This is a genomic window from Quadrisphaera granulorum, assembly GCF_003149145.1.
Classification (GTDB): Bacteria; Actinomycetota; Actinomycetes; order Actinomycetales; family Quadrisphaeraceae; genus Quadrisphaera; species Quadrisphaera granulorum.
The window spans coordinates 1-57,671 of sequence record NZ_QGDQ01000015.1 but is presented as its reverse complement, the minus strand read 5'-3'; the positions used below and the strand labels follow the sequence as shown (position 1 = coordinate 57,671).

Sequence of the window (57,671 nt, the reverse complement as noted above, 5' to 3'; positions counted from 1 at the left end):
TCAGGCAGCGCGCCCGAGCGGCCGACACCGATCAGCGACCGCACGCCCGTGCCCGGCAGCACCGAGCGCGTCGCCTCGGCCAGGGCGGTCGGGCTCGTGACGAACAGCGGCCGGCGCGCCAGGCCAGCGAGCGGGCCGCAGGCCAGCGCGTCCGGGAAGCGGACGCCGTTGGCCAGGTAGCCGGTGGTGGCGCCGTCGAAGGGGATGCCGAAGCCGCCGACGTCGTCGTCCTTCGCAGTGCCGTCGAGCTGCGGGGCGCAGGCCAGGGCCAGGAGCACCGCGGCCGTGTCGAACCTGTCGTCTCCCCGCACGGGCAGGACGGACAGGCCGAGCCCGACGAGCGCGTCGAGCACCGACGTCGCGATGGCGGCCGGTCCGCCGAGGGTCACGACCTGGCGCACCTGGAGCTCCGCAAGCGCGGAACGGGTCGCGTCGGGCAGCGCGTCGCGCTGGGTGAGGAGCAGCGGCACCCCGGCGGCGCAGGCGAGCGGGCCGGCGGAGAGCGCGTCGGCGGGGTTGGTGCCGCTGGCGAGGATCGCGGTGCGCTTCGCTCCCCCGCTGCCACCGCCGAGCAGCGCGTAGGTCTGGGCCGTCGAGGCGCCGAGGCGCGCGGCGGCTGCGGCCGTGGCGTACCGGTCGTCACCGGCCACGCGCACCACGCGAGCGCCGAGGGCCGCGACGGCGCGCTCGACGTCGGCAGTGACCACAGCGGTGCCGCCCATGACGTGCACGGCAGGCGGTCCCTGCGTGGGAGCGATCCGGGGCAGCAGGTCGCGCAGCGCCGTCGCCGTGGGAGCGGGCAGCGCTCCGCGGGCGGTGAGCAGCAGCGGCGCCCGCAGGTGCCCCGCGAGGAAGGAGGCGGCGAGGGCGTCGATGCCGCCGGAGGCGTCCTCCCCGCTGGCGAGCAGCACGCCGCCGGGGGTCTGCCCCGCAGCGCGCAGCACGGACACGACCTCGGTCGCGATGAGCGCGGCGGTGGCGTAGCGGTCGTCGCCACCGATCCGGTCAGCCACAGCCGTCCTCTCTGATGACGATCGTCTCTGATGACGATCGTCGCGGGGCCGGACGGGCGACGCGGCGCGCGGATCGTCCGGAAGTGCACCGATCGTCACATGTCCTCACCTAGCGTCGCCGGTGAACACGCTCGGACGATGCACGCGGCAAGGAGGCACGGTGGCGCTCAGCCCTCAGCTCGCCGCGCTCCACGCGCGCCTGGCGCGCCACGTGCCGGGCGCGCACCTGCCGACGCCGCTGGGCGAGGCGGGCGTGCGTCACCTCGTCCGCCGCCTCACCTGGGGCGAGGCACCGGGCCTGGTCGAGGAGGTGCGACGCGACCCGCAGGCGTGGTTCGAGGCTCAGCTCGACCCCGCGCGTCTCGACGACGCCGCCTGTGACGGCTACGCGGCCCGCTTCACCAAGGTGCGCCGCCCGATCACCGAGGTCCGCTCCAGCGGCACGTTCGGCAACTGGGACACGATGTTCGAGCTCGGAATGCTCACGGTCGCGCGGTACACGTGGAGCCGCCGCCAGCTGCTGGAGGTGGTCTGCGACTTCTGGTCCAACCACCTCAACGTCACCTGCCCCAGCTCCGACGTGTGGGACAACCGGCACCACTACGACGCCGCCGTCATCCGCCAGCACGCTCTCGGCTCCTTCGAGGATATGCTCGTGGCCTCGGCCAAGCACCCGGCGATGCTGCGCTACCTCGACAACGCCTCCTCCACGAAGAAGGCCCCCAACGAGAACTACGCGCGCGAGGTCATGGAGCTGCACACCGTGGGCGTCGACGCGGGCTACGGCGAAGCCGGGGTGCGCGCGGCCGCCCGGGTCTTCACCGGTCTGACGGTCGACAGCAAGACCGGCACCTACACGTACGACGCGAACCGCCACGACACCTCCGCCGCGACCGTGCTCGACTGGTCGACCCCCGCGCACTCCGCCGCCGAGGGCGAAGCCGTGGCCACGGACCTGCTGCGCCACCTCGCCCGGCACCCGGCGACGGCGACGGCGATCGCGCGCAAGCTCGCGATCCGCTTCGTGGCGGACACCCCGCCGTCGTCCCTGGTCACCCGGCTCGCCGGCGTCTACCGCAGCAGCGGCACGCAGATCGTCCCGGTGCTGAGGGCGCTGTTCACCTCCGACGAGTTCTGGACCTCCACGGGCCAGAAGACCCGCCGGCCGCTGGAGGGCTTCCTCGCGGCCGTGCGGACGACCGGCGCGATGCCCGGACCGGACGGGTGGGGCGGCATCGACGACCTGTACTGGCAGACCCGCGAGGTCGGCCACTGGCCGCTGGCCTGGGCGCCGCCCAACGGCTACCCCGACGTGGCCGCGGCCTGGCGCTCGGCGGGCTCGACGATGAACCGCTGGAACGCCACCACGGCCATCGCCCACGGGTGGTGGCCCAACACGTTCGTCCGCCCCGCCGCCACCAGCGTGCTGCCCTCCCCGCTGCCGACGACGTTCGGCGGGCTCATCGACGCGCTGGTGCAGCGGCTGCTGGGCCGCGCGCCCACCACCACCGAGCGCGCCGCGCTGCTGGCGTTCACCGAGCACGGCGCCGGTGACGCGCTGAAAGCCAACGACCAGTGGGTCGGATGGCGGCTGAACAGCGTCGTCGCGACCATCCTCAACTCGCCCGGCCACATGGAGCGCTGATGGACCCCGTCCTGCCCCGCCCGCGCGCCGCGGCGCCGTCGCCGTCGTCATTGCCGTCGCCGTCGTCGTCACCGTCGTCGTCCACCGCGGTGGACGGCTGCGGTTGCCCCGACGGACCGGCCAGCCGCGACGCCGGGAGCTTCTCGCGCCGCTCGCTGCTCAAGGCGCTCGGCATCGGCGCGATGACCCTCGTGGCCACCGAGAACGTGCACACGCAGGTGGCGTTCGCCGCACCCGGCTACACCGGTGACGTGCTCGTGGTGCTCAGCCTGCGCGGCGGCATGGACGGGCTGTCCGCCGTCGTCCCCGGTGGCGACCCCGACTACTACCGGCTGCGGCCGAGCATCGCCGTCCCGCAGTCGTCGCTGCTGGGGCTGGACGGCACGTTCGGGTTGCACCCGGCGATGGCGCCGCTGTTGCCGCTGTGGAAGGCCGGACGGCTCGGCGCCGTGCACGGCGTGGGGCTCCCCGGCGCGAGCCGTAGCCACTTCGCCGCCATGGAGGACATGGAGAAGGCCGCGCCGGGCACGTCGCTGCGCACGGGCTGGCTCGACAGGACGCTCGGCACCCGCACGGTCAACGGCGGCGCGGCGGGCACGTTCCAGGCGGTGTCGTTGACCGGGTCGCAGACGCCGACGCTGCTCGCCGGCCCCGCCCCGGAGCTCACCCTCAAGAAGCTCGAAGGGTTCGAGTTGAAGGGGCCGAACAACGACGTCGAGCGCGCCCGCTGGACCAAGGCCTACACCGCGCTGCACGCCGAGGGGCCGCCCACGGTCGCCGAGTCGGGGCGAGCGGCGCTCGCGGCGGCCGCGACGCTCTCGGGGACGCTGGCGACGACATCCGCCGGGTCCGGCTACCCCGACAGCGACCTCGGCGCGTCGCTCCGCGACATCGCGCGGATGATCAAAGCGGGGATCGGCGTGCAGGTGGCCGCCGTCGACTCCGGCGACTGGGACATGCACGCCGGCCTCGGCACGGGCGGCGGCGGGTGGATGAAGGACAAGCTCGCCGAGCTGTCGACGGCGCTGGCGGCGTTCGACACCGACCTCGGCGCACGCATGTCCGGCGTGACGGTGCTGACCATCAGCGAGTTCGGGCGGCGCGCCGGCGAGAACGGCTCCGGCGGCCTCGACCACGGGCACGGCAACCTCATGCTCGCCCTCGGCGGCGGGGTGGTCGGCGGACGGGTGCACGGGAAGTGGCCCGGGCTGGCGGCGTCGGCGCTGGACGACGGCGCCGTCGCCAGCGTCACCGACTACCGCGACGTCATCGGCGAGGTGCTGCAGAAGCGGTGCGGCGCGGGGTCGCTGGCGGAGGTGTTCCCAGGCTTCTCGTCGGCGGGCGCGCTCGGCCTGGTCCGCGCTCGCTGACGTCGTCGTCCTCCCTCACCCCTCCCCTCCCTCCCTTCCCGCACTTTCCGCGGCAAGTGCGGTACCCAGGGCTCCCATGGCGCACTTTCCGCGGCAAGTGCGGGAAGGAGGGGGTGGGGGGGATCACGACGACGACGGCGCGGGCGTGATCGCACCGCACGCGTCGATCTTGTAGAGCTTGACGTCGGGGCCCTGGGCGTCGACCAGCGTGAAGCCCGGCGCCGTCGCCAGGTCGAGCAGGCCCGGGTACTTTCGGTCTCGCCCGGCCTCCGGGTCGTCGCCGCCCCACAGGTAGTAGGTGCCGAAATCGAGGACATACCCCAGGTGCAGCCGCTGCACGGCGGCGCAGACCTCCGGGTCGGTGGCGGCGTCACGCAGGTGCAGGGCCACCAGGGCCCGGTCCGCGTCGAACGTCGACGTCATGTGCGGGAACGGCGTCAACCGGTCGGCGATGGCATAGACGAACCCGGACCCGTTCCACGGGTTGCCCGCCACCATCACCCCGGCCGGCACCTCGGAAGGCACCCGGTTCAGCATCGCCCGCTCGGGGGCGTCGAGCACGTCCGAGTACTGCGTGTCATCGCTCGCCACGGAGTTGGCGAACAAGGAGCCGTACGTCACCGCGTACCCGGGGCCGCGCGCCCCGGCCAGCACCACGAGCACCGCGAGCGCAGAGCTCATCGTGGTGAGGGCTGCCCAGCGGTCCGCGGGGATCAGCTGCAGGCTCGGCGCCGCGCGCCGCCGGCCGGAAGCCGCCCGCCGCCCAGTCCCTCGTCCTGGCGCGGGTCCCGCCCGGCGTCCGGAGTCGCGGGCCGGACGGCGCGCCCCCTCGACCAGCTGCTGCAGGCGCCGCACAGACCTGCGCAACGCGGCGGGTCCCAGCGAGAGCGCTGCACTGGCCAGCACCAACCCGGTGATGACCGTGAGCCCGGCCACGCGGTACGCATCGTTGAACCAGTAGCCGGTGAGGCGCTGGGTGAGCGGAGACTGCACGGCCCACGCGCACACGTACAGCAGGGATGCCACCAGGTGTGACCCGGCGACCCACCGCAGCTGCCGCCGCCGCACCGCCAGCGCCAGCCCGAAGAGCACCAGTGCGGCGGCCATCCACAGCGGCGGACGGGTCACCTCCCACCGGATGGGGTTCGGGATGCTCAGGTGGCTGAACAGCACAGCCTGCTCGACGGCCTGGGGCAGGGTGGCCTTGGGCTCCCAGTGGGTCGCCCGGGCGCTCACCACGGACGCCGACCCGTCGACGACGCGCCACGCGAGCACCGCCACGACCAGCACCAGCACCGGCATCACCACCGCGAAGATCCGCTGACCGGAGCGCCACCACGCCGTCGTCGTCCTCAGCAGGACCGCCGCGCCGAGCGGCAGGGCCAGCGCCACGAGCGCGAACCCGCCGCTGGGCTGGGCGAGCGCCAGCCCCGGCAGGGTCCCCGCCACCACGATCAGCAGCGTCAGGCGGCGGCGCAGCGGGCGGGTGCGGTCGGCGGTGAGCACCAGCAGTGCCAGCGGTGCGGGCAGCAGGCTGTTGGTGAGCAACGTCGGGTAGAGCACGCCCCACTCCAGGGGGGCGATCGGCTGGCTGGTGAACGCTGCAGTGAGCGCCCCGGCGGCCGCGAGGGCCACCGGCCGTCGACCGAGCACCGCGCGGACCAGACCCACCGACCCCAACGGCCAGACCACCAAGGCGACGACGAGGGCGGTGGCGTTGGTGGAGACGTCGACGGCGGCTCCACTGGTCATGGCGGCCAGCGAGACGACGTCGTGCCAGGCCGCGGGGTAGAAGGACGTCGCGGCGCCCGGGTTGGTGAGGCGGCCCAGGTGCAGCGAGGAGCCGTCGCCGGTGTCGATGACCCAGCGGACAGCGTTGAGGTGGAACACCGCGTCATAGCTCTGGGACACGGCGGTCGGATCCCACAGCGCGGACATGAGCCGGCGGCCGGCAAGCAGGCCTCCGCCGGCCAGCCCGCCGAGCGCCGACAGCGCGACCGCCGCGTCGCGGCTGCTCAGCCGTCGAGCACCGGGCGACGGCCGTCGCGTCGTGAACGCACCGCTGAGCACCCCCACGGGCAGGGCGACGGCGACGGCGAGCGCGGTGGCCAGCGCCAGCGCCAGCAGACCCCACCGGAATCCCGCCAGCGAAGCGCCGATCGCCCCGAGCGCGACCACCCCGGTGGACAGCGCGGGCGCGACCCCCGTCCATACGAGTCCGCGCAGGCCGGCGGCGCGCCCCACCAGCAGGCCCGGCACCACCAGGACGGCGGCGGCGACAGCGGCGGGCGCGACCGCAGCCGACCAGCCCACCACCTACCGACCGTAGCCACGCGACAGCCCTCGGCGAGGCCGAACGCCCAGGCCCACAGTTGAGCGGCAGTTGGCCAGCAGTCGGCCAGCAGGGCGCGAGAAGTACCTCAGCCGCAGGCGAGGGCCACCTGCCGGGCGAGCCACGGGGCCGTCCCCGCCGGGGGGATCGTGGTGGAGAACGGCCGCCCCAGCGACACGGTGGAGCCGTCGGAGTCCACCGCCTGCAGGTCCAGTCGGCTGATCGAACCGTCGCCGACCACGACGCAGCGGGGGCGAACCCGGATGTCGACGACGACGGTCTCGCCCGGATTCAGCTCGCGCGGCAGCGGCGGGTCGGACGTCGGGTCAAGCCCGGCCGTGCTGTCGAGCTGGAGCCGCACGGACCCGCCGGTGCCCTTGGCCGCGATGGTCACGCGCAGAGCCCCGTCGTCGAGCCACAGCCAACCGGTCTGCAGGTCCTTGGTACGCGACGCCTGGCACGCGGCGTTGAGCTCCTGCTCGATGCGGGCGGCGACGGAGTCGAGGAGAGGCACCTGGACGTCGACAGCGGACCCTCCGGCGCTGGGGCGCACCGAGGCGAGCAGCACCGTAGGGCCTGACGGCGCTGCGGTCGAGGTCGTCGAAGTCGCTGACGTTGCTGCGCCGACGACGAGGCCGGTCTCGGGGTCGACCGTGATCACGCTCCCGTCGTCGTCCTGATCGTCGAGGCCGTCGTCGCGCAGGTGAGGGTCGCTGCGGACACCGTCGCAGTCGACCCGCACCGGCAGCGGGGCCGCCACGAGCGCGCCCGGGTCGATCCGCACCTCCTCCGGCGGTTCCGATGTGCCCTGATGCGGGAGCGACAGGCCCTGCAAGCGCACGGCCAGCTGATCCGCGCTGTGGTTGACCAGCGCGAGATGCACGTCACCGGCGATGGTCCCGGCGTGCGGCTCGCCGGTCGACGCGAAGGCGTAGCCGACGGTCAGCGCCTGTTCCAGGGCCGTGCGCTGGTCGAGGGCGACGCGGTGGGAGCTGCCCGCCACCGCACCGACGGCACCGGCGGTGAGCACCATGACGACGACGGCGGCAGGCCCACGCGCCCACGCCGGGAAGGCCTCCGGCCAGCGCGACCACCCCAAACCCCGCACTCCGGAGGCCCGCCGGGCCCGCGGCGGCCGAGGTTCGTCGTCGAGGTCGTCAAGGGAGTCGAGGTCGTCGAGGGGATCGTCCAGGTCGAGCGGTTCGGCGTCGCCGGCTGCGTCGCCGCGCTGCCCGGGCGCCATGGCCGGACTGTAGGGCCCTCAGGTGAACACCGACCTCAGGACGGGGCGCAGGGCGTGCCCGGCACGAGCACCCGGTAGGCCGCGGCGCTGCCCGCGCGCGCCACCGGCTCCAGCGCTGCGACCCCGTCGAGGTCGGTGAAGCCGGGGGCGGGTGCCGAGGAGTCGTAGACGGACACCCCGCTGGAGTAGACGTAGCAGACCCGAAGGTCGCGCAGGGCCTGGCGGACGTCCGCGTCGGTGTCGACGTCGCGCAGGCTCTGGAGCAGGAGCTGCGCGGGCGGCGTGAGGGGGCCGGCGCTGTAGTGGCGGAACAGCACCGGCACGTCGTGGCGGGCGTACAACCACGCGGACCCGTCGACGGGGTCAGCGGCCACCGTGGCTCCCGCGGGCAGCGGGTCGTCGCGCAGCTGGCGCGCAAGCTGGTCCATGACGGCGAGCTGGTCGGGCCCGGTGACGCGCGGGGCGTACCCGGCGGCCAGACGCGGTGCGGCGAGCCCCGCGGTGCTGGAGACGGCAGCGGCCGCGACGACGAGGGCGAGAACCCCGGAGAGCAGGACGGCGACGAGCCGCGCGGGCCCGGTGCCGGGCAGTGGCCACCGGGCGAGCACACGAGCCACGAGATCGGTGCATCGAGCCGCGGCGACCCCCACGACCACCGCGCCGACCACCCCGAGCACGGCCATGAGGCGGAACGGCGCGTTGTAGAAGAACAACGTCACCGAGCGCAGGGCGTCGGCGGCCGCCGTCCCGACAGCTCCCCCGACCGATCCCCCGAGCAGGCCTCCGATGAGGGGCGCGACCGGGACGACGGTCGCGACGGCGGCGGCCAGCGCCAACACCCACACGATGGCCAACCAGGCGGCGGCGCGGGAGGTCAGGAGGACGACGACGGCGACCAGCACCACGGCCGCGAGCAGCCACTGCCCGCCCTGCGGCGGCAGCCCGAAGCCGTAGCCGGGGCTGACGCGCCGCACGCCGCCGAGCACAGACTCCAGGGTGTCGCGCAGGCCGTCGGCCGTGGCCGGACGGCTCGTGTAGTCGTAGGCGGCCAGGCTCCCGAGCGCCGGTGACCAGCGCGCGAGCGCGAGCACCAGGGGCGGCAGCAGCAGCGTGCCCGCCACCGCCGTCCCCAGAGCCGTCCGCCGATGGGCAGGCGGGAGCGGTGCGAGGGCAAGCCGTGCGAGCGCCCACCCGAGCACGAGGACCCCGGCGAGGACGACACCGGCCGGCTGCAGCCCGGCGACCCCCGCCGTCGCCACCACCACCGCAACCGCCGCGGACACCGGCCGGTGCGGCACCAGGCGGCCCTCCAGCGCCCTGACGGCCAGTGCCACGACGAGCACCCCCGTGGCCAGCGCCGCGCCGTAGCTCCACACGCCGCGCCACCACTGGTCCCACGGCGCCGCCACCGGCAGCACCGAAACCGCGGCCCCGACCCCCGCGGCGACGCTGCGGCGGGTGGGGGCGAGCGCCCCCGCCAGCGCACCGACGGCGACGGGCAGCACCGCGCCCGCCACGAGCGCCGCGACGACGTCGAGCACCGCCGCCGAGCCGGCGCCCGTGAGCCGCACCACGAGGGCGGCCGCCGCGTGGAGGGCGTCGGGGTAGTAGGTGTGCACGTCGCGCCACCCGGCGCTGGCCAGGGCGCTGGGCGCGCTCACGGGGTCGCTGTCGCCGGTGGTGGCGATGAAGGTCGTGAGGTTGGCGTGGTAGACGGCGTCCCAGGTCTGCGCGATCGAGCCGAGGCGGTGCCCCGCACGCCACGCGACACCCACCACGACGACCGCTGCCAGGACGCAGCCCAGCGCCGGGACGAACAGCGCAGGTCCACCCGCAGTGTCAGGTTGTCGGGCAGTGTCAGGTTCAGGAGGCCGTCTTCGGCCTCGACGGCCTGACACTGCGGCTGCGCGCCGCAAGGGGAGCCGCCGGAGCAGCAGCGCGACCACCACGGCCATCGCCAGCACGCCGAGCGCCGTCGTCGGCCCCCACCGCAGTCCGGCGCGCGGCACGGCCACCGCTCCGATGGCCACCACGCCCCACGTCAGCGCCGGCGCGCCCGCGAGCGCCCATCGGCGTCGCAGGCCGAGCGCCCGGCCGAGCAGCGCACCCGGCGCCCACAGCACCGCGGCGGCCAGCAGGAGCACGCCCGGCGCACCAGCGGGGCCGAGCTCATCGAGCACGCTGATCCAGCACGGTCGGATTCCGCAGCACCGCTGACCGTGTCAGGGGAGAAGGCCGGCGCGCGATTTCGCCACGAGTGCCACGAGGGCGGCCTCGTCGACGCGCGCGGCGAACGCCGGGTCGGCGGCGGCCCGGTCGGTCAGGGCGCTCAGCATGGTCGGCGCGACCGCGGCGTCGACGGTCAGCACGAGCGTGCCGCCGGCCTCGACGAAGCGCGTGGCGCGCTCCGCGACAGGCACCGCGGTGACGGCCTTGGCGCGGCCCAGGTCGTCGGAGATGACCACGCCATCGACACCCAGCCGGTCGCGCAGCAGGTCGGTGACCACGGCGGGCGAGAACACCGCGGGCGCGCTGGGGTCGATCTGCTCGTACACCGCCGACGACGTCATGACGAACGGCCGCTGCGGCAACGCCGCCAGCTCGCCGAAGAGGGCGACGTCGGCGTCGTCGGCGGTGGTCGTCGTGTCGCGGACGTCAGCGGAGGTATCGGTGTTGCCGGTGACCCTGCCCAGCCCGGGGAAGTGCTTCACCGTCGCGACGACACCCGCCTCTCCCAGACCCGCGATGACGGCGGCCGCGTCGTCGTTGACCTCGGCAGCGGTCGCGCCGTACTGGCGGCCGTGCCTGCCGATCGGCTCGTTGGAGCGCGCCGTGCCGGCGGGGACGACGTCGGCCACAGGCGCCAGGTCGAGCGTGACGCCCGCCGTCCTCAGCGACGCCCCGATGCCGCGGGCCAGCTCGCGTACGGCAGCCGGGTCCTGTTGGCCCTGGCTGCGAGCGGTCGGCAGGTCGGCGAAGCCGGGGCCGGTGAAGGTCTGGACGGCGCCGCCCTCCTGGTCGGCGGCCACCCACGGCGCCGGTTGGCCGGCCTGGCGCGCGGCGTCGGTCCAGCGGGTGGTGACCGCGCCCACGTCGGCGGCGGCCGCCTGCGAGCGACCGGCGAGGAACACGCCGCCGTACGGGGTTTCGGTGAGCAGCGCGTCGCCGCGGGCGAGGTCGTCCAGAGGGACGCCCACGACGAGCAGCTGCGCGGCGCGCGCCCGCGCGTCGAGGCGCGCCAGTGCCCGCTCGGCGGCGGCGACGTCGGGGTCGACCGGGGACGGCGACGGCGACGGGCTGGCCTTCGTCGTCCCCGTGGCCGCGTCCGTAGCTGCCGCCGGTGCTTCGCCCCCTCCGCCGGGCTGGGCGCTGGACGGCGCGGAGCAACCACCAAGGGTCAGAAGTACGAGAAGCGCCGCGAGCGGCGGCAGGACCGAAGCGACGCGGGAGCGGCGGACGGGAGTCGCTCGTGCCATCGACCGCGACGCTACCCGCCGACGCGCGGGCGCCGCGCCGAGCAGTTGGCCACGCAGTGTGTGAGACGGGCACGACGGGGTAATCGAGCGCCGGCGCGCACTGGGGCGCGCTGTCGTCGATCACAAGGAGCGACCATGATCACCGATGCGGAAGTGGAGCGCATTCCGGGAGCCGCCGTCTACGGCGCTGACGGAGAGAAGATCGGCAAGGCAGGCGCGGTCTACCGCGACGACCAGACCGGACGCCCGGAGTGGGTCACCGTGCAGACGGGCCTGTTCGGGACATCGGAGTCGTTCGTGCCGCTGGCGCAGGCGGAGTTCCACGGAGACGACCTGCAGGTCCCCTTCGACAAGGCGAAGGTCAAGGACGCGCCCCGCGTGGACAGCGAGGGCCACCTCGACATCTCCGAGGAAGACCGCCTCTTCGAGTACTACGGCGTGAACAACACCGGGCCGGCCGACTCTGCCGCGTACGACGCCCGCGACGACAGGAACGCCCAGGGCTTCGACCGTGACCGCGACCGCGACCACCCCGGAGTGGCAGCAGCGGGCGCTGGTGCAGGGCTGGGCACTGCGGCCGGGCGCCACGAGGAAGGCCGCGACGACTTCCGCGACGACCGCCCGGCCGGCTACGCCGACGACCGCCCGGCCGGCTACGCCGACGACCCGCGGAACGACCGCCGCGACGACGACCGCGGCTTCGTCGACAAGATCAAGGACAAGCTCGACGGCGACGACGCCCGCCGCGAAGGCTTCAGGGACGACGCCCGCCGCGACGACTTCCGCGACGACCGGGGGCACGGCGCAGGCACAGCCGTCGCCGGCGGCGCCGCCGGTGCGGGTCTCGGCGGCCTCGCCGCTGCGGCCGCGAGCCACCGTGACGAGCGGCGCGACGACGTGCGCGACGGATACCGCGGTGACCACCGGGAGGACGTCCGCAACGACCACCGCGCGGGGACGGACACCACCACCGCTCGCGACGACCGCTTCGCCGACGGCGAGGACATCGGCCGCCGCGACGACCGCTCCCCCTCCGGCCTCGGGTCCACCCCGCTGGCCGCGGGCGCGGGTGCGGCCGCGGGCGCCGCAGGCGGCTACGCGGCGGGCCGCTCGTCGTCGTCGACCGACACCGACCGATCAACCGACACCCACCGCAAGCCGCGGCTCAGCCAGTGGGTGCTGGTGAAGCGGGAGGACATCATCGAGGTGCCCGCCGAGGAGGCCGAGCGCCTCGCGGCCCAGAAGGACGGCAGCACGCTGCGCTGACCGTTCCGACCGTTCTCACCCGCTGAGCCGTCCGGGCCCGCCCGGACGCATGGCGCCGAACGTGCAGAACCCCGCCGGGTAGGCTCCAGAGCCGCCTTCGGCGGGGTTCTGCACGTCCGAGTGCACGCCCGAGCGTCCCGTCGGGCATGCAGAAGTCGCCGTCGAGGATCGGCAGAGGCCATGTGAAGCACTTCTGCATGTCCGACGGGACGCAGGACGGACGGGTCAGGCGGCGGGGACGCGCCGCAGCCGGCCCCACACCACGCCCCACAGCGCGATGGCGAGCACGCCGTCGCAGATCAGGCTGGCCGCCACCGCTCCGGCCAGCCCGTACGCCGGGATCAGCCACAGGTTGAGCACTCCGTTGCCCACCGCCACGCCCAGCTGCCAGGCGCTACGGACGCGCTGCTGGCCGGCGCCGGTGAGGGCGTCAGCGGCGAGGTAGTGCGCCACTTTGAGCAGCGGCAGCAGCGCCAGCCACCGCAGCGCTCCGACCGCGGGCTCGTACTCCGCCCCGAGCAGCACCGGTACCAGGCCTGCCCCCGCGAGCAGCGCCACGGACGCGAGGGCGCACCAGGCGACCGTGGTCGGCGCGATGCTCCGCGCGAGCCCGACCGCTGACCGCAGCCCGGCTGTCCCGCCTGCCGCCCCCGCCGCGAAGAACCGCGGGTAGGCCGCCGCCAGCACGGCACGCAGCGGCACGAGCGCCATGTCCACCAGGCGGTACGCCACGGTGTACGCGCCGTTCGCGGCTTCGGAGCCGAGGCGGGTGAGCATGAGCTTGTCGAGGTCGTTGTAGAGCGCCTGCGCGCCGAGCCCCACGGAGAAGTGGAAGCCGTCGCGCCACTGCTCCAGCACGGCACGCACCTCGTCAGCCAGGCCCGCGAGGCCGGAGGCACCGCGTCCCACCTGGATCCTCACGACGACGACGGCGACCGCCGCCCCCACCAGCGACGTCGCCAGATACGCGCCCGCCCAGCCGGCCACGGTGAGCCCGACCGGCGTGAGCACCAGCGCCACAGCCGCGGCAAGCCGCAGGCCGTGGAAGAGCAGCTGCGCCTGCGCTGCAGCCATCGCGCGCCCTCGGGCAACCTGCACGCCGGCTGCCAGCTCGAGCAGGGCGGATCCGACGAGGTCGGCGACGAGCAGCGCCACCACAACACCGAGCGGCAACGACGGCACCACTAGCGCGCAGACGAGGGCTGCCAGCACCGTCGCGAGGAGGCCACCGACCGTGGTGACAACGGTCGCGCCGGCGAAGCCGGCGGCCAGGCGTTCGGGCGTTCGCACCGCGGAGCGCACGAGCAGGTGCACGGCGCCGAGCGACGCGAACGGCAGGGCCAGCGTGGCGGCTGCGGTGACCGCACTGACGGCGCCGAGGCCGGCGGGCTCCAGCTCGCGCGCCACCAGCAGGAACGTCAACCCGGCGAACGCGGCCCGCCCGCCGTGGCCGAGCAGCATGCTGGCGCTGCTGCGCCGCAGGCCGGTGGTGGTGCCGTCGACGGCGCGGCCGTCCGCCGCGGGCGCCTCGACGTCTGCTGCTGCCACGCCTCACGACGCTACGGCGCGCGCCACCTCCGCATGTCCACTTTGCCCCCGTGATCATGGACTCTGCGCACACATCGGCATGCCGGGCGGATGGCACGGTCTCCGCGACCACCCATGATCACGCTCGGTGTTGTGCGTGACGCCCATGATCATGGAGGGGGCGGTCAGGTGAGGACGGAACGCCAGCCATCCACCAGGGCCGACCGCCCGTAGGCCCGCGCCCGCGCGGCGTCCGCCGCCGCGAAGGCCTCCGGCGTCGGCGGCGCGGCGAGCATGGCCCGCACGGCGGCGGCGAGCACGGGCGCGGCCGCCGTCGTCGTCGTCCCAGGCACGAGGTTCGGCACGAGGTGGCGGGCCTGCTCCGTGGCCGCTGCCACCACCGGCCGGTGCGCCGCAGCCGCCTCCAGCAGCGCGTACCCGAAGGTCTCCGACCGCGAGGTGTGCACCACCACATCGCACTCCGCCAGCAGCTCCGGCACGCGGTCGGTGTGCCCGTGCCAGGTGACCCTGTCGGCGACGCCGAGCCGCGCGGCCAGCACGCGCATCGCCGGCAACCGCGGTCCCCCGCCGGCCACGTCGAGCCGCACGCCGGGCAGCAGCGCCAGCGCCTCGAGCGCCAGCTCGGGGTTCTTCAGCGGCTCCAGCCCGCCCACGTACAGCAGCCGGCCGCCGTCACCCCGCGGCTGCGGCTCCCGCCGCACCACGCCCCCCGCCTCCACCGGGTTGGGGACGACGACGACGCGCGCCGCCACCCCCGGCTGCTCCGCCAGCGCCGCCTCCACCGCCGCGCTGACGGCCACCACCGCGCGGGCGCGCCGCGCGTACATCGGCAGCACGAGGCGCGCGACCACGTCGAACGACCGCAACGCCGCGCGCCGCTCCCGCGTGAGGGAGTGCTCCCAGGCGATGACCTGGCGGTCGCGCGGGCGCCGGAACGGCAGCACCCGCAGCCCCACCCAGATCCCCACGAGCACGAGCGGCGGACCGGGTTGACGCACCAGCCGGCGCGCTGCGAGGAACGCCGCCGCGAGGTCGCGCAGCCTGCCCGCGCGACCCGGGCGCGGGTCAGCGACGAGCGCGTGCAGCGAGACCTCGAAGCCCTCCGCCCGCAGAGTCTCGACGACGTCCGCCGCCGCCCGCTCCATGCCCCGCAGCGGCGTGGCCTGGGAGAGCACGAAGACCGCAGCAGGTGGCCGACTGCCCATGATCACGGCCGGGGAGGGGGGGCGGCGGCGGCCTCGACGGCCGCGGTGGCCCGCGCGGCGACAGCGCGCAGCGAGTGGTGCTCGCGGGTCCACGCCACCAGCCGCGCCCGCTCGGCCGCTGTCGGCGCAGGCCGTTCGAGCGCTTCACGCAGCGCCCCCGCGACGGCGTCGACGTCCCACGGCACCGCCCACCCGAGCCGGTGCTCCCCCACGAGCTGCGCGAACGGGCCCGCGCCGGCGTACACGACGGGCGCCCCGCACGCAGTGGCGGCCAGCGGCTTGACGAGGAACGCGAAGGCGTAGGCGGTGTCGGGTCGCTGACTGGCCAGGCCCGCACGCGCGGTGGCGGTGGCCCGCGCGATCACCGACGGCGGCACCAGCCCCGGGAAGTCGATGCGCCCGGGCGCCAGCCGCTCGGCGCGCGCCGACAGCTCCGCAGCCTGCACCCCGCCCCCGTAGAACACGGCCCGCGCGCCGGGGTGCTCCGGCAGCACGCGGGCCAGGGCGTCCACGAGCACGCCGGCGCCCTGTACTTCCGACATCGTGCCCGCGTAGACGAAGGCCGGCGGTGCTTGGCCAGCGCCGTCGCCGTCGTCGTCCCCCGCAGCCCGATCCTCCAGATCCCCCGGGTCCGGCGGGCGCAGCTGGTCGGTGTCGACGCCGGTACCGACCACCACCACACGCTCCGCGGGCACCCCGAGCGCCCGCACCCGCGCGGCGTACCCCTCGTCCACGGTCATGACACGCGCCGCGCCGCGCAGTACCCACCCCTCCAGTGCGGTGAGCAGCCACAGCGCCGGGCCCGGCAAGCCGGCCTCGGCGGCGGCCAGGGAGAGCAGGTCGGCCGCGTAGTAGACGTACGGGACGCGCCGCAGCCCGCACACCAGCCGCACGACGAGGCCCGTGGTGGGTGGGGGTTCGACGACGACGACGTCGGGCCTCCCCCCGCGCGGCCCCAGCACGCGCCGCGCGAGCCGTAGCCCGGCAGGGACATCGAAGCTCGCGTACTGGACGTAGCCGCGGACGTTGCCGCTGGCATCGCGGAGCACGGGCCAGCGTCGGACGAGCAGACCGTCGTCGTCCTGATGTTCTGGCTGCTGATGGGGCTGCTGCGTCGGCTGTTCGGTCGCGCCGGAGGGGGGTCGGGAGGTGAGCACCTCGACCCGATGACCGGCGCTGGCGAGCGCACGCGCCAGCGCCGCCTGGCGCCAGGCGGCCGCCGCGGGCTCGGGGGCGAAGGCCCGGGTGACGACGACCGTGTGCACCCCCGCACCGTACGCACCCGCTGAGGCCCGAACCGCGCGCATGGGCTCCAGGCTCAAACGCGGCATATCGGCACGGCACGTCACCTCGAAATGACCGTCGGTTGCGCTTCGGGGTAGCCGAGAACGTCCTGGTGAGAGGCCACACGGCGGCGAGCCGCACGCGGCTCGCCTCGCCCACTTGCCCTGGACGGGTGATCTCGACTATCAAGTGCTCAACCGTTTTGACGAGAGGCCCCTCATGCGTCGTGCCCTGCGCACCCTCATGACGCTTGCCGTCGCGGGGGCCCTGGGTGTTGCCGGCGCTGGCGCGGCTCAGGCCTCGGCGTACGGAGCGTCACCCATCAGCCCGTTCAGCTACCAGGACGACTCTGGCGCCACGAAGTCGATCCCGTACGGCTGCGCGCTCATCCACAGCGTCATCGGTGAGGGCATCAACATCACCGCGCAGACCGCCAGCGTCGACTGCGCGGGCCTGGCAGCGATGCGCTCCGGGCTCTTCTGTGACGTGAAGATCGTCTTTACGTTCACCTCCGCGCAAGGCCGCACGAAGACCCTTGACACCCAGCGACTCTCCGGCTGCCGCACCCTGGGGATCAAGCTGTCGAACGAAGAATTGCCGGCCGACGTCGATCCCGGCAAGACGTGCGTGAGGCTCTTCGTCAACGGCGAGACAAGTCCGCGCGCCAGCTCCTGCCACATCATCAGCGCCTGACGCTCCCGGCCCACTCCAGGGCGCCGCGCGGCGCTCACCGGCCTCGCCTCGGGTGTTCCTGAGACTCTCCTGAGGCCGGGGATCTCCGCGTGTTCTCCCGCATTGCACGCATGCCGCTACCTACGGTGAAGGTCCACCCTTCCCGGAGGTCTCGATGCGCTGCCCCGTGCCCGGTCTGGCCAACGCCGCTGTCGCGGCGGTCGCCGGCCTCCTGGGGGCGGGCGTTTTCGTGGTGCCCGCCTGGGCCGCTGAGATCCCGACGACCGGCGATGCCGCCGGCGCCAGCGCTGCCACGAAGATCGACCCTGACGCGCCGACCGCGCTGCTGACGGGCACGCTGCGTGTGCTCGCCGATGTCGACCACACGCGCGCAGGCAGCCTCGAGGCCGCACGCCGCGCCGCCGCGGTCTCCCTCGCCGGATCGCTCGGCCCCGCCAGCGGCCCGGCCCGCAGCCTGGATCCCGTCTCCTCGTACCTGCAGGTCGGAGGCGTGTGGGTGCCGCTGCGCTCCGCAGCTGTCGGCGACGTGGCGCCCGGGAGCGCGGTCACGGTGCGCGTCGAGGTGCCCGAGCCGGTGGTGCAGGCGGTCGAGGACGGCGAGCGGGTGGACGCCACCCCGGACTCCCGCTCGGCCGCCACGACGACCATCCCCGAGGGCACCCTCGACGCTGCGGCCGACGCCCCGGCGCCCGCCAGCTCAGCGCTGGCGCGAGCCAGTGCCGTGTCGGCGGCGACGACGGCGGAGCCGGTGGCCGCGCAGGTCGTCACGGCGACCGCACCCGCGGCGGCCGTGGTGACGTCGTCGCAGTCGGTGACCGTGGTGGCGGTCTCGATGCTCGGCGGGTCGGACTCGTACTACGCCGATTCCACGGTCGACTCGCTGCTGGCGTCGGTGAGCGACTACTGGGGCGAGCAGACCGGCGGTGCTGTCGGCTTCCGCCGCGACGGCGCCGTCACCCGCTACGCGAGCTCGCTGAGCTGCTCCGACCCGAACGCCCTGTGGAGCGAGGCGGCCCAGCGGTCCGGGTTCATTCAGGGCGCCGGACGCCACCTGCTGCTGCTCCTGCCGCCGCAAGCGTATGCCGCGGGCTGCTCCTACGGGCTGGGTTCGGTGGGCGCCTCCCCCGGGGCGGGCGGGGTGACGTACGTCAGCGACGCGAGCTGGCCCGCCATCGCCCACGAGCTCGGCCACAACATGTCGCTGCTGCACGCCGACCGCCTGCAGTGCGGGTCGGCCGTGGACGAGGCGGTCGGCCGCACCGGCGGCTACCGCTCGTGCACGGTGCTCGACTACGGAGACCGCACCGACGTCATGTCCAGCGCCGCGGCACGCTCCGACGGCACCCCGATCCAGGCGACGGGCAGTGCGTCCGCGTTCGCGCTGGCGCGCCTGGGATTGCTGGCCAGCGGCGGCCGTACGACGGTCACCGGCGCCGGGACGTCGACGTGGACCATCCAGCCGCTGTCGTCCCTGTCGGGCCTGCGCTCGGTGGTGGTCACCGATCCGCGCAGCGACGACGTCTACGACCTCGAGGTCCGCGCGAACTCCGGCCGCGACACGTTCGGCTGGGGCGGTTCCACCCGCGTCACGTACGGCCTGAGGGTGCTCAAGGCCAACGACGACGGCGGCAGCCTGCTCCTCGACCCGACCCCGACCTCGGGCACGGACACCAACGTCGTCGTGGCACCGGGCACCACGTTCACCAGCGCCGCGGGCGGTGTGGCGGTGCGCACCACGAACAACCCCGACGGGTCGGTGACGGCGCAGGTGTCCGTGGCTCCCGCGGGCAAGGACCACTGGGCGCCCTCCGCTGTGGCCACCACAGTGGCCGGGCGCCTGCAGGGCGATGACAGGTACGGCACCGCCACCGCTGTCTCCGGGGCACTGGTAAAGACCCCGACCAGCGGGCAGCGAGTGTTCGTCGCCTCTGGCTCGACCTTCCCCGATGCCCTCGCGGCGGGCGCAGCGGCCGGGCTGGCCAGCTCGCCGACCCCCGTCGTCCTCGTCCCCGCCAGCGGCGCCCTGCCGGCCTCGGTGACCGCCGAGCTGCGCCGCGTGGCGCCCTCGCGGATCACTGTGGTTGGCGGCTCGAAGGCCGTGGACGACGGCGTGGTCGACCAGCTGCGCGCGTTCTCCGGGACGGTCGAGCGGGTGCAGGGTGACGACCGGTACGCCACGAGCGCCACCGTCGCGCGCAACGCCGCCGCGGATGCCGGGGGCAGCACCGGACCGGTGTTCCTGGCCACGGGTCTGGACTTCCCCGATGCACTGTCCGGCGCGGCGGCCGCTGCGCAGATGGGTGGATCGCTGCTGCTCACGGACCCGCAGAACCTTTCGGCGCCCGCGCAGAGCGCGCTGGCAGCGATGCAGCCGAGCCGCGTGTACGTCCTCGGCGGCCAGGTGTCAGCGGGGGTGCTCTCGCAGGTGAGCGCCGCCGTCCCCGGTGCCGCCGTGCAGCGCCTGGCCGGTGACGACCGCTACGGCACCGCGGTGGAGGTCTCAAAGGTCTCCCACGCCCAGGGGGCGGGCACGGTGGTGCTCGCCACCGGCGCCGACTTCCCCGACGCACTCGCCGGCGGGCCGCTGGCCGCCTCGCTACGGGCGCCGCTGCTGCTCGTGCAGCCCTCGTGCGCGCCGGGTGCCGTGGTCGACCAGGTGGCAGGTCTCAAGGCGACGACGACGACGGCGCTCGGCGGCACGCGGTCGCTGTCGGACGCCGCGGCGTCCCTGACCCGCTGCTGAACCTCGCTGCTCAGGGCTGCCGCTGATTCGCGCCGCCGGGTCAGCTGCTGACCTGGGGCAACCGGAGTGGCGCGTAGGGTCGTGGCCCGTGGTGGCACCGTGAGCGCGGGATGAGCGTCGACCTCTCCGTCCTCACCCCGTTCGACTGGGCACTGCTGGCCCTCGGCGGCATGGTCATCGGGTTCTCCAAGACGGCGTTCTCCGGGCTGGGCACACTCGTCGCGGTGATCTTCGCTCTGGTGCTGCCGACCCGGGCGTCCACCGGCGCGATCGTGCCGCTGCTGATCCTCGGCGACGTCATCGCCGTGTCGCTGTACCGCCGGCACGCGGACTGGAAGCTGCTGGTCCGGCTGCTGCCGTACCTGCTCGGCGGGCTGCTGCTGGGCGTGGTGTTCCTCGACACGGTCGACGACGTCGCCCTGCGCCGCTTCCTCGGCGTGCTGCTGCTCGTGCTCGCGGCGCTGCAGGTGCGCTCGCTGCTGAGGCCGGCGTCACCACCCGACGCGTCCGAGCCGCCTCAGGTGAGCGGTGCGGGTCCGGCGTCGTGGGGGCCGGTGCGGCGTCGCGTGACGGCGGCGCTGGCCGGCGGCGGCGCCGGCTTCGCGACCATGGTCGCCAACGCCGCGGGGCCGATCTCCTCGATGTACCTGCTGGTCATGCGCGTGAACAAGATGGCGTTCGTCGGCACCGCGGCCTGGCTGTACGCCATCGTCAACGTGACCAAGGTGCCGTTCAGCGTGCAGCTCGGCTTCATCAACGCCGAGTCCTTGAAGCTCGATCTCATGCTCGCGCCGGCGCTGCTGCTGGGCGCCTTCATCGGTGTGAAGGTGCTGCGCCGGGTGCCGCAGCAGCTGTTCACCAGGCTCACCCTGGTGCTGACGGCGGCCTCCGCCGTCGCCCTGCTCCTCCTCTAACCCCGTGATCATGGGCTTCCGCCACCCCCTCCGTCCGTGATCATGGGCTTCCGCCACCCTGCGGCGTGACGCCCAACATGCAGAAGTCCCGCCACGCCCCCTCCAGACAGGCCCGCACCCGACTTCTGCACGTCGGTCGTCACGCCCGCCCGTGGCAGCGTGTCGCCCGTGGCCTCCCCCGACAGCGGCGACTCCGTCACCCCCGACCTCGACGCGGCGTTCGACCCCACCGACCCCCGCACCGTGTTCCGCGCGGAGGTGACGCAGCTGCTGGAGTCAGGGCACGACGCCGACGCCGTCGTCGTCCTGACCCATCGCGCCGAGGCAACCGACCCGCTGGACCGTGCGAGCTGGTGGGCCCTCGTCGACGAGCTCGCGGAGGTCCCCCGCTCCCCCGACTGGCGCTACGAGGAGCCCGAGGGGATCGCGCAGGTGCTCGATGCCCTGCCTGCGGCGAGCAGCGGCACTGAGGAACGGCTGGCGCTGGCGGACGACGTCGTCCACGACCGCATCCTCGCCGGATGGCTGGGCCGGGTGGCGGGCTGCATGGTCGGCAAGCCGGTGGAGGACGGCGACGTCTGGACCTCCGACGTGCTCCAGCGCTACCTGCGTACCGCCGGCGCGTGGCCGCTCACCTCGTACGTCCCGGTGCTCGACCCGATGCAGGCGTGGGCGAGGCTCCGCGAGGACTGCTGGCGGCAGACGACGCTGGGTCACGTCGATGGTTCAGCTCGCGACGACGACATCGACTACGCGCTGCTCAACCTGCACCTGCTCGAGCGCCACGGGCCAGAGCTGAGGACGATCGACGTCGCCCGCGCGTGGCTGGAGCTGCTGCCCTTCCACCAGGTCTACACGGCCGAGCGGGCCGCGTACCGCAACCTCGTCGAGGGCGTTCCGGTGCAGCAGACGGCCCGCCGTCGCAACCCGTACCGGGAGTGGATCGGCGCGCAGATCCGCGCCGACGCGTTCGGCTGGACCCACCCCGGCCGCCCGCGAGCCGCCGTGCGACTCGCGCTGCAGGACGCCGTCCTGTCCCACACGGGCAACGGCGTCTATGGGGAGGCGTGGGCGGCTGCGCTCATGGCGTGCGCTTTCACCGCGACTGACGCGCGCGAGGCGCTGGAGGCGTCACTGGAGCATGTGCCCCCGCGCTCGCGTCTGGCCGAGGCGCTGCGCCTCGTGCTGGACTCCCACGCCGCGGGGGAAACCTGGGAAGACGGGCTCGCCGCCGTCCAGCGGCTGACGGGCCGTTACTCGTGGATCCACACGGTGAACAACGCGGCACTCGTGGCCCTCGGGCTGCTGCAAGGCGACGGCGACGTCGCCGCGAGCATCGGGTACACGGTCATGGGCGGGTGGGACACGGACTCCAACGGCGCGACCGCGGGCTCGGTGGCCGGTGTGCTGTCGGGGACGGCGGGACTGCCCGGTCACCTGGTCGACCCGCTGCGCGACACCGTGCGCTCCGCGCTGTTCGGCTTCGACGGTTCGCGCATCAGCGAGCTCGCCGCGCGCACCACCCGCCTCGCCCTCCACCAACCGTGATCATGGGCGCTGTGCACAGAACTCATCGTGATCATGGGAGTTGTGCACGCGGCCGCTCACGCGTAGAGGCGTGTCGCTCCCAGCTCTGCGAGACGCGGGGCGCGACCATCAAATGGTGGACTGCCGACTGCCGCGCCCTGCCCGCCACCGAGCGGCCCTCGGTGCTGCCGCCGTTACGGTGACGGCGACCCTGGCCGTCGGCACCATCTTTGGGATCGCCGGCTCGTCGCCAGCACAAGCCGCGGTGGGTCCTTACGACGCGCCCACCACCATCGCTGGCTCAACACTCACCGACGCGGATGCGGTGGCAGTGAGTAACGGAGTCACCTACGTCCTTGACGGCGCAGCCCAAAAGATCCGCACCTGGACGGCAGCCACCGCAACGTGGGGCCTGATCGACTTGGCCTCGCTCACCGTCTCGTCGGGGGGCGCCTTACCGGCAGTCGCAGTCTCCAGCACCGCCTCCGATATCGCTATCTACAACAACACTCTCTACATCGCGGACACCGGCAATAACCGCGTCGTGTCATTGTCCATAGCGTCCCCGGTCGCCCTGACGCTGGTCGCAGGCACGGGAAATTCCGGCGGCCTTTTCGACGGAACCGTGAGTGGCTCGAACTTGAGCGCCCCTCAGGGAGTGGCTGTCGATGGGAGCGGAAACCTTTACATCGCCGACACCGGCCATCATCAAGTGATCAAATTTACTGCGGCAGCCGCGCACCCTTTGAGCATCGTGGCCGGTAATGGTCAGACGCCACCGCCGACGACCGCAAATGCAACGAGCCTCAGCTCTCCCAAAGACATAGCGATCGATGGCTCCGGAGTTCTGTACATTTCCGACACCGGGTACAACCGCGTGGTCAAGGTCGGAAGCGGAGGCCTCACCACCGTCGGCTCGGTGACATTGCCGGGGTCAATCGCTGTCGGCGGAGATGCTCTTGCTGTCGCGAGCGGCGGAGCCGTTCAGGTGCTGGCGACAGCTGGCGGCTCCCCCGCAACGGTGAGCACCCCACTGAGTCCGCCCCTGTCGTCGATTTCCGGAATCGCGATGACCAGCACCGGCGACATCACCGCCGTGGAGCCCGCTGGAAACTTATCTCGAGCTATCAGGATTCCCGTGTCAGCTGGCGCTTCGTCTGCACCGGTTCTCGCGTCATCCATGACCATCACGATGAAGACCGGCGATGCCCTCTCGAGGGCACTCAGCGCCCCCGCCAACCCTTCGGCTACGTGGTCAATCCTCGAGACGCCAGTCGGGGCCCCAACATTGGTCATCGATGCCCAGACAGGTCTGCTCACTGGAACGCCATCGACTGCAGGCTCCTTCATCTACAAGGTGCAGGCGGCCAACGCGCTAGGTAGGTCCTTCACGCTGCTGACGCTGAACGTCGGAGTAACCCCCGCCAAGCCCGCCACGGCACCCAAGGCCACTCCAGGCCAGGGCAGCGCAACCGTGACGTGGGCAGCTCCCACGCCGAGCGCCAGCGCTAGCCCCAGCTCGAGTCCGAGCGCCTCGGCGGGCCTGTCAGATGCCATCACCGGCTACAAGATCACGCCATACGTGAACGACGTCGCCGGCACCTCGGTCACCGCGTCCGCCACCGCGACCAGCACGGTGGTCACCGGGCTCTCATCCGGTACCTCGTACAAGTTCAAGATCGCCGCAGTCAACGCGTTCGGCGACGGCGTCGACTCCGACGCCTCCAACGCCGTCACCCCGTTCGGCGGCGTCGTCCAGCCGTCCGCGGGCCTGACCCGCTACGAGGGCACCACCCGCATCCAGACCGCCGTCTCGGTGTCGCAGCAGCTGTTCCCGGGCGCGGGGAGCAGCCGCGCCGTCGTCATCGCCTCCTCCACCAACTACGCCGACTCCCTCGCCGGCGCACGTCTCGCCTCGGCCGTCGGTGGTCCGCTGCTGCTGACCGACCCGCTGGCCCTCAACATCGAAGTGGCCACGGAGGTGGCGCGCGTGCTGGCGGTCCCCTCCACCGCAGCCGCCAGTACGACGTCGTTCCAGGGCCTCGCCGCTGCCGAGAGCACCGCTCCGAAGCAGACCGCCGTCGGCACCGTGTACCTACTGGGTGGCACGTCAGCGGTCTCCGCCGCCGTGGAGACCTCGCTGAAGGCCGTGAACGCCAAGTACACGATCAACCGCATCTCGGGCACGGACAGGTTCGACACCGCCGTCAAGATCGCGGCTCAGACAGCCGTGGACGACGGCGGCTCCAGCGCCCCCATCTACGTGGCCAGCGGCGCGAACTACCCCGACGGCCTGGCCGTGGCGGCGCTTGCCGCCCGCACGGGCGGCGTCGTGCTGCTCACCGACGGCGCCAAGATGCCGGACGCCACGCTGAAGTACCTGCAGACGTACGACCCGAACAGCGAGCTCCTCGTGGCCATCGGCGGCCCCGCCGCCACGGCGACGAGCGGCCACGGCGCGGAGCGCGCCGTCATCGGCACCGACAGGTACGACACCGCCCGCAAGGTCGCCGAGCTGTTCACCTCCCCGACCGGCTCCTCCTCGGTGCGGTCGGTCGGCCTGGCGACGGGCACGAACTGGCCTGACGCGCTGGCGGGAGCCGCGGCGATGGGCAACCTCGACGGTCCGCTGCTGCTCACCCCGCCGGACTCGCTCTCGTCGTCTGCGTCGACGGCGATCACGTCGCTGGCCAAGAAGGGCAAGGCCAGCTCGGCCCTCGTCTTCGGCGGGTCGGGCGTGGTCTCCTCCAGCACGGCGTCGTCGTTCTCGAAGAACGCGACCAGCTGACCCCTCAGCACACGATCAGCACACGATCAGCAGGCGTCTGCCAGCTCCTGGGGCGTCCGCAGCAGCTGACCGGCGCTGTCCCACAGCCCGTGCGGCTGCTCGGTGGGCTTCCACTCGGCGTACATGAGCTCGTCACCGGCGGAGTCGAGGGCCCAGACGTATCCGGCGCCCCGCTCTTCGACGGTCACGACGAGCTCGAGGCCGTCGGCCGCCCAGCGGCACTGCAGGTCGCCGTCGGAGTCGATGCCGACCTGCGGCTGGGGGTCGCCGTCGCGCTGGATGAACGCCACGGCGCGGAAGAGGTGCCGCGGTCCGGCCATCGATGCGAGGTCGACGGGACGGCCGGGCACGGCCACGAGAGCGAGGAGCTGTTGCTCCACGCCCTTCAGAGCATCGCTGCGTCTGGTCACACCCGGTACATCGGCCCGTTAGCCGTTCGGGTTCCGGCCCACGAGCGGGGGACACTCGACCGGCCGCTTCGCGTCACCCCGGTGGATCAGCGACCAGGCGCAGGCGTGTCCTCGCCGCCGCGCCGTGCCGAATCGGGACGATTCGCTGATCAGCCGCGGCGCCGCGGAGCCGTCCCTAACCTCATGCCCCGTCAGACATCCCGCTCGACGAGGAGCTTCCCGTGTCGCAGATCGCCGCCCGCACCAGCCACTCCGCCAGCAACCCGTTCTCCGTCACGCTGCAGTTCGCGCGCGTGGTGGGCAGCCTGCTGCGGCTTGCCCTTCGCATCCGCTGAGGCTGGAAAGACCAGATCACCAGCAGGATCAGGACGACGACGACGCGAGAGGCGAGCCGTCGGCAGGCTGCGCCGACACCGGGGCGGACTGGGGGCACCTCCCGCTGGCAGGGGACCACGCCCGCCAGTAGTCGAGCACCGCGTCGCCGTCGATCGCGGGAGCGAACAGCCATCCCTGGATGGTGCCGACACCCGCCCGCAGGCACACCGCGCGCTGCTCGGGGGTCTCGACGCCCTCGGCAGTGACGTCGGCGCCCGTCTGTCTCGCCATCGCGGTCACCGCGGTGATCAGCAGCTCCGCGTCGGGTGCGCTGCGGGCACGGGACGTGCCGGCGCCGGGCAGCAGGCTGCGGTCGAGCTTGACCAGGCCGACGGGCAGCTGGGCGAGCCTGCCGACGCCGCTGTAACCGACGCCGAAGTCGTCGACACCGAGGGTGACGCCGGCGTCGACAAGCCCCTGCAGGCGCATCAGGGCGCCGTCGTCCAGGTGGAGCCGCTCGTGCTCGAGGACCTCGAGCACGAGGCGGTCGGGAGTGGACCCGGCAGTGGCGCAGGCGCGGGCGACGACGTCGGCAAGGTCGTCGCGCAGCACGCTCGTGCGGCCAAGGTTCACGCCGACGCGGTGCACGCGGATGCCCGCGGCGTCCCACCGGGTCATCTGGCGCAGCGCCTCGGTGAGTACGAGCTCGTCGAGCTCACCGCCCAGCCCGAGCCGCTCCACCGTCCCGATGAACAGGTCCGGGGGCACCATCGACCCGTCGGGTCGGCGCCAGCGCACCAGCGCTTCGACCGCAAGCGGCTCGCCGTCGGTGGCCTTCACCACCGGCTGGTAGCGCACGAGCAGCTCCCCCGCCGCGCGACTGCCCGCCAGAAGCGCACGGAGCGCAGCCTCCACGGCCGTCTGCTCCCCCGCCGGGTTCCCTTCCCGGGGCGCCCTCGCTGCCGGGACAGCCGGAGCGGTCATTCGGCGGCGAGCGGCGGGTGTCACCCTTGAGAGGTCGGCAGATGCGATCAACTCCTTGAAGGCTCGGGCACCACCGCAGCACCGTGACGTTCGAGCGAAGCGCCCTCGACGTCGACGTCGGGGATGATCCGTGCGAGCCAGCGCGGGATCCACCAGGCGCTCCTGCCCAGCAGGTGCATCACCGCGGGGATGATGAGCAGCCTCACGAGGAAGGCGTCGGCGAGGACGCCGAAGGCCAACCCGAAGCCGAACGCGCGGATGATCACCGAGTCGGAGCCGCTGAACCCGCCGAAGACGGAGATCATGATGATCGCCGCGGCGATGACCACGCGGCGTCCGGCTCGGACACCCGCGGTGACGGCGGTGCGGGGGTCCATGCCGTGGGCGTACGCCTCGCGCATCCCGGACACGAGGAACAGCTGGTAGTCCATCGCCAGCCCGAACATGATCCCGATGACGATGGTCGGCAGGAAGCTCAGCACCGGCCCGGGCGTGCTCACACCGAACACGGATCCGAGCCAGCCCCACTGGTAGACCGCGGTGATCGCGCCGAGCGTGGCGAACAGCGACAGGACGAAGCCGAGCGTGGCGGTGACCGGCACGAGCAGCGACCTGAAGACGACGACGAGGATCAGCAACGACAGCCCGACCACGAGGCCGAGGTACCCCGGGAGCGCGCCCGCGAGCTGCTCGGAGACGTCGATGTTGCCGCTGGCGCTGCCGGCCACCCCGTAGCCCTCGGGCAGGGCGCGGATGTCCTTCACGAGCTGCTCGGTGGCCACGGCAGTGGGTCCACTGTCGGGGACCACCTGGAAGGCGAGCAGGCGCTGGTCGGCGGACGCGCCGATCGGGGCGACGGCGGCGACGTCGGCCAGACCCCTGATCTCCTCGGCCACGCGCACCTGCTCAGCCAGCTGGTCGGTGCCCGTCAGGGGCTGCGGCAGATCGGCGACGACGAGCAGCGGCCCGTTGGCGCCGGCGCCGAAGTACTTCTCGGTGAGCATGAAGGCCTGGTACTGGGTGGAGTCGACGGACTCCGAGGAGCCGTCGGGCAGGCCCAGCCGCAGCGAGGCCGCGGGGATGGCGAGCACCCCGAGGACGGCGACACCCAGCACCACGGTCAGCGCAGCGCGCACGGTGCCCATGGGCCGGAGCGCTGCCTGCCGGGCGGTCTCGGCCTCGGCGGCGGCGCGGCGCTGCTCCTCGGCGGCGGCGTCGTGCCGACCGTAGAACGTGCGCTCGCGCCGACGCAGCACCCGCGCGCCGAGCAGGGACAGGACGGCAGGTGTGAACGTCACGGCCATCGCCACGGCCACGAGCACGCAGAACGCCCCGACGGTGCCCATGAGCCCGAGGAAGCCGATGCCGGTGACGTTGAGCGCGGCGAGCGCGATGACCACGGTGAGCCCGGCGAAGACGACGGCGTTGCCGGCCGTTCCGGTGGCCAGGGCGATCGACTCGCGCAGCGGCATGCCGTGGAGCAGCTGGCGGCGGTGCCGGTTGAGCAGGAACAGCGAGTAGTCGATGCCGACGGCCAGGCCCAGCATCACGCCCAGCATGGGGGTCACGGAGATCATGTCGACGACGCCGGACAGCGACAGCGCGGCGGTGACCCCGACGCCCACGCCCACCACGGCGGAGACGATCGGGACGGCGGCGGCGATGGCCGTCGTCAGGACGACGAACAGGGTGATCGCTGCCACGACCAGGCCGAGGGCCTCCCCCGGCCCGAAAACTTCCGGCACCTCCTGGACGAGGTCCTGGCTGAGGGCCACCTGCACGCCCGCGGGCTGGTTCTCGCCGGTGAGCGCGTCGGCCACGGCCTTCTTGGTCTCGGGGGTGACCTCCTGCAGCGGGATGCTGAACTGCACGACGCCGAGCGCGGTGCTGCCGTCGGCCGACACCTGCCGCACGCCGTCGGCGGCCGTGACCAGCCGGGAGCCGAGGTCGACCTGGCGTGCCTGCTCGTCCAGCTGGGCCTTGCCCGCGTCGAGCTGCGCCTGCTGCTGGTCGAGCGCGGCGAGCTGCGCGCGCACGCGCGCCTGCCCGGGGAAACCGCCGGGCATGCTGGACAGCACCCCCTCCAGCTGCGCCCTGCCGGCGTCGAGCTGGGCCTGGGAGTCGTCGAGCTGCGCACGCGCCGCCTGGACCTTCTGCTGGCCATCGGTCAGCTGCTGGACCTGCTGCTCGCGCTGCGCCGTGCTGGCGAACGGGTCGATGGCGCCCTTGACGCCGGGCGTGGTGGCCACGCGCTGCAGCACCGCGGCGATGGCGGAGCGCTGGGCGTCGGTCAGCGCGGCGTCGTCGTCGGAGTGGAAGACCACCGTGGCGCTGCCGCCGCTGGCGTCGGGGAACTCGCGCTGGAGCTGGTCGACGACCTTCGCCGTCGGCGTCCCCGGAAGGCTGACCTGAGAACTGAGCGCACCCCCGAAGGCGAGGTAGCCGGCCACGCCGAGGGCGAGCAGCACGCCCCAGGTGCCGAGCACGGTGCGGGGGCGGCGTGCGGACCGGAGTCCGAGCGCGAAGAGCCAGCGGGCCACGTCAGGCGCCTTCCGTCGAGCGGGCGAGGGTGGAAGCGGGAGCGTGAGAAGCGGTCACCGCAGCGCCAACGCGGCGGCCGAAGCCGTCTCGCACTGCGGAGAACAGGACGGCGAGCAGCTCGGACCACCGGCGGCGGCTCGCGTCGTCGAGAGCGCCCTCCGTCTCGTCGAGCCACGCGGTGGCCACCACGGCCATGCCGTTCGCGACGACAGTGGTCAGGAGCTCGAGCTCGAGGGGGGCGACGTCCGGGTACCGCTCCCGCAGGCGGAGAGCGGTCCCGGCGCCGAACTGCCGCATGGCCTGCTCGCGCACGCGCTCCGCGGCCGGCTCGCAGCCAGGCCCCGACAGGGCCCGCCCGAGCCAGCTGAGCGTGGTCGCCAGTTCCGGCGTGGAGAGGATGGCTTCAAGGTCGTCCAGGGGTCCGGAGCGTGCCTGGGAGGCGGCGAGGTCTGCTTGGACGGCAGTGATGGCGCTCGCCAGTTGGGCCTCGACAGCGGCGACCACCACGTCTTCCAGGTGGGAGAAGTGGTTGAAGACGGTGCGGCGCGAGACGTCGGCGCGGGCGGCGAGGTCATCGGTGGTGAAGCCGGAGGGGCCTCGCTCGTCGACCAGGGCGCGAGCCGCGGCCACCAACGCCGCGCGGTGACGCGCCTTGAGCGCCGCCCGGCGGTCGCTGGGATCGGCGGGATCCCCCGGTTCGGGCGGTTCAGTCGCTCCCTGAGCCAGCAATCGCACGGGTCAATCTTGCACCCAGTGCAACGCTGCACGCAGTGCACCACGCGCATCAGCGTCGCAACGGAGACGTGTCCCTGGTCACGACACAGCCATTGCGCCAGCAGGATGATCTCCACCGGAAGTGCTAGCGATTACTCAAAGTTGCCGAGCAGTCTCTCTCCGTGACCACTTCCCAGAACCGCCGAAGCCGCCGCGCCGCGCTCCGCCGCGCCGTCGGGCTTCCCGTCGTCGTCTCGACTCTCGTCGCCGCCGCGGGCCTCGCCACGGCCGCTCCCGCACTGGCCAGTACCCCCGGCAGCCCCGACCTCCGCGCCACCACCTCCGGCAGCATGGACGACGGCACGATGTGGGGCGACCACAACTGCGACCTGCTCTCTTTCAGCCCCAGCTCGAGGGTCTACGACCCGCTGCGTGACCCGGGGTCGCTGTACTCGATCACCACGGCCATCGGCGCTCGCGACGTCTGGGGTCAGACCGACTCCCGCGGCCAGGCCATCACCGGCAAGGGCGTGACCGTCGCCGTCCTCGACAGCGGCGTCGCCCAGATTCCCGGACTGAACAATGTCGTGCAGGGGCCGGACCTGTCCATCGAGGGCAACAGCCCGCAGCGGTTCTCCACCGACACCTTCGGTCACGGCACGCACATGGCGAGCATCATCGGCGCGAACGACCCCACGTGGACGTCGTGGACCGGCACGCCTCAGAGCTCCGACGGGCGGGCCCAGCTGGGCGTCGCCCCCGGTGCCCAGCTGCTGGCGCTCAAGCTCGGCAACACCGACGGCACCACGGACGTCAGCCAGGTCATCGCGGGCATCGACTGGGTGGTCGAGCACCGCCGCGACAACGGCATGAACGTGCGCGTCATCAACCTCTCCTACGGCACTGACTCGACCCAGGCGTACCAGAGCGACCCACTGGCCGCCGCCATCGAGCGCGCCTGGCAGCGCGGCATCGTCGTCGTCGCGTCCGCCGGCAACGAGGGCAAGAACTCAGGCGGCATCAACGACCCGGCCTACGACCCCTACGCCATCGCCGTCGGGTCGACGTCCCCGAACAACTCCACCCTCACCCAGCTGGTGAACACCTTCACGCCGCTCGCCTGGAAGGCGTGGCAGCAGCCGAGCAGCTCCGACTTCTCCTCCCGCGGCACCTGGTCGCGCACCGTCGACATCGCCGCCCCGGGCAAGTCCGTCGCAGGTCTGCGCGACTACAACTCGCAGATCGACCGCCAGCACCCCGAAGGGCGCGTCTACCAGGACGCCACCGGCCGCCTCTTCCGCGGCAGCGGCACCTCGCAGGCCGCAGCGGTGGTCAGCGGAGCTGCGGCGTTGCTGCTGCAGGCCAACCCCAACCTCACCCCCGACGCCGTCAAGGCTGCCCTGACCTCCACCGCCACTCCGGTCTACGGAGCAGACCAGCGGGACGTCGGCGCTGGTCAGGTCAACGTCAAGTCGGCCCTGTCGGTGGTGCAGAACGCCGCCCGCGGCAACTGGAGCGCGCAGAACCAGATCTCCAAGCGCCAGACCTGGCAGACCTCCAACGGGCTGGGCAGCCTGGAGGCCGCCCGTGGCGGCGCCAACCTCGTCGACCCCGACAACGGCGCGGTCCTCCAGGGCGAGATCGATGTCCAGGGGCAGCGGTGGGACGGCCGGACCTGGAACTACCTCGCCTCCCGTGACGCCACGTGGTCCGGCGGCATCTACATGAACAACCGCTGGACGGGTGACCGCTGGAGCTCCGGCACACAGTGGCAGGGTTCGCGCTGGTCGGGCTCCCGCTGGTCCGGTTCGCGCTGGTCCTCCGTGCAGTGGGACGGGTCCCGCTGGTCGGGCTCCCGCTGGTCGGGCTCGCGCTGGAGCGGCAACAACTGGTCCTGATCCGGGGCTGAGGCTCGCCTCACCCGTGTCCCCCTCTCAAGTCCCCGTGACCTTCGTCCGAAGGTCACGGGGACTTGCCCGTTCACGAGCGGACCGAGGAGGGGAAAGGTATGGCCGTCGAGCGCGCGACGTCGTGGGCGGCACGGACCCTCGGTCCAGGTGGCCAGACGCTTCTCCTGACCGTTCTCATCGCGGCCGCGGGCCTCGCGGCATTCACGTCGCTGCCCTCGGGCTCGCTGCTTCCCTCCCCGGTCGGCTGGCCGGGCCTCGTGGTGCTGTTCGCGGTGCTGCTGGCCACCGAGATGCGCCAGGTGCACATCGAGGTGCGCCGCCACGCTCACAGCTTCTCGCTCACCAGCGCGCCTCTGGCCGTGGGCCTGCTCTACTGCTCGCCCGATGTCCTCGTGGCGGTGAGGCTCACAGCCGCGGCGGTGGCCTTCGCCCTGCAGCGGATGCGTCCCACCAAGGTGGCGTTCAACCTCGCCGGCTACTTCCTCGACGTGTGCCTCCTGGTCTTGCTGGCTCACCTCCTCTCGGGCCCTGCGCCCGTGCTCGACGGTCTCCTGGCACTCGTCGTCTACGCAGCCATGACGATCTGCGAGATCGTGGCTGCCTGCCTGGTCCTGCTGGTGATCCGCATCCACACCGGCCCCCTGAGCGCGGCTGACCTGGCCGAGGCGCTGATCACGTCGGCGGTCTTCGTCGTCGTCTGCGCGGCAGGGGCGCTCAGCGCGGCGCTGCTCCTCGAGCGGGGTGTGCTCGGCTGGGCGCTGCTCGCGCTGCTCGGCTCCCTGGCGTTTGCCAGCTACCGGATGCAGGCGGCGGCACGCCGTCGCCAGGCGTCGATGGAGGTGGTCAAGGCCTTCGTCGAGCTCGGCGCGCAGACCGCCGCCGAGTCCGGCGACCTGGGGCAGGTGCTCCTGGGAAAGATGCGCCAGGTGGTCCGGGGAGAGCGCGCAGCCATCCTCCTGCCCGTGGACGAGGCGGACGGCGGCGGGTGGGCCGTCCAGAACAGGGTCCAGGAGGACGGCACAGAGCCCGTGGCCCATCGCATCGGCCGGCGTGCACAGGACGCCGTGCTCGCCGAAGCCGCACTGACCACCACCCCTCGGCTGATTCGACGCAACTCCCCTGACCGCGCCGACGCCGCCTTCCTGGCCGGGCACGACCTGCGCGAGGCCATGGTCTGCCCGATCGACCTCGGCGAGCGCCGCGGCATCGTCATCGTGGCCGACCGCCTCGGGGAGACCTCCACGTTCAGCAAGCACGACCTGGCGCTGCTGGAGACCCTCACCGGGCACCTCGCTGTCGCCCTGCGCAGCGCGTGGCTGCTGGAGAAGCTCCGCCACGACGCCACGCACGACCCGCTGACAGGTCTGGCCAACCTCGCCGGCCTGCGGGCCCGCGCCGAGGAGCTCGCTGGAAGCGTGGAGAAGGAGGACGACGACGACGGCGGCGGTGCGCCGGCCACCGCCACCGCAGTGTTGGCGATCACCCTCGAGCGCGCCGGTGAGGTCAACACCGTCCTGGGCCACCACGCCGGCGAGGAACTCCTCGTCCGCGTCGCACGACGCCTGGAACACACCCTGCCCGAAGCCACCATCGCCCGCGTCGGCGGCGAGGAATTCGCCGTACTGCTCACCCCACCCACCGACCAGCCACCGCTCGTACACGCCCTGGCCGCCGCATCCCTCCTGGAACAGGTCGTCGCAGAGCCCGTACAGCTGACCTCGGCGACGGTCTCGACCAGCGCCGGCATCGGCGTCGCCGTCGCCGAACCAGGCGAGGGTCTGGGCGACGTGCTACGCCGCGCCGACACCGCACGCACCGCCGCCCCACCCGGCTCCCGCGGACCGGTCGCCTACACCGCCTCCATGGACGAAGGACGCGCCGAACGCGTCGGGCTCCTCGCCGACCTGCACCGCGCCCTGGAAGACGAAGAACTCGCCCTGCACTACCAGCCCAAACTCGACCTCGCCTTCGGCCTCGTCACCTCCGTGGAATCCCTCGTCCGCTGGGACCACCCCCGCCTCGGCCGCCTCTCCCCGGACACCTTCGTGCCACTGGCGGAATCAACCGCACTCATCGAGCCGTTCACCCACCACCTCCTCGGCAAAGCACTGCACCAGGCCCGGCGCTGGCAAGACCAAGGCATCGACCTGTCGGTGGCGGTCAACCTCTCAGCGCGCAACGTCGTCGACCCGGAGCTACCCGAGAAGGTGGCCGCCGCCCTCGCCGTCGCCGGTGTCCCCGCATCACGCTTGACGCTGGAGATGACCGAGAGCTCCATGGTGGAAGACCCACGGCGCACGATCGAAGTGCTGGAACGCCTCGCCGCCATCGGCGTGACCATCTCCCTGGACGACTTCGGCACCGGCTACTCCAGCCTGTCCTACCTGCAACGGCTCCCAGTCCGCGAACTGAAGATCGACAGGAGCTTCGTGCGAGGACTGGAAGCCACCCACTCCCCCGAGAACGTCGCCGTCAGCGCGGCGCTCATCCGCAGCATCACCGCCCTCAAGGACGCCCTGGGACTACGCGTGGTCGCCGAAGGCGTCGAAGACCACCACGTACTGGAGCAACTACGCGACCTGGGCGTCGACCTCATCCAGGGATACGTCATCAGCCGCCCCATGCCCGCCGACCACCTCGACAGCTCGATGTTCCGCTGGCACACCACCGACAACACCTCGCAAACAAACCCGCGCAGCGTGGGCACCGCGTGAGCGTCCTGTGAGGCAGCGATGAAGGCGTTCTGGCTCCGGGCGGCAGCGGCGTGGGCGTGGGTGAGGCGCGAGCAGCTCGCCCGCTACGACGACCGCACCCTCGTCATCATCGCCGTGTGCCTGGCCGTTGCCCTCGGCGCGGTCAACGGCGTGTCCCAGCGCTGGGCCGAGGGCGGCACGCCCCTGCTGCTGCTCGCCGCAGGCGGCCTGCTGTCGTCCACCGCGGTCGCGATGGGGGTCTGGCGCGGTCGGCTCGGAGACTGTGCCGCCACCGTGTGCCTGCTGCTCCTCGTGACAGCAGCCACGCTGCAGACGATGTCTACGCCTGCGGACCAGTCGCGGTGGGTGAGCATCTACGGCCTGGCGGGCGTGCCGATGGTCGCGCTGATGCTGACGCGGCGCAGGGGCACGGCCATCGTCACCGCCGGGGCAGTGCTGCACAGATCGCGATCATCGCCAGCAGCAACCCGACGGTGCGGACGCTCGTCACCGAGGTAGCCGTCGTGCTGATCTGCCTGCCGGTCTTCGTGGGCTACACGGCGGTGCTCCTGCGGCGCTCGGAACAGCTGCGCCTCACGGCCCAGCACATGGCCGAGCACGACCAGCTGACAGGGCTGCTCAACCGCCACGGCATAGCCCTCAAGACGCCGGCGCTGATCAAGCGGGCTCGTGCCGAAGGGCGGCACATGGGCGTGCTCGTGCTCGACGTCGACCACTTCAAGAACATCAACGACAGCTACGGCCACGACGCCGGCGACGTCGTCCTGGCCTCCCTCGGCACGGGCCTGGTCTCGTGGGTCAACGAGGGCGACCTCGCCGTGCGCCTGGGCGGCGAGGAGTTCGCCGTGATCGGCCTCCACGACCATCCCGACAGCGCGCGGCTGCTGGCGGAGCGGCTGCGCTCCAGTGCCTCGCAGCTCCAGGTCGTGGCTGCGCTGCGGTTCACCGTCAGCGTCGGTGTCGCCAGTACCGTGCCGGCGCCGCTGGCGTCTGACGAGCCGGTGTCCTACCGAGAGCTCACCACGGCTCGGGCCGCCGCTGACGCCGGCGTGCTCAGCCAGCTCCTCAGCGCCGCCGACGGCGCCCTCTACCGCGCAAAAGCCTCCGGCAGGAACCGCGTCGAGATCACGCCCGAGCCTGGGGCCGACGCGGCGCCCACCCTCGTCAGCAAGGGTTGAGAGCCGCCGCGGCAGGGCTCACCACGGTGGGCCCACCGAGGACGACGACGCGCTGCGCCCCGAGCCTGCGGACCTCGGCGAGCGTGGAGGCGGGCACGCAGTCCTTGCCGGTCAGCAGCAGCGGCACGCCGCTGGGACCTGAGACGGCAGCTCCCGCAAGCCCGTCGGGGAAGCTCGTGCCACTGGCCAGCATTACCGCGGAGAGGTTCTGCACGCCGTCCGCGGCCTTGGAGGACGGGCTGCCCTGGCCGTTGATCTGTGCGCTGGTCCGGGCCGCGGTCTCGTAGCGGTCGGCACCGTAGGTACGGGTGACGGGGGTGCCGGGCAGCAGGGTCTTGAGCTGGCCGACCACGGCGTCGGAGACGGTGCCCGGTCCGCCGAGCACCACGACGCTGCTCGGCGCGAGGGTCTTGATGTCGTCGGACAGCGACATCGGCAGGCGCGCGGGGTCGGTCAGCACGAGGGCTCCCCCGACGGCGCCGGCGGCGGCGCCTCCGCCGAGAGCATCGGCGAATCCAGCGCCCGAGGCGATGTACAGCGGCTTGCCCGGGTCGGCGAGGACGCTGGCGGCGTAGCCGGCGGTGTCGTACCTGTCGTTACCGTCGAAGCGCTTCACCAGCGCGAGGTCGCCGAGCTGGGCGCTGATCCTGTCACTGACGGACTTGCCGCCGCCCAGCACGTACACCTGCTCCACCTTGAGCCGGTGCAGCTCGGCGCGGACCTGTTCGGGCAGCTGCCCGTCGGCGGGCACCAGCAGCAGCGGTGCGCGGTACTGCGCAGCCAGGGCACTGGCGGCGAGCGCATCGGGCCAGCTGGCGGCCGAGGCGATGAAGGCCGCGTAGGCGCCGTCGTCGTCGGTGAACACGGCCTGGCTCACCGCGACGGCGGTGCCGATCCTGTCGTCACCGGCGATGCGCTGGACCTGCGGCGGCGCGGTGGCAGCCGTCGTGGCCGTCGCCCCGGTGGTGTACGCACTGGCGCTCGCCGCGGTCCCCAGCACGGTGGTGGCAATCAGTGCGGCGCTCAGCGCCGCGGCCCTCCACCCGGTGGTGCGCACAGCGGGTCCCCCAAACGTGATCGGTGTCCCTGACACCGTGACACGCAGGGAGGCGAGCTCCGCGGCGCCACGCCGAGGGGGGTAGCGAGGCGCCGCGGATCCTCAACGGGGGTGTCAGAGGACGAAGCGCCCCGTGAGCTCGGTCAGCTTCGCGGCGGATGCCGTTACGTCGGTGGCTGCGGAAGCGGTCATCCCCGCGCTGGCGCGGTTCTGCTCGGTGCCCTCGGCGATGCTGGAGATGTTGGCCGAGATCTGCTCCGAGCCGGTGGAGATCTCCGTGACGTTGCGGACCATCTCGGACGTCGTGGCCGACTGCTCCTCCACCGCGGCGGCGATGGTGGCCTGCACCTCGTCGATGCGCGCGATGACGTCACCGATCTGCGTCACCGCCGACGCCGCCGAGGCCGCGTCTCCCTGGGTCGCGGAAACCTTGCCGATGATCTCGTCCGTGGCCTGGGCGGTCTGACGGGCCAGCTCCTTGACCTCACCGGCGACGACGGCGAAGCCCTTGCCGAGCTCGCCGGCGCGGGCGGCCTCGATCGTGGCGTTGAGTGCGAGCAGGTTGGTCTGCTCGGCGATGGAGGTGATGAGCTTGACGACGTCGCCGATCTCCTTGCTGGAGACCCCGAGCCGCTCGATCGCCCCACCCGCGGCACCGGCGGCAGCCACCGCGGAGGAGGCCATCTGGGAGGCCTCGCTCGTGGCGGTCGCGATCTGGGCGATGGCGGCGGTCATCTCCTCGCCAGCGGCAGCGACCGTGGAGATGGAGACGGTGACCTCCTCGGAGGCTGCGGAGACGACCTGCGTCTGGGCCGCCGCCTCCTGCGCACCGGAGGAGAGCTGCACCGACACGCTGCTCAGGGAGCTGGACGAGGCGTTGAGCGCGGTCGCCTCGTCGCGGATCTCGCGCATCGCGGCGGAAAGGGCATCCAGGGAGGTGTCGGTGGCGGCTGCGAGGCGGCCCACCTCGTCCTGACGGTCGAGCTTGACGCGCGCGTCGAGGCGCCCTGCAGCCATGCCCTCCACCACGGCCAGCACCCGGGCGAGCGGGCGGGCGGTGGACCGGGCGACGGCGACGGCGATGGCGACGGCGAGCGCCGCAGCGAACAGCGCGCACACCACCAGCATGACGACGGCGGCGCGGTAAGCAGCGGCGCCGTCGTCGCTCATCGCCGTGGCAGCCGCTGCCTCGACCTTGACGATCTCCTGGAGCGCCGTCGTCATGACCTGAGCGGCCGGCGTGGCGACCTTGGTGCGCTGGTCGACGAAGCCGTCCAGGTCGTTGGCCTTGGCCAACGCCAGCAACGGGGGCAGCGTGGCGCGCCACGCAGCGAGGCCGTCCGTGAACGCTTTCTGCTGTGCGGCGCTGGACGCCGGGCTGGTGGCCAGGTAGTCCTTCCAGTGCTCGTCGATGGTCTTCTGGTCGGCGTCGAGGGCCGCGATCGCCTTCTCCGTACCGGCCGCGTCGGGGGTCAGCGCGGCATTGGCGAGGTCGAGCCGGGCCTGCACGAGCGCCGTCATGACCTGGTCGGCGGTCTCCACGGAGACCAGGCCGCTGCTGGCCAGGTCATCGAGGTGCTTCTGCGACTCCCCGAGGCGGACGACACCGATGCCCGCCACCACGAGCAGCAGCGCCAGTACGGCCCCGAACCCCAGGTAGAGCTTCGCGCCGATGCGCAGGTCTGCCAGACGACGGAACACAGTGCCCCCCCAGGGCCTCGGAAACGTGCCGATGTCCCCCCTTCATCGGACGTCAAGCCCGAGAAGTTGACACGAACCGCCGTCCCTCCCCCGGGGCTCCCCCCTCGGTGCCTTCCGCCCCGCCCCGTCCCCTTCTCGCACTTTCCGCGGCAAGTGCGCCATGCGGCCCGTCAGAGCCGCACTTTCCGCGGCAAGTGCGAGAGGGGCCAGGACCGGAAGGACGACGACGACGGACGGCGATCGCGGCAGGAGCTTCGCCCTACGCTGCTGGACGTGTACTCGAGCTTCACCGTCGACGGATTCCGCGGCCTGGATCACCTCGAGGTGCCCCTGAGCCGTGTCACGGTGGTCACCGGACGGAACGGCGTCGGCAAGTCTGCTCTGCTCGAGGCGCTGTTCCTGCACGCGTGCGGTGCACACGCGCCCATGAACGCACTGCAGGTGCTGCGGCCCATGCGCCACCTGCTTCCGCTGTCGCGGAGCCAGTCAGGTGAGTCCGTCGATCCGTGGCGGACGTTCTTCCCCGCGTCTGCCCCCTCGGGTCCCATCAGGCTCGTCGCCAGCGTGGACGGGAAGCAACGCGGTATCGAGCTGCGACCGGCAGCCGCCGCTTCATCCGGCACTGTCCTCATGGACGTCGAGGGGAGCCCCCGCACTGCGGTAGGACTCGAGGTGCGGGTGCTGGGCGAGGAAGGAGCAGAGCACCGCGATCACCGCGTGCTGGTCGCTCTCGACATCACGGGCACCCGCATGAGCTTCACCGCCGAGCCACCGGTGAATGAAGATGGCTTCGAAAAGGTGCGGATCATCAAGGACGTGGGTGCTGTCGACGTCGTCGACGCCTACACAGCGCTGCGCCTCTCCGGGGGCACTTCGGCGCTGGTCACAGCGCTCCGCTCCATCGAGCCTCGGCTGGTCAGCCTGGAGCTCTTGGCCTCTGAAGGACCGACCGCCCTGCACGCTGTGTTCGAGGAAGGCCCGCCGATCCCCTTCACCTCGCTCGGCACAGGAATCCACCGGGCCCTGACCTACCTGCTGGCAGCCTCGACAGCGCCAGGAGGCCTGCTCCTCATCGACGAGATCGAGGATGGTCTTCACCACAGCGTCCTCGTCAGCATGTGGTCGCACCTCGTCGAGGCCACCCGGGCAACAGGCACCCAACTCGTCGTCACCACTCACAGCGACGAAGCCATCCAGGCCGCGGTCCTGGCCCTGCGCGACGGACACCTCGACGAGCTGAGTCTCGTCAGGTTGAGAGATGCCCGCTTCGACAACGGTGGCTGGGCTGGCGCTGCCGCCGGTCGGGTGCGGCCGGTCGTGCTGTCGGGGGCCGCCGTGGAGCAGGTGCTCTCCGTATCGGCGGAGGTCCGGTGATCTTTCCTCGGGAGGTCAGCGTCGGCGACCTCGAGATCGTCTGCCCGACGGTGGTGCTGGCGGAGGGGAAGGACGACGCCGAACTCGTCCAGTACCTCCTGAAGAAGCACTCCACCGACCTACCGGACCTCGACGGCAAGGTCCAGGTCATCAATTGCGACGGCGTCGACAACATCCACAAGCTGGTGATCACCGTCGCGACATCCGACCTCTTCCAGTCGAGACCAGGAACGCTGGGCATCGTGACGGATGAGGACACCCTCGAGCGCGCTCTCGCACAGATCGCCCCGGTACTCGACACGCACGCGGGCACCCGCCTGCCACATCCCGGAGAAGTCCACACGGTCGCGGGTAAGCGCACCGGCCTGTTCGCGAGCCCGGGCCGGGGGCAGCGAGGGGCTGTGGAAGGTCTCTATCTGGCCGTCGCGTCTCCGGAGCGACGCCGTCTCGCGTCGACGTACATCGACGACGTCGAGCAAGCACTCGAGCCTGTCAAACATCGCCAGAAGGCCGAGCTTCAGGCCGTCCTCGCGGGCCTCCCCCTGAGCCCCCGCAGTCCGGGCGACGCGCTGCAGACCAACAAGCGGCTGATCCACGATGCTGCCGGCTTCAGTCCGCTCATCGAGTGGCTCCGCCTCCTGGCAGCCAGCTGACCGAGGATCGTCAGCGCGCTGACGGACAGCGTGGAATGCAGCGCTCAGGTCCTTGATCTCGGTGTCGGAGGAGGGGTTGGTTCGCCGTGGCGGGGAGGCTCGGGCGCTGCCGTCGTCGTCCCCATCACCGTCGCTTTCGGTGCCCGCGCTTCCCGCATCCGGGTGGCCAGGGTGGTGCCCAGCGTGGTGCCTGCCGCGAGGCCGATGCCGATCGTCGCCGCCTCCAGCAGCAGCCCGCCGCCCGTGCCGGTGGGGGCGCCGCTGACCAGGGCGAACAGCCCGTTGAAGATCGTCAGACCTGGCAACAGCGGCACGATGGCGCAGGTCGCGGTGACGGCGGCCGGCACGCGCGTGCGACGGGAGAGTCTCTCGGCGCCGTAGCCGACCACCAGGGCGGCAAGCGCGCCAGCAACGGCGGCCGAGGCGCCCGCCGTGGTCACAAGGCTGGAGACGCTGAACGCCAGCGCCCCCCACGCGGCCGCCTGCAGGGAGGCACGCGGCCCGGCGAAGGACGACGCCGCCCACGCGCCGGAGGCCACCGCGGCGGCGGCCAGCTGGACGGGCCACGGCCAGAAAGCGTCGGCGCTGGCGGACAGGGCCAGCTCCACGCCGAGCCGTGAGGCGATGTCGAGCACGCCCCCGATACCCACCACCAGGCCGAGCGTCAGCAGCAGCACCTCCAGGAGGCGGCCGCTGGCGGTGACGGGGAAGCCGTTGATCGCGTCGTCCGCGGCGCCCACCAGCGAGAGCCCCGCGAGCAGCGCGATGATCCCCGAGGCCACCACCAGCGACGGCGGCAGCGCCGTCAGCGACACCGGCAGACCGGGCACCGCGAGCAGCGCCACCGCCACGGTGGTGGCCATCGCCGATCCCGCGGCCTGCAGGAAGAACGCCGGCAGTCCCCAGCGGCCGAGGCGGCGCAGCACGAGGTCGATGGCGGCGGTGGTGGTCGCGGACAGCAGCATCACGGGCAGTCCCCCGCCGAGCAGCACGGCCACCGCGGCCGCCATCGTGGCCAGCGCTGCCGTGACGAGCGCGGGCCGGTAGCGGTGGGGCGCACCGAGCACCTGGTCGAGGCTCGCGTGCACCTGCTCCAACCGCTGCTGCACCGCCTCGCGGGCGGCCGGGTCTTCCAGGGCGCGAGTGACGTCGGGGACGCCGGGGTCGAGCTGCACGTCGTACGCGAGGGTGGTGAGACGACTGAGGCGGTGGTAGTCGGCCGCGCGGGACTGGACCACGCGCAGCACGCTGACGCTGCTGGCCTCGCCGCCGTCGTGCGCCACGAGGATGACGGTGAACGTGAGGTCCACCTGGCAGGGCACCCCGAAGGTGGCGCAGAGGCGGCGGATCACGTCGGTGCAGACGGACGCCGTGGCGCCGAGGGAGAGCATCGCCTCCCCGAACCGCACCGCCACCTCGATGACCTCGCGCACCTGCCGCTCGGCGAGACGGGCGCGAACGGCCCGACGGCCGACGGGGCTGGTGGGCACCTTGCCGCTCATGCTCTCGCCGAGGCGGGCCAGCAGCTGCCGGCGAGCGCGAGCAGCGTGCGCGCCCCCGCGGGGCGTGTCCGCTTCAGTCATCGGAGATGACGCTAGCTGGCGTCGTCGAAGGTCTTCCAAAACAGCTGCGCGCGGTGGAACAGGCGGCGCTGGCCGGTGCGGTCCACCTGATAGGAGTGCACGACGCCGCCGGTGACGGCGTCGGTGTCGTCGCGCCACAGCCAGCCGTAGCGCCGGGCGTGGGCGCCGCGCCACTCGGCGCCCTCGGGCCCGAAGGCGGTGTCCAGCGCCGTCTCGCTGACCGTCCCCTTGACGGTGGCGCGCAGGTCGTCGGCGCCCGCAGCGCCCATCTGTGGGCCGAGGCCGAAGTTGGTGGACCACAGCACCTTGGCCACGGCCCGGTGATCGGGGTGCCGGTACTGGAACCCGGCGGCGGTGACCTCGTCGTAGTACGACCCGACGACGCCGCGGCTGGGCAGCGTCGGGTCGATGCCGAGCCGGCTGCGGTTGTCGCGCACCGCCTGCATCGCCCATGCCACCTCGGAGGGGGTGAGGTCGCCGTCGCCGAGGTCGAAGACCACGAGGGCGCCGTGCCCGCCGTCGTCGGTCCAGACGCGAGCGGTGCGGTCGCGGCTGGCGCACTGGTCCTCCTCGCCGTCCACGCGGCAGACCCGGGTGCTGCGCGAGCCGGCGAGACGGGTCACCGCACCGCGGTCGGTGAAGGTGGCGGGCACGGAGGGGTCGGTCACGGCCATGTCGGTGAAGAAGCCGCGCCAGGAGTCGAGGCGGGCCTGCTCGCACGAGGCCGTCCAGCGGCCGCGGGGCATCGGCACCGGCGCCGGTTCGACGGCGGGCTCGTAGCCGGGGGTGTCGGGCGCGCAGTTGGCGGTCTGCTCACCGCGGGTGAGAAGCACGAACACCTTGAAGAGGTCGGGGGTGTTCTGTACCTGCGACCAAACCTCGAACTCGTCGTCAGGGTGCGGCAGCACCGCGTAGAGCACACCGGTGACGCCGGGCGCCGTCGTCGGGCGCCACTGCTCGGGGACCTCGGTGCCTTCTGGTGGGGTGGTCACCGTGGTGGTACCGGCGAAGGATCGCTCGCTGGCCGCGAGCGCGGGGGCGGCACTCTGGAGGACTCCGAGGACAACGACGACGGCGGCCGCAGCCGTCACGACGACGGCGCGCGGGCTCCGGAGCTGGGCGACACGCACCCCTCGATCGTGATCGGCACGCCGTGCGGATCCGGGGAGGCGCGCCGGGGGTCTGAGCTCACGAGAGCTCACGGGACGGTCAGGAGCGCTGCAGCTCCCGCTGGAGGCGCGCGACGGCCAGGCTGCGGAGCTCGACGTCGGTGAAGATGGGCACCGGGCGGGGGTCGGAGGCCGCGGCGCCGCAGGCGGCCCACTGCCAGGTCGGCTGCACGCCGCGGGCGAGGTCGAGCCCGAGCATCACGACCACCGCGTGCTGGTGCCCGCGCGCGGCGAAGCCGGCGAGGGTCCGCCATGCCTCGTCCGCCACGCTCGCGCGGCGAGCGGGGGACGCAGTCCGCACGCCGATGGCCAGCAGGCCGCCGCTGTCGTCGTCCCCGGGGGTGTTGGTACGGCGCACGACGAGGTCAGGTTCGACCCGGCCGTCGCCGTACTCGAGGGTCCACCCCTGCGGCAGCAGCGGCGCGACGCGACAGGCCAGCTCCTGCACCAGGTGCCGCTGCCCCACCGAGCCGGGGACGTCGGCAGGCTCGTCGCCCGCCGGGTTGCCGTCGTGCACGAGCGAGAACACGGCCCGCTTGACGAGGGCTTCCACCGTGACAAAGTCCATGTCACTCCATCGGCGTAACGGCGCTCCAGGTGTAGCGGGGCCTGGGACGACTTTGCCCCGCAGGCGGCGTCGGAGGCTCGGTTTGGGAACCTGGGACCATGGCTCGACAGCAGCGACCCCCTCGCCGCAACGCGACTCGTCCCCGCCAGGTCGGTCCCGCGAGCGCACCACCGAAGACGCCCCCGCCTGCTCCGCCGCGCGATGCGCAGCGTGAGAACGAGGCCGATGTGCCTCTTGCCGCTCTCCAGCAGGCGCTCGCCGAAGCTGGCGAGGGGCGCCTCGTCGACGACCTGCTCGCGGCTGCGCTGGCCGACATGCGCGCATCACGCCATCCCTTCGAGGCAGAGCTCGAAGGCTGCCTCCTGCTCGCGTCGCTCGTGGAGGAGCTGACGGCCGATGTGGAGGGCGACGACGACGGCCCCAGCACCGACGACGTCGTCGAGAGGCCCATCCAACAGCAGGTCAACGCGTTGGTCGCGCTCCTCCTCAGTGCGGCGGAACAGGAGGGCTCCCCCGACGACGCTGGCCTGTTGCGGGTGCTGTCCACCCTCCTGGGAGGGCGGGGTGCGGACACGGCGAAGGCGGCGGCCGAGCGGCTCGTCGCCGCGGGGGTGTCGCTGCCCCGCTGGGCGGCACCGGCCGGACGCCCGGCAGTGGAACGCGTCTGGTGCTATCGCGACACGCTGGGCGTCCAGGAGTCGATCGTCGTCGAGTTCGCCTACGGCCACCGGCAGCACGCGATGTCCGTGCTCATCGACCACGAGCTCGGCGGCGGCGTCAAGGACGTCTGGTTCACGGAGGGACGGGACGTCGCCCGGCTGCGCTCGGACTACGCCTCAGCCTCCGCCACCGAACCGATCACCGAGGTGCTCGACCTCGGTCCGGCCGAGGCTGCAGCCCGTCTGCAGCGGGCCCTCGAGCACCCGCCATGCCCGGAGCAGCCCGACCAGGCCGAGGACGTCGTCCGCTTCTTGCCCCTGCTCCGCTCGCGCGCGGCGTGGCTCACGGAGGCCACCGCAGAAGTCACTCCCGCACCATGAGGTCCAGCCCGCGGTCGGTCAACCACCCTCCGTGGCCCGCTGGCTTCGCGACGTCGTCGGGCTTGGCCGGTCAGTAGGGTCTCGGGCATGTATCGGAGCGTGCGGTTTGACGGGTACCGCGGGCTCGTCGCGCTAGAGCTGGACGACCTGGCGCGAGTCAACGTCATCGCCGGACGCAACGACACCGGCAAGACGACGATCCTCGAGGCGATCCTCCTCCTGGCGTGTGGTCCGTTCGCCGCGTCGAATGCGCTGCAAGTCCTGCGGCCGCTGCGTAACCGCCCGCCAGTGGAGTTCCCCTGGTCCGATCGCGACAGCCCCTGGAGCTCGTTCTTCCACGAGTTGGACTCCAGCCGCCCGATCGTCCTGTCGGGTGTCCGAGCAGGCCGGCGCTCGACCATCACGATCACCGGTGATCCCGCAGCGCCCCAGGCAGGCGCTTCCGTGGCTGCCGATCTGAGTACCCAGACCGCGAGCGCCTCGGTCAAGGTCACCGTCGAGCACGAGGGATCGCCGCCGGTCGAGCGCACCCAGCGCGTCGAGGTCCATGCGGTCGGGGGGCTCGCCTCCGCGGTGCAGCAGATGAGCGTGTCGATGCCGCTCGAACCGCCGGCGTCCCTCGACGAGCTGGTCAAGTCGTACTTCGTCAAGACCGGTGTCTCGTTCAGCATCGAGGCTGCCTACTCCGAGCTCCGGCGGACGCGACGCGACCGCACCCTGGTGGAAGCCTTGCAGGGGCTCGATCCCCGCATCAGGGGGCTGGAGGTCCTGGTCGGTCCCTCACGGTCAGAGCTCCACGCCGAGCTCGACGGCGGCGTCGTCCTCCCGCTGTCGCTCCTCGGGGACGGTCCCCTCATGCTCACGTACCACCTCCTGGCGATGGAAGAGGCCCGAGGCGGAGTGCTCTTGCTCGACGAGGTCGAGAAGGGGATGCACTGGAGCGTCATGGAGCACCTGTGGAAGGTGCTGCACCGTGCCGCCACCAGGCTGGACGTGCAGGTCTTCGCCACGACACACAGCGATGAGTGCCTGACAGCTGCGGCGTCAGCGTTCAGCGAGCAGCCGGACGACCTGCGCCTGTACCGCCTCACCCGGGGCCAGGCCGGACTCACCGGTGTCGCGGTCTACGAGCAGCCCGACATCGTCGCTGGGCTCAGCCTGAACGTGGATCTGCGCTGATGCGACTCGGCATCTTCACCGCTCGCTACACGCCGTTCCCTGCCCCTGAGCCCACCCGGTTCGACACCGCGGCACTCGCGCTGGTGGAGGGCGCCGACGACCTGTACCTGACGGCGGCGGTGGCAGAAGAGGTAGGCGTACCGAGCCTCCTCATCATCGACATGACCGGCAAAGACACGGACTGGGGCAGCGCACTGCGCGCCATGGCGCGTGCCCCCGAGTTCGCGACCAACGTGCGGGCCATTGCGCTCCTGCGCGACGCTGACGCGAACCCGGAGGGTGCGTTCGCCTCCTGCACGGGGGCACTGCGGCGGGCGGATCTGCCGCTCCCCGAGCAGCCCGGGGGATGGGCTGCGTCGGACACCCTTGCCGCGGGTGTCTTCGTCCTCCCTGGAGGTGGAGCCCAAGGCGCTCTTGAACAGCTGCTCGCCGAGGTACCGGCTCACCCGTCCGCCTTCAAGGAGGCGATGGCATTCGTTCGAGCGTCAACTCTCGCCAGCGCACCCCGATCACGGCTCCTCAAAGGAGCTCTCCAGGCCTACCTCGCTACCTTCCCGAAGACGCCCAAGAACGTCGGGATGGGTATCGCTCACGGGGCGTTCGACATCCGTGGAGATGCCCTCGCACCGCTCCGACAGTTCGTCGCCGATCTCGGCACGAGATCGGGTGAGGTCCGGCAGCCGGAACGCCCCTCCGACGGCTCGCCGTGCCACTAGCGTCGGAGGGTGCCGTGGTCAGGGTCACGTCCCGTGGAGTGGTGGACTTCCACTTCACGCCGGGACGCGTCGGGGAGTTACCTGCCCGAGGTGACCACCCCGACCGCCACTGCAGCGGCCGTGTCGGGATGGTCTTCTCGCGTCAACGGTCCCAGCCCCACACCCGGGCGGGTGTGAGGACTTGCAGGTCCTCGGCGAGCGTTTGACGTCTCCCGGCTACCCCGGGCGACGGCAGCAGCCCACGCCGCAGGCTCGAACCCCGCGACGCGGATGTTGCGCGCAGCGTTCAGGTCACGGTCCAACCTCAGACCGCACGGGCACTCGTAGATCCGCTCGGCCAGCGACAGGTGTGGGTCTTGCCTGCCACACGCCGAACACGTCTTGCTCGTCGGCTCGAACCGCCCCACCACACGCAACGTGGAGCCGTACCAGCGGGTCTTGTAGGCCAGCTGCCGGCGAATCTCCCCGAAGGAGACATCCGCCAGGGACCGGTTGAGTCCGGCCTTGGCGCGGACGTTGCGTCCCGGCTTTGCGAGAGATCCCTTCGCGGAGCGGGTCATCCCCGACACGTGCAGGTCCTCGATCGCGACCCCGGCGTAGGTGGTCGCCAGATGCTTGGTCAACACGTGAATGGATGTCGCTCGCTGAGCGGCGAGATCGGCGTGACGACGAGCGACGATGGCAGCAGCCTTGGCTCGCCGGTGCGAGCCACGCTGAGTACGCGACAGGGCACGTTGGGCTTTGGCCAGGCGTCGAGCTCCTCGGGCGCCGTGGCGAGGGTTCGCCACCAGCGACTCAGCGAGCGTCCCGTCAGCGCCAAGGGCGGACAGGGCAGCGAGGTGCTTGACGCCCAGGTCCACCCCGACGACTCCGGCGCGCTGCTGCGCCCGTGTCGGCGCGGCGCGCTGCGGAGTCGGGAGAGTCCCTGAGGGGAAGGTGACGACGACGGAGGCGTACCAACGGTGCGCCCCGCGGGAGACGGTCACCGAAGTGATCCGCCCGCCCTGACGCTCCAGGGCGCGGGCGAGGGGTTTGCAGGTCTGGTGGGTGCGCACCGGCCCGATGCGGGGCAGCAGGAGGTGGCGGTAGCCCTCAGGGCGGATGGCCCCTTCGAGGCGGAAGGAGTCCCGGCATCGGCCGCGCTTCTTGAATCGGGGGTAACCCACTCGGTGCCCGGCCCGTTGCCCTTTGAGGGAGGCTAGCCAGTTGGTCCAGGCTTTGTCGGCGTCGCGGAAGGCCTGCACGAACGCTTTGGAGGAGACCTCACCCCACCACGGGCACACTTCGGTGCGTTCGTGCTGCCAGGTCTTCTGCACGGTGAACGCCCCCGGCACCTCAACCTTCACTGCCTTGCGGGCTTCGGCTTCGGGGACACCGGCGGCGGTCAGTGCGTCGACCTGCTCACGGCACGCAGCATGGGCGGCTTTCTTGGCGGCGAGGGCATAGTTGAACGCCCACCGGCTGGCACCCGCATGCCGGGCGAAGGCGGTCGCCTGGGTGGGGGTGGGGTCTAGGGCGAGGCGGTAGGCGCGCACCACCGGCCCCGGCCCCGGCGTCGGCACTGGCAACGGCACAGCCGTCGGTGCAAGCGTCGGCGCTGGCGCTGGTGAGGGCGTCGCGGCGAGGGGCTGACCGTCGTCGTCGTGCTGTGCGGACATCTCACCCCTCCTCGATTTCCCGGGCCGGCCCCTATGGGCGGGACGGCTGTTCGAGACGGTAGGGGTGGGGTCTGACAGCCCGACTTCAGCAGGCCGAGAGTCCACCACCACAAGGGGCACGGCCACATAGCGCCCACCGATGATTTTATGCTTTGTGCCTCGATCTCATAAAAACGTGGAGCAGTCTTATGACGTCACCATCGCGCATGGATCCGCAGGGTGAGCCAGCGCCGTGGCCGGCTCTGACGTGGGAGGAGCAGACGTGGATCCCCAGCTCCGATCGAGCGCTGAGACCCGGGGCCAGAACGCCACCGACGAGCTACCGGTCGGCGGTGCCGCCGTTCATTCATGATCGCCTCCCGCGCCCGTCCCCGCGCGTCACCGAACTCGCCGCCGAGGCCGCGAACGAGCTCAGCCGTTTCGACGCTGAACTGGGCGCGCGGGTGTCGGGCTTCGCCCCGGTCCTGTTGCGCTCGGAGGCAGCATCGTCATCGCAGATCGAAGACCTGACCGCCTCGGCACGAGCCATCTTCAGCGCCGAGCTGGGCATCGCGACGGGGCAGAACGCCGAGCTCGTCGCAGCAAACACCCGTGCACTGCGGGCCGCGCTCGAGCTGGCAGAGAGCATCTCGACGGCGTCCATCCTGCAGATGCACGCCGTCCTCATGGCAAGCCAACCTCGACACACTCCGGGCTCGTGGCGCCAGGAAGCGGTGTGGATCGGCACACGATCGGATAGCCCGCAGGGCGCCACGTTCATCGCCCCCCACCACAGCCGAATCCGTGACCTCATGGAGGACCTTGTCACCTTCGCTTCTCGCGGGGAGGTGCCGGCGCTCGTCTCAGCCGCCGTGACCCATGCGCAGTTCGAGACCATCCACCCCTTCACCGACGGCAACGGGCGGACGGGCCGAGCCCTCGTCCAGTCGATGCTCCGCCACCGCGGGGTGACGAGGAACGTCGCGGTTCCGGTGTCCGCCGGGCTTCTTGCCGACGTCAACGGCTACCACGCAGCACTCACCGCTTACCGAGAGGGTGACCTCGACCCGATCGTTGTCGCGGTCGCGGAAGCCTCCTTGAGGGCGGTCAGCAATGCGCGCCACCTGGTCGACGACATCGACCGCATCAAGGCCGCCTGGTCCTCGACCCTGACGGCCCGCAGGGACAGCAATGCCTGGGCCCTGCTCGACGTCATCGCACGACAGCCGGTGATCAGCGCTGCTGCCGCCGCTCAGGAGGTGGGCGTGCAGACGCCCAACATCTACCCGCCACTGAGGACGCTGGTCGACGCGGGCATCCTGAAGTCGAAGCGGGAGCACCGCATCGGACCGTTCTGGCGCAGCGACGAGGTGCTGGCGGCCATCGACGCTTTCGCCGAGCGTGCCGGTCGCCGCGAGATCACGTGACGGCGTGAGGAACGCCCCCTGGCGAGCGTCAGCCGAAGGCCTTGTCCACGCCGGCGAGCAGGTCGCCGCGGACCAGGTGGAGGTAGATCGACGTCGTCGTGATGCTCGTGTGTCCCAGGAGCTTCTGGACGACGGCGACGTCGACGCCCTGCCGCAGCAGGTGCGTCGCGTACGTGTGCCGCCACCGGTGCGGGAGGTGCGGCCCGGCGACGCCGGCCTCGTCGCCGTAGCGCGCGACCATGCGCTCGAGCGTCTGCCCGTCGGTGCGCCCCCGGAACGGGCCGTCGAGGTTGGCGCGCGGGTTGGCGAACAGCGCCGTCGACTCCGGCAGCCGTGGGCGCACCTCCTCCAGGTACCAGCTCATGACGTCGACGTAGGCGTGCGGCAGCGGGATGGTCCGCCGCTTGCGCCCCTTGCCGACCACGGTGAGCTCGCGCCGGGCGAGGTCGAGGTCGCGCAGGTCGGCGTCGACAAGTTCCCCCCGTCGCACGCCGGTGTAGCGGAGGGTGGCCATGACGGCGTAGTCGAACTGGCCCTTGCGGGTGCCCTGCTCGGCGTTGCGGCGGGCCGCCGCGAGGATCGCCTCGGCCTCTTCGCGCACGTAGTCGCGCCGCTGCACCGGCCTCGCCTTGGGCGGGCGCACGCTGTCGAGCGGCGAGGGGCCTGCGTACCCGTGATGGCGCAGGTAGCGGTAGTAGGCGTGGACCGCGTACCAGCGCAGCTGCAAGCTCGACTCCGCCAGGCCGCGATCGCGCTCGGCGCGGAGGTAGCCGCTGAGCTGGGCAGCGGTGATGTCGCCGGCGGCGGCCGCCGCGACGTCGGACAGGTAGCCGAGGAACGACGTGAGGTACGTCGTGTAGTTGTGGATGGTGGTCGGCTGCAGCCGCTCGTAGTCGCGCAGGTGCGCGGCGAACGCCGCGACGAGGTCGCCGAGGGAGCTGGAACCGGGCGGGGCGTGGTCCACGATCGTCACCCCTGTGCTGTCGGCTCCCGGGGCGTGCGGGTGCAGCCGCGTGGCGAGCGGAGGACGACGACGTCAGCCGGCGCCCTGCGACGCCGACCCTGCCGCAGGCGTGCTCACTCGCGCTGGCACGCCGACCTCACCTGTGGACAGTCCCGCTCCGAGCCGCCGACAACGCCCAACGAAAGAGGTCGCGACGCCGCTCCGCGTCTCAGAAGTCGTCATCAACAGGTCGCTCGGAATGCGTCACCCGCTGCGGCAGCAACGCCACGATGTGCCGCTCCCGCCGCGCCAGCTCGCCCAGCTGGGGTCCTTCTGCCCCGAAGAGTGGCAGCCCCAACAGCGTGGCCGCCTCGAAGACGGTGCCGATGGTGACCGTCGTGGCGCCTGAAGGCGTCATGTGTCAGGGAGACGGTGCCGACCGATCCTCCGGCAGGTGGAGTGCAGCAGGCCCGTCAGCTTCCCGCCACCTGTGGAGAGGAGCTGGCGCTCGACCTCCGGCGCGGCGCGAGCAAGCTCCACGAGCACGCGGAGCGCGTCGTCGTGCCCGCCGTCTCCGAGGAGAACACCGGCGCAGGCTGCAAGCTGCTCCACCCAGGCGACCGCCCCGCTTGGGGTGATCGACGAGCAGGACCGACCTCGAGTGACGGCCGCGGTCACCTCGTCGTGCTCCATGCCTCGGTAGAGCACCGCTCCCTCGCGATTCACCACCGTCACCCCGTCGACCGCTGAGCCCAGGCAAGCCGTGGCGAGGGTGGCCGCAGAACCTGCGACTGCAGCCTGGTGAGCGGCGAAGGGCGTCCAACGCCCCCACCCCTTGTCCTCGAGCTGTCGGACGTAACGGCTAGCCGTTCCGAGGAGGGAGACGGGAGGAGGCACCGCCACGACCTTCAGCTCGACGGAGAACCCACCTGCTCGCAGCTTGCCCGCGGTCCGCTGCAGGGTCTCCGCTGACCGGAGCGTCGTCTCGACGACGAGCGGGACCCGCTGGTCGATCGCGTACTCGATGCACAGTTCTACCCAGGCGCCCGACGCTCCAGCCGTCATATCTGGCATGCGCAGTGGGTCGTCACGCAGGAGGTCGGTGTAGTCGGGATGGAAGGGACGCAGATCGTCCCCGACCACCTGCACGGCCCCTGGCAGGGCTGCATGCGTCTGCGCCACGATCCGCGTCTTGCCGGCACCGGGTTGTCCACCGATGAGCACGCACACAGGCGTCGCTCCTGCCGGCGCACCCACGCCTTTGGCGAAGACGTCCGGCCGAACGTCAACAGCGAAAATGGCTGCGATGTCGGCTGCCGACAGAGCTCCCCGGGCGCTCGCGTCCGAGGGTCCTCCGCTCACGAGCGAAGCGTACGGAGGGTCTCCACCAGCTCGCCGCGAAGAGCGGACACCTGCGCTGCGTCGAAGGGGTCGACCTCCTGCAGCTGGTCCTGCAACTTGACCGAGGCGTCAAACCAGCGCCGCCGTTCCCGGTCGTCGTGAGCGCTGCGCTTACGAGCCACGTACTCCGCTCTGACCTCGTTCACGAGCTCGCGAAGCGAGTCGTAGTCCATGGGGTCATCAGGTACACCCGGGCGCGAGCGCTCATCACCACTGATCGCCGTGCGGGTGATGAGCTGCGTCGACGCATCACCGTCCAGGCCACGCAGACACCGTCGTACCACGTCAACCGTCCACGTCGGCATCTCCGCTTCTCGACCAGTGAAGAAGGAGTGGGAGGTCTGGCCGATTGTGGCCGCGACGCTGCAGGAGGACCTATCAAATTCCGCTCTCACCTCATCCGAGGACCAGGTGAAGATGAGCGTGATCTGACCAGTCTGGGTGCCCGTGACGGTTGGAGTCGGCGCACCGTCGACCGCGATCCGCGCAACGAACCCGAGCATCGTCGTTCCTGTGATGCCCGTCTCCGGCCGGGAGCCAGGAGCCCGTAGAAGACTCCGCAGACCTGACGCCGCTTGCTCGTAGACCTCTCGGGCAGTCAGGCGCCTCGGCCTGTTGCGAACCCACGAGGCGTCTACGTGGCCGGTGTAGACGCTCGCCATCGGCTTCCAGGGCGATCCGGTGGCGTAGGAGAGGCTGTGTGAGGAGACGGATGTGGTCACAGCCCCTCGGCACCCCACTCGCGGTGGTAAGCGTCCGTCGTTGCGCGGACGAACTCCGCGACGGACACGTCGTGCGCGCTCACGAGAGCCTCGACCGGCCGATCCGCTCCCGGCGTGCTGTGCAGCGCGAGACGCGTCGACACCGTCATCCGGTGTCCCTCGCCGCCGCTGGGTTCAGCGTCGACGACGACAGCCCCGCCCCCGTGCATGTGCGCTGGCTGCACGGGCATCTGGTACTGGAAGCGGAGCGTGGGCAGTGTGGCGACGGTGGCTGCGCCAGCAGAGAGGTGCGCGAACGGCTGCTCCGAACGTCCGGCGTGGTGGATCTCGTTCACGTAGGTCACTTCGGCGATGACCGGTTGGAGGGCGTCCTCACGGAGCGCAACTTCTCTGCAAAGGTCGTTCCATAGACGATCGAACTCCTCCCGAAGGAAGTCGAATCGCGGGTACAGCAAGTGCTCGTGAACGCGACGCCAGTTGAGCACGAGACGGTCGTTCTGGACCTGCACCAACAGCGACCGGTGCTCGGTGTAGACGAGGAATCGCACCCCCGGCGATCCGAAGCCGAAGGAGAAGGGCAAAGCCCCCACCCCTGTTACGACCTCCAACGTGTTCGGAGGCGCGGCAACGGTCTCCTCCACATCTGGCTCTGATCCTGCCCAGCGGTCGACGATCCGCGCTAGGTGCAGCGCCCCAAGCACGCCGACGGGCAGCGGGACGAACTCGACCGCGAGGACCACCTCGATGACCGGCGGCGTCGCGAAGGAGGCGCTCGGCTGCTGGTGATGCTCGACGAGACTCCTCACGTCACACCCCTCCACCGTCCATCCGCCTCTCGCAAGGTACGCGCGTCGCCGAACCGCTCCATCATTCCGTCACTGCATCGGCTGAGCATTCATCGGGTATGAGCTGCTCCTCAGGCCAGAGTGGTGGCTGCACAACGATGACAACGTAGTCCGCAGTACAGGTATGTCCCTCGCTCTGACACCCGCTTCGCTTCCGGCCTCGGCGTCAATGACGTGCTCGAGGCCCCTCTCCCGAAGCGCGGCGCATGACGAGCTGCGACAACCACGTCACCAGAGTGAAATCTCGATCAACGCCTCGCACGAACTGACGCTCGACACCGGAGCCGCCGGCCTCGTTGATCAAGTAGGCAGTCTCAGCGAGGACCGTGGGCAAGACTCCTTGGCCGGGAGGCAAGGAGATCATGAGCGCCATTGCGGCGTCATGCAGGCGGTCGCGCCGGGAGCTCATCGCCACGAGGACGTTCGTGTCGACGAGGATCACGGACGCCCGAAGCCCCCTGCCAGGTAGCCGTCAGCATTGGCGGCCAGGTCGCTGGGTGCGTTCTCGATCAGACCGGCGAAGCGAAAACGCCCCTGTTCAGGGCCAACGCCATCCAACCCTTCATCTGCGCTCAGCGCCACGACGCGTAGCCGCTGGCCGGGCACGACGCCGTGACGCCGCAGCTCGGCGCCAAGCTCTGCGTCGTCTTCAGGAACCGTCAGGTCCCAACTGCGCGCGCCACTCATGATCACAATCGTAACTTCTTGGCCCCCACCCGCCCAGCCTTACGGCGTCAGAGTTAGCCAAAGGCCCTGTCGACGCCATCGCGCATGTCCTCCCGCAGCAGCTGCAGGTAGATCGACGTGGTGACCACGCTGGCGTCACCCATCAGGTCACGCACGACGACGACGTCGACCCCCGACCGCAGCAGATGCGTCGAAACACTCGCGTCCCGCCCCATCCGGGACCCGCCGCGCCGCAGCGTGGGGAAGAGAAAGCCGGACGCAGGCAGCAGCGGCCGCACGTCGGTGAGGTACCTCTTCAGGACGACGACGAGGGGGCGCGGCAACGGAACCGAGCGCCGCTGGCTCCCCTTGCCCAGCACCGACACGCTGCGCCGGGTGTGAGACGCGCTCTCCGCAGGACGGCGCGGCACGTCCATCCACGCAGATGGCGGCGCTGGCCTCCAGCGTCAGCACCCCCGGGGGGGTGACCCGGACAGCGGTGAGTCGTCAAGGTCCGCCGCTGTGTCCAGCGTGTCGCTCGCTTACCGCACACTGTGCTGCAGCGTCCGAGGTGGATGCCATGGTGACTCCGTGCACGTGAAGGATCCCACATGACGGGCGTGGCGCCGCCGTGGGCAGAGCTCTCCATGCACCGCCCGCACACGTCCCCTGCGATCTCAGTCGCCGCGATCCTCAACGAAGGACCGACCTCAAGCAGTCCACTGCTCGTGCTCGCAGACGACGAGCAGCAGTGGTGGGTCAAGCACGAGACGCGGACGTCGGGCAAGTCGTTGGTCAACGAGCTGGTGGTCGGCCGTCTCGGGAAGCTGATTGGTGCCCCCGTCTGCGACGTGGCCTTGATCGATCTGGCCAGCAATCTGCTCCCCTACGAGCTGCGCTCCGGCGAGCTAGTACGAGCGGGCACCTGCGTCGCCTCTCGGCATCTCGGCGACGCCCTCGTGGAGGTCCGCCCACCCGTCCCTCACCGAACCGATGATGACAACCGGCGGCGACACGCCGGGCTCTTGGCTCTGGTCGACTGGTGCTTCGGTCGAGACGTCCAGCATCTGCAGGACGCTGGCCAGGACTTCGCGACCACCAGCCATGACCACGGCCAGTACTTCCCACTCGGCCCCGGGTGGGACCCGGCCGCGCTGTCGAGCGCCGTACACACCCCCGTGGTGATCGCAGACGACCCCACGGGCTTGGACATCGACGAACTGCACCGCCTGGCGCATGCCCTCCGGGCTGTCGAGCGCCGCACGATCCACGAAGTGCTCTTGGAGGTTCCGCCCTCTTGGCCCGTGACCGACTCGGAGCTGAGGCGTCCGGGCCAGTTCTTGGAGGTCCGCGCTGCTGAGGTCGCCGTGCGGATTGAACTCCTCATCGCAAGGCTGGAGTCCATCTGATGACCGACACAAAGCATCGTTACGTCTACTCGGCAGTTCGGGTCGTCCCGCGCCCGGCCGCCGCGGAGTTCGCGAACGTCGCAGTCATCGTCGGCAGCGAGACCACCGGCGAGTGGTCGCTGCACCAGGCTGACGACGAGGCGCGCATCCGGAGGTTCTGCGGGGCGGAGGCACTCACTGCCGCGCACGACTTCCTCAACCACGTCGGCGCAGAGATCGACCTCGCCGCCTTCGCACTGGAGGACGACCTGCCCCCTCGAGGTGAGAGGGCCGCAGGTGTGGGTGAGGAGTGGCTGCGAAGCCTTGCTCGCTCGATGATGCATGTCGTCCAGCTCTCGCCTCCCCGGCCGCTTCTCGCTGCAGACCTCAGCACCGCGGTGCAGCTCGCGGTCTCCAACCTGCTGGTGGAGCCCGATGTCCCAAGATCTCGCGGCATGACGAAGACGCGCCTGGTCAGTGATCTTCGACGGTCTTTCGCAGCACGCGGTCTTGCGAGCCACCTGCTCGTCCGACCGGAGCTCACCACCAACGGACGGCATCCATACGAGGCTGTCGCCGACATGGCTCTCATCGACGAGCGGGTCCTCCAGCTGACCCAGACATGGTCCTTCCGGTCCGAGGACCAGCGGCTCGTATCTCGTTCGACGCGGGCGTGGGCGTGGAGCATGCGCTCGCTGAGAGAGTCAGGCGCAGTCCTGAGACTGGCGACCGGTGAGTGGTCGGTGCCTCCGGACGTCGACCTCCAGGTCGTGTGCATCCCCCCGGACGAGGGGGCGAACAGGGACGTCTACCAGGAAGCACTGGCCATCTTCGAGGACATCGACGCTCACCACGTAGAGCTGGATGTCGACACCGCTGCGGCCCGGGCAGCGAGGCTTCTCGACCGCTCCTCGTGAGCGCGTCTCACTTCAGACTGACAGGGAGGGGAACCGCGGACCGGCTTCTGCCAGCATCCGGGCGCGTCTGCGGCTTCGCGCGGGCGCACCGCTCGGAACGGGACGTCATGGGAAGGCCTTCTCGACGCCGTCGCGCATGTCCTCCCGCAGCAGGTGCAGGTAGACCGACGTCGTGGCCACACTGGTGTGCCCCATCAGGTCACGCACGACGACGACGTCGACCCCCGACCGCAGCAGGTGCGTCGCGTACGTATGCCGCCACCGATGCGGGTGGTGAGGCCCACCCACCCCAGCCGCCTCTCCGTAGCGCACCACGACCTGGCGCAGGAAGTGAGTGGAGATGCTCCTCTCCCGCCCCGTGGGAGCCCCACCGTGCCTCAGCGCGGGGAACAGGAAGCTGGAGGCTGGCAGCAGGGGGCGCACCTCGGCGAGGTACCGCTCCAGGACGACGACGAGACGGCGCGGCAGCGGGACCGAACGACGCTTGCTCCCCTTGCCCAGCACGGAAACGTTACGACGCGCCAGATCCAGCTCGTCCACCTGCAGTCCGGCCACCTCAGCGCAGCGAGCACCCGTGAAGCGCAGGACCGCCAGCAGCGTGATGTCCAAGACGTCACGCCACTCCCCCGACCGCGCTCGCCCCTGCGCCACTTCGAAGATCGCTTCGGCTTCCTCGGCCGAGTAGTCGCGGCGCTGGGCGTGACGTGCTCGCGGGGGTCGCACGTCGCCCAACGGCGTCGCCCCGGCATGACCCTCGTGCTGCAGCCACCGGAAGTAAGAACGTCCGCCAGTAGGTGTGATCATGCTGCGCGGATGCGCTTGGAGCGAGGCCGGTTCTCCCAGCGGTACCGGTCCCAGCACCCCACGATCAG

General features: G+C 71.9%; 47 protein-coding genes and 1 pseudogene (1 of these 48 running past the window's edge). 21 read left to right on the top strand and 27 right to left on the bottom strand.

Features of this window, described 5'->3' with window-relative positions; translation table 11 throughout:
- Positions 1 to 1,013 carry the 5' portion of a cell wall-binding repeat-containing protein gene (locus BXY45_RS12685; RefSeq protein ID WP_170131485.1) on the bottom strand. Its footprint begins 40 nt before the window's first position, so only the first 1,013 of its 1,053 coding nucleotides appear in the window; its start codon is at positions 1,011 to 1,013; its stop codon lies beyond the left edge, outside the window.
- 160 nt (positions 1,014 to 1,173) lie between these two features.
- On the opposite strand from BXY45_RS12685, the gene BXY45_RS12680 reads away from it, so the two are divergent.
- Together BXY45_RS12680 and BXY45_RS12675 are read left to right on the top strand one after the other, a co-directional pair.
- On the top strand, positions 1,174 to 2,658 hold the full coding sequence (locus BXY45_RS12680; protein ID WP_170131484.1) for a DUF1800 domain-containing protein: 1,485 nt from the start codon (positions 1,174 to 1,176) through the stop codon (positions 2,656 to 2,658).
- Positions 2,658 to 4,028, top strand: a complete 1,371-nt coding sequence (locus BXY45_RS12675; RefSeq protein WP_245961789.1) for a DUF1501 domain-containing protein — start codon at positions 2,658 to 2,660, stop codon at positions 4,026 to 4,028. Before BXY45_RS12680 ends, BXY45_RS12675 begins: the two co-directional genes overlap by 1 nt.
- Before the next feature lie 123 nt (positions 4,029 to 4,151).
- Here the strand turns inward: BXY45_RS12675 and BXY45_RS12670 are convergent, their stop codons facing one another.
- The 4 genes from BXY45_RS12670 to BXY45_RS12655 form a co-directional block, all read right to left on the bottom strand.
- Positions 4,152 to 6,344, bottom strand: a complete 2,193-nt coding sequence (locus tag BXY45_RS12670) for a DUF6541 family protein (protein ID WP_146211185.1) — start codon at positions 6,342 to 6,344, stop codon at positions 4,152 to 4,154.
- Between the two features lie 104 nt (positions 6,345 to 6,448).
- A complete protein-coding gene (locus BXY45_RS12665; RefSeq protein WP_109774880.1) occupies positions 6,449 to 7,603 on the bottom strand; it encodes a hypothetical protein in 1,155 nt (384 codons plus the stop codon).
- Between the two features lie 35 nt (positions 7,604 to 7,638).
- Positions 7,639 to 9,783: a DUF6541 family protein gene (locus BXY45_RS12660; RefSeq protein WP_109774879.1), complete on the bottom strand. Its 2,145-nt coding sequence runs from the start codon at positions 9,781 to 9,783 to the stop codon at positions 7,639 to 7,641.
- 42 nt (positions 9,784 to 9,825) lie between these two features.
- Positions 9,826 to 11,079: a glycoside hydrolase family 3 N-terminal domain-containing protein gene (locus BXY45_RS12655; RefSeq protein ID WP_109774878.1), complete on the bottom strand. Its 1,254-nt coding sequence runs from the start codon at positions 11,077 to 11,079 to the stop codon at positions 9,826 to 9,828.
- A 135-nt stretch (positions 11,080 to 11,214) separates the two neighbouring features.
- On the opposite strand from BXY45_RS12655, the gene BXY45_RS22910 reads away from it, so the two are divergent.
- A complete protein-coding gene (locus tag BXY45_RS22910; RefSeq protein WP_119700380.1) occupies positions 11,215 to 12,345 on the top strand; it encodes a PRC-barrel domain-containing protein in 1,131 nt (376 codons plus the stop codon).
- A gap of 225 nt (positions 12,346 to 12,570) precedes the next feature.
- Here the strand turns inward: BXY45_RS22910 and BXY45_RS12645 are convergent, their stop codons facing one another.
- The 3 genes from BXY45_RS12645 to BXY45_RS12635 form a co-directional block, all read right to left on the bottom strand.
- Positions 12,571 to 13,893, bottom strand: coding sequence for a lipopolysaccharide biosynthesis protein (locus BXY45_RS12645; RefSeq protein WP_109774877.1), 1,323 nt, complete (start codon positions 13,891 to 13,893; stop codon positions 12,571 to 12,573).
- A 164-nt stretch (positions 13,894 to 14,057) separates the two neighbouring features.
- Positions 14,058 to 15,098, bottom strand: a complete 1,041-nt coding sequence (locus BXY45_RS12640; protein WP_146211184.1) for a glycosyltransferase — start codon at positions 15,096 to 15,098, stop codon at positions 14,058 to 14,060.
- A 2-nt stretch (positions 15,099 to 15,100) separates the two neighbouring features.
- Complete coding sequence (locus BXY45_RS12635) at positions 15,101 to 16,363, bottom strand: glycosyltransferase (protein ID WP_109774926.1); 1,263 nt, start codon at positions 16,361 to 16,363, stop codon at positions 15,101 to 15,103.
- 238 nt (positions 16,364 to 16,601) lie between these two features.
- Here BXY45_RS12635 and BXY45_RS12630 point away from each other — a divergent pair, with 238 nt between their 5' ends.
- The 6 genes and pseudogenes from BXY45_RS12630 to BXY45_RS12610 all read left to right on the top strand — a co-directional run bounded on the left by BXY45_RS12630 (position 16,602) and on the right by BXY45_RS12610 (position 25,047).
- The gene (locus BXY45_RS12630) at positions 16,602 to 17,075 is read left to right on the top strand and encodes a hypothetical protein (RefSeq protein WP_109774875.1); all 474 of its coding nucleotides are present in this window, start codon (positions 16,602 to 16,604) and stop codon (positions 17,073 to 17,075) included.
- A gap of 154 nt (positions 17,076 to 17,229) precedes the next feature.
- Positions 17,230 to 19,818 (top strand): cell wall-binding repeat-containing protein, encoded by a 2,589-nt coding sequence (locus BXY45_RS12625; protein WP_109774874.1) that lies wholly within the window; start codon positions 17,230 to 17,232, stop codon positions 19,816 to 19,818.
- 110 nt (positions 19,819 to 19,928) lie between these two features.
- Positions 19,929 to 20,732: a sulfite exporter TauE/SafE family protein gene (locus BXY45_RS12620; protein ID WP_109774873.1), complete on the top strand. Its 804-nt coding sequence runs from the start codon at positions 19,929 to 19,931 to the stop codon at positions 20,730 to 20,732.
- Between the two features lie 168 nt (positions 20,733 to 20,900).
- Positions 20,901 to 22,280 (top strand): ADP-ribosylglycohydrolase family protein, encoded by a 1,380-nt coding sequence (locus tag BXY45_RS12615; protein WP_211319526.1) that lies wholly within the window; start codon positions 20,901 to 20,903, stop codon positions 22,278 to 22,280.
- Positions 22,281 to 22,392: 112 nt separating this feature from the next.
- Positions 22,393 to 22,971 (top strand): annotated as a pseudogene (locus BXY45_RS24850) (NHL repeat-containing protein); the annotation flags it as partial.
- 468 nt (positions 22,972 to 23,439) lie between these two features.
- Positions 23,440 to 25,047: a cell wall-binding repeat-containing protein gene (locus BXY45_RS12610; RefSeq protein ID WP_245961788.1), complete on the top strand. Its 1,608-nt coding sequence runs from the start codon at positions 23,440 to 23,442 to the stop codon at positions 25,045 to 25,047.
- A 26-nt stretch (positions 25,048 to 25,073) separates the two neighbouring features.
- Here the strand turns inward: BXY45_RS12610 and BXY45_RS12605 are convergent, their stop codons facing one another.
- From BXY45_RS12605 to BXY45_RS12590, 4 genes are all read right to left on the bottom strand, one after another.
- A complete protein-coding gene (locus BXY45_RS12605; RefSeq protein ID WP_109774871.1) occupies positions 25,074 to 25,427 on the bottom strand; it encodes a hypothetical protein in 354 nt (117 codons plus the stop codon).
- Positions 25,428 to 25,820: 393 nt separating this feature from the next.
- The gene (locus BXY45_RS12600; protein ID WP_170131482.1) at positions 25,821 to 26,687 is read right to left on the bottom strand and encodes an EAL domain-containing protein; all 867 of its coding nucleotides are present in this window, start codon (positions 26,685 to 26,687) and stop codon (positions 25,821 to 25,823) included.
- A 116-nt stretch (positions 26,688 to 26,803) separates the two neighbouring features.
- A complete protein-coding gene (locus BXY45_RS12595) occupies positions 26,804 to 29,296 on the bottom strand; it encodes an MMPL family transporter (RefSeq protein WP_109774869.1) in 2,493 nt (830 codons plus the stop codon).
- Position 29,297: 1 nt separating this feature from the next.
- Complete coding sequence (locus BXY45_RS12590) at positions 29,298 to 30,032, bottom strand: TetR/AcrR family transcriptional regulator (RefSeq protein ID WP_211319525.1); 735 nt, start codon at positions 30,030 to 30,032, stop codon at positions 29,298 to 29,300.
- 161 nt (positions 30,033 to 30,193) lie between these two features.
- On the opposite strand from BXY45_RS12590, the gene BXY45_RS12585 reads away from it, so the two are divergent.
- The 4 genes from BXY45_RS12585 (at position 30,194) to BXY45_RS12570 (ending at position 35,813) form a co-directional block, all read left to right on the top strand.
- Positions 30,194 to 31,909 (top strand): S8 family serine peptidase, encoded by a 1,716-nt coding sequence (locus tag BXY45_RS12585; RefSeq protein ID WP_109774868.1) that lies wholly within the window; start codon positions 30,194 to 30,196, stop codon positions 31,907 to 31,909.
- A gap of 110 nt (positions 31,910 to 32,019) precedes the next feature.
- Positions 32,020 to 34,635: a putative bifunctional diguanylate cyclase/phosphodiesterase gene (locus tag BXY45_RS12580; protein ID WP_109774867.1), complete on the top strand. Its 2,616-nt coding sequence runs from the start codon at positions 32,020 to 32,022 to the stop codon at positions 34,633 to 34,635.
- Between the two features lie 18 nt (positions 34,636 to 34,653).
- Entirely contained in the window at positions 34,654 to 35,133 is a 480-nt protein-coding gene (locus tag BXY45_RS12575; RefSeq protein WP_109774866.1) for a hypothetical protein, read from the top strand.
- Complete coding sequence (locus BXY45_RS12570; protein ID WP_109774865.1) at positions 35,109 to 35,813, top strand: GGDEF domain-containing protein; 705 nt, start codon at positions 35,109 to 35,111, stop codon at positions 35,811 to 35,813. The genes BXY45_RS12575 and BXY45_RS12570 overlap by 25 nt, the downstream gene beginning before the upstream one ends.
- On the opposite strand, the gene BXY45_RS12565 is transcribed toward BXY45_RS12570, so the two are convergent.
- Both BXY45_RS12565 and BXY45_RS12560 read right to left on the bottom strand, forming a co-directional pair.
- Positions 35,800 to 36,870 carry a cell wall-binding repeat-containing protein gene (locus tag BXY45_RS12565; RefSeq protein ID WP_146211181.1) on the bottom strand — a complete coding sequence of 357 codons (1,071 nt, stop codon included), beginning with the start codon at positions 36,868 to 36,870 and terminating at the stop codon, positions 35,800 to 35,802. The genes BXY45_RS12570 and BXY45_RS12565 overlap by 14 nt on opposite strands.
- Positions 36,871 to 36,984: 114 nt before the next feature.
- Positions 36,985 to 38,571 carry a methyl-accepting chemotaxis protein gene (locus BXY45_RS12560; RefSeq protein WP_109774863.1) on the bottom strand — a complete coding sequence of 529 codons (1,587 nt, stop codon included), beginning with the start codon at positions 38,569 to 38,571 and terminating at the stop codon, positions 36,985 to 36,987.
- A 273-nt stretch (positions 38,572 to 38,844) separates the two neighbouring features.
- Here BXY45_RS12560 and BXY45_RS12555 point away from each other — a divergent pair, with 273 nt between their 5' ends.
- Together BXY45_RS12555 and BXY45_RS12550 are read left to right on the top strand one after the other, a co-directional pair.
- The gene (locus tag BXY45_RS12555) at positions 38,845 to 39,945 is read left to right on the top strand and encodes an AAA family ATPase (protein ID WP_170131481.1); all 1,101 of its coding nucleotides are present in this window, start codon (positions 38,845 to 38,847) and stop codon (positions 39,943 to 39,945) included.
- Positions 39,942 to 40,598: a DUF3226 domain-containing protein gene (locus BXY45_RS12550; protein ID WP_109774861.1), complete on the top strand. Its 657-nt coding sequence runs from the start codon at positions 39,942 to 39,944 to the stop codon at positions 40,596 to 40,598. Before BXY45_RS12555 ends, BXY45_RS12550 begins: the two co-directional genes overlap by 4 nt.
- Positions 40,599 to 40,642: 44 nt before the next feature.
- On the opposite strand, the gene BXY45_RS12545 is transcribed toward BXY45_RS12550, so the two are convergent.
- From BXY45_RS12545 to BXY45_RS12540, 3 genes are all read right to left on the bottom strand, one after another.
- A complete protein-coding gene (locus BXY45_RS12545) occupies positions 40,643 to 42,181 on the bottom strand; it encodes a threonine/serine exporter family protein (protein WP_170131480.1) in 1,539 nt (512 codons plus the stop codon).
- An 11-nt stretch (positions 42,182 to 42,192) separates the two neighbouring features.
- Positions 42,193 to 43,311, bottom strand: a complete 1,119-nt coding sequence (locus BXY45_RS23300; protein WP_170131479.1) for a hypothetical protein — start codon at positions 43,309 to 43,311, stop codon at positions 42,193 to 42,195.
- Positions 43,312 to 43,390: 79 nt separating this feature from the next.
- Positions 43,391 to 43,918 carry a hypothetical protein gene (locus tag BXY45_RS12540; RefSeq protein WP_109774859.1) on the bottom strand — a complete coding sequence of 176 codons (528 nt, stop codon included), beginning with the start codon at positions 43,916 to 43,918 and terminating at the stop codon, positions 43,391 to 43,393.
- A 227-nt stretch (positions 43,919 to 44,145) separates the two neighbouring features.
- Between BXY45_RS12540 and BXY45_RS12535 the strand changes: the two genes are divergently transcribed.
- From BXY45_RS12535 to BXY45_RS12525, 3 genes are all read left to right on the top strand, one after another.
- Complete coding sequence (locus BXY45_RS12535) at positions 44,146 to 44,958, top strand: hypothetical protein (protein ID WP_109774858.1); 813 nt, start codon at positions 44,146 to 44,148, stop codon at positions 44,956 to 44,958.
- Positions 44,959 to 45,045: 87 nt separating this feature from the next.
- Positions 45,046 to 46,137: an AAA family ATPase gene (locus tag BXY45_RS12530; protein WP_109774857.1), complete on the top strand. Its 1,092-nt coding sequence runs from the start codon at positions 45,046 to 45,048 to the stop codon at positions 46,135 to 46,137.
- The gene (locus BXY45_RS12525; protein ID WP_109774856.1) at positions 46,137 to 46,853 is read left to right on the top strand and encodes a DUF3226 domain-containing protein; all 717 of its coding nucleotides are present in this window, start codon (positions 46,137 to 46,139) and stop codon (positions 46,851 to 46,853) included. Before BXY45_RS12530 ends, BXY45_RS12525 begins: the two co-directional genes overlap by 1 nt.
- 77 nt (positions 46,854 to 46,930) lie before the next feature.
- Here BXY45_RS12525 and BXY45_RS12520 read toward each other — a convergent pair whose 3' ends face one another.
- On the bottom strand, positions 46,931 to 48,511 hold the full coding sequence (locus BXY45_RS12520; RefSeq protein WP_109774855.1) for an RNA-guided endonuclease InsQ/TnpB family protein: 1,581 nt from the start codon (positions 48,509 to 48,511) through the stop codon (positions 46,931 to 46,933).
- A 332-nt stretch (positions 48,512 to 48,843) separates the two neighbouring features.
- Between BXY45_RS12520 and BXY45_RS12515 the strand changes: the two genes are divergently transcribed.
- Positions 48,844 to 49,917 carry a Fic family protein gene (locus tag BXY45_RS12515; protein WP_211319524.1) on the top strand — a complete coding sequence of 358 codons (1,074 nt, stop codon included), beginning with the start codon at positions 48,844 to 48,846 and terminating at the stop codon, positions 49,915 to 49,917.
- Positions 49,918 to 49,945: 28 nt separating this feature from the next.
- Here BXY45_RS12515 and BXY45_RS12510 read toward each other — a convergent pair whose 3' ends face one another.
- The 8 genes from BXY45_RS12510 to BXY45_RS12475 form a co-directional block, all read right to left on the bottom strand.
- Entirely contained in the window at positions 49,946 to 50,881 is a 936-nt protein-coding gene (locus BXY45_RS12510) for a tyrosine-type recombinase/integrase (protein WP_146211180.1), read from the bottom strand.
- Positions 50,882 to 51,089: 208 nt separating this feature from the next.
- On the bottom strand, positions 51,090 to 51,278 hold the full coding sequence (locus tag BXY45_RS12505) for a hypothetical protein (RefSeq protein WP_109774852.1): 189 nt from the start codon (positions 51,276 to 51,278) through the stop codon (positions 51,090 to 51,092).
- Positions 51,275 to 52,222 carry a zeta toxin family protein gene (locus tag BXY45_RS12500; protein WP_109774851.1) on the bottom strand — a complete coding sequence of 316 codons (948 nt, stop codon included), beginning with the start codon at positions 52,220 to 52,222 and terminating at the stop codon, positions 51,275 to 51,277. Before BXY45_RS12500 ends, BXY45_RS12505 begins: the two co-directional genes overlap by 4 nt.
- Positions 52,219 to 52,764, bottom strand: a complete 546-nt coding sequence (locus BXY45_RS12495) for a hypothetical protein (RefSeq protein WP_109774850.1) — start codon at positions 52,762 to 52,764, stop codon at positions 52,219 to 52,221. Before BXY45_RS12495 ends, BXY45_RS12500 begins: the two co-directional genes overlap by 4 nt.
- Before the next feature lie 215 nt (positions 52,765 to 52,979).
- Positions 52,980 to 53,789, bottom strand: coding sequence for a hypothetical protein (locus BXY45_RS12490; RefSeq protein WP_109774849.1), 810 nt, complete (start codon positions 53,787 to 53,789; stop codon positions 52,980 to 52,982).
- Positions 53,790 to 53,994: 205 nt separating this feature from the next.
- On the bottom strand, positions 53,995 to 54,270 hold the full coding sequence (locus BXY45_RS12485) for a hypothetical protein (RefSeq protein WP_109774848.1): 276 nt from the start codon (positions 54,268 to 54,270) through the stop codon (positions 53,995 to 53,997).
- Positions 54,267 to 54,515 (bottom strand): hypothetical protein, encoded by a 249-nt coding sequence (locus BXY45_RS12480; RefSeq protein ID WP_146211179.1) that lies wholly within the window; start codon positions 54,513 to 54,515, stop codon positions 54,267 to 54,269. Before BXY45_RS12480 ends, BXY45_RS12485 begins: the two co-directional genes overlap by 4 nt.
- 53 nt (positions 54,516 to 54,568) lie before the next feature.
- Entirely contained in the window at positions 54,569 to 54,880 is a 312-nt protein-coding gene (locus BXY45_RS12475; RefSeq protein ID WP_170131478.1) for a tyrosine-type recombinase/integrase, read from the bottom strand.
- Between the two features lie 225 nt (positions 54,881 to 55,105).
- Here BXY45_RS12475 and BXY45_RS12470 point away from each other — a divergent pair, with 225 nt between their 5' ends.
- The gene (locus tag BXY45_RS12470) at positions 55,106 to 55,903 is read left to right on the top strand and encodes a HipA family kinase (protein WP_342799555.1); all 798 of its coding nucleotides are present in this window, start codon (positions 55,106 to 55,108) and stop codon (positions 55,901 to 55,903) included.
- On the top strand, positions 55,903 to 56,799 hold the full coding sequence (locus tag BXY45_RS12465; protein WP_109774844.1) for a DUF3037 domain-containing protein: 897 nt from the start codon (positions 55,903 to 55,905) through the stop codon (positions 56,797 to 56,799). The genes BXY45_RS12470 and BXY45_RS12465 overlap by 1 nt, the downstream gene beginning before the upstream one ends.
- Positions 56,800 to 56,904: 105 nt before the next feature.
- On the opposite strand, the gene BXY45_RS12460 is transcribed toward BXY45_RS12465, so the two are convergent.
- On the bottom strand, positions 56,905 to 57,603 hold the full coding sequence (locus BXY45_RS12460) for a tyrosine-type recombinase/integrase (RefSeq protein WP_146211178.1): 699 nt from the start codon (positions 57,601 to 57,603) through the stop codon (positions 56,905 to 56,907).
- Positions 57,604 to 57,671 lie beyond the last annotated feature (68 nt).

Coding starts and splice junctions, on each gene's coding strand:
- BXY45_RS12675 (WP_245961789.1), top strand. CDS start 2,658: ATGGACCCCGTCCTGCCCCGCCCGCGCGCCGCGGCGCCGTCGCCGTCG.
- BXY45_RS12665 (WP_109774880.1), bottom strand. CDS start 7,603: ATGGCGCCCGGGCAGCGCGGCGACGCAGCCGGCGACGCCGAACCGCTC.
- BXY45_RS12655 (WP_109774878.1), bottom strand. CDS start 11,079: ATGGCACGAGCGACTCCCGTCCGCCGCTCCCGCGTCGCTTCGGTCCTG.
- BXY45_RS22910 (WP_119700380.1), top strand. CDS start 11,215: ATGATCACCGATGCGGAAGTGGAGCGCATTCCGGGAGCCGCCGTCTAC.
- BXY45_RS12640 (WP_146211184.1), bottom strand. CDS start 15,098: ATGGGCAGTCGGCCACCTGCTGCGGTCTTCGTGCTCTCCCAGGCCACG.
- BXY45_RS12630 (WP_109774875.1), top strand. CDS start 16,602: ATGCGTCGTGCCCTGCGCACCCTCATGACGCTTGCCGTCGCGGGGGCC.
- BXY45_RS12625 (WP_109774874.1), top strand. CDS start 17,230: ATGCGCTGCCCCGTGCCCGGTCTGGCCAACGCCGCTGTCGCGGCGGTC.
- BXY45_RS12620 (WP_109774873.1), top strand. CDS start 19,929: ATGAGCGTCGACCTCTCCGTCCTCACCCCGTTCGACTGGGCACTGCTG.
- BXY45_RS12610 (WP_245961788.1), top strand. CDS start 23,440: ATGACCATCACGATGAAGACCGGCGATGCCCTCTCGAGGGCACTCAGC.
- BXY45_RS12580 (WP_109774867.1), top strand. CDS start 32,020: ATGGCCGTCGAGCGCGCGACGTCGTGGGCGGCACGGACCCTCGGTCCA.
- BXY45_RS12575 (WP_109774866.1), top strand. CDS start 34,654: ATGAAGGCGTTCTGGCTCCGGGCGGCAGCGGCGTGGGCGTGGGTGAGG.
- BXY45_RS12545 (WP_170131480.1), bottom strand. CDS start 42,181: ATGACTGAAGCGGACACGCCCCGCGGGGGCGCGCACGCTGCTCGCGCT.
- BXY45_RS12540 (WP_109774859.1), bottom strand. CDS start 43,918: ATGGACTTTGTCACGGTGGAAGCCCTCGTCAAGCGGGCCGTGTTCTCG.
- BXY45_RS12530 (WP_109774857.1), top strand. CDS start 45,046: ATGTATCGGAGCGTGCGGTTTGACGGGTACCGCGGGCTCGTCGCGCTA.
- BXY45_RS12525 (WP_109774856.1), top strand. CDS start 46,137: ATGCGACTCGGCATCTTCACCGCTCGCTACACGCCGTTCCCTGCCCCT.
- BXY45_RS12520 (WP_109774855.1), bottom strand. CDS start 48,511: ATGTCCGCACAGCACGACGACGACGGTCAGCCCCTCGCCGCGACGCCC.
- BXY45_RS12505 (WP_109774852.1), bottom strand. CDS start 51,278: ATGACGCCTTCAGGCGCCACGACGGTCACCATCGGCACCGTCTTCGAG.
- BXY45_RS12495 (WP_109774850.1), bottom strand. CDS start 52,764: ATGCTCGGGTTCGTTGCGCGGATCGCGGTCGACGGTGCGCCGACTCCA.
- BXY45_RS12480 (WP_146211179.1), bottom strand. CDS start 54,515: ATGAGTGGCGCGCGCAGTTGGGACCTGACGGTTCCTGAAGACGACGCA.
- BXY45_RS12470 (WP_342799555.1), top strand. CDS start 55,106: ATGACGGGCGTGGCGCCGCCGTGGGCAGAGCTCTCCATGCACCGCCCG.
- BXY45_RS12465 (WP_109774844.1), top strand. CDS start 55,903: ATGACCGACACAAAGCATCGTTACGTCTACTCGGCAGTTCGGGTCGTC.
- BXY45_RS12460 (WP_146211178.1), bottom strand. CDS start 57,603: ATGATCACACCTACTGGCGGACGTTCTTACTTCCGGTGGCTGCAGCAC.